Raw genomic sequence first — 57,671 nt, 5'->3', positions numbered from 1 at the left:
GGATTTGGGTCACCCAATGCAATATTGTTGGCAATTGTATCGGCGAAGAGGACAACATGTTGGCTCACATAGCTAATATGGTGGCGATAATCTCTCAAAGATAAATCAGCTAAATTATATTCATCGATTAAAATTTTACCATCTGTTGGTGAGTAGAAGCCTGCGAGTAGGTTGGCAAAAGTACTTTTCCCACTACCAGATGCACCAACTAATGCTATGGTTTCTTTGGCATTAATATTAATGGACAGTTGGTTGAAGATATTAGGTAAGTCTTCGCCATAGTTAAAACTTACTTGATCAAAGTGAATATTGCCTTGGATACTTAAAGGTAGTTTTTCAGGATTGTGATGGGTTGCTGTATCGCGTTCAATCGGCGCATCGATTAATTTAAATACGCTTTCTGCACCCGCTAAACCGCGTTGTAGTGATTCATTTAAGCGAGTTAAACGTTTAATAGGATTCAATAAGCCAACCATTGCAGCTAGTGTAGCTAAGAATGCACCAGGTGTTAATCCATCATCACTGACTTGTTGTGATGCATAGCTAATGACTCCTGCAACACAGAATACGATCAATAATTGAACCAATGGGCTAGCAACTTCAGAAGCCACCATGATTTTTACATTCACACGTTGTAGCTGATTATTGGTTTTATGGAAACGTTCTCTCACAAAATCATAAGCATTGAAGAGTTTGATCTCTTTGTTACCACGAATGGTTTCTTCTGTAATGTGATTCAAGTGGCCCATATCTTCTTGGGCTTTATGAGAAAGCTTGCGAAGGCGTTTAGATACAACTCGTAAAATAATGGCAATAAAAGGCGCAATTAAAAACATCACCAAGCTAATTTTCCAGCTGTTATAGAACATTACGAATAATAGGCCAATAACTGCGGCAGAGTCTTTAATTAAAGTCACTAATGCGAAAGAGCTAATGGTTAATAATTGGTTAACATCAAATGTGAGTTTAGATAAGAGTGAACCAGAACTATTTTTATCATATTCTGCAATGGGCAAAGTGATTAGGCGGTCAAACATTTGTTGACGCAAAGTTTGGATAACTTTTTGTGCAACAAATTGCATGCCAACATTACCCAAGAAAGCAAAGATGCTTTTGACTAAAAATACACCAATTAAGATAAATGGCATCATTTGGATAAAGCTTGGGTCTTTGTCAAAAAAGCCTTTATCTAAAATAGGCTTTAATAGTGCAAATAAACCTGCTTCAAATACACCAGACATTGCAATGGCAACCAATGCAAAAATAAGTATGCCACGTCTTTGACTTGTGTAAGAAAGGAGTCTTTTATATAGCTGTAAGCTAGTGGTTTTCATGATCTTTTCGACATAAAAAAGAAATAATTATGCCATAGATAGCAAAAGCGTACAGAAAGATTCTTTCTGTACGCTTTGAAAGGTTTGAAAGCTAATGATTAGTAGATGATTTCTACACGACGATTTTGTGCGCGAGAACCTTCATCTGAGCCACCGACAGCAGGGCGCTCTTTACCATAGCTCACAACACGGATTTGGTTAGGGCTAACACCTTCTGAAACCATTAAGCTGGAAACAGATTTAGCACGTCTTTCACCTAAACCGATATTGTATTCACGTGAACCACGATCATCAGTATGGCCTTCTAAAATGATGCCGCGTGATGGGTTGTTGCGAAGTTCTGCTGCATGTGCGCTCACAACAGCATATGATTCTTGGCGTAAGCGATCTGAGTCAAAATCGAAGTATACGATGCGATCTTGTGTGCCACGTTTGCCATACATTTCATCATGGTAAGTGCTTGCTTGAGCGCCATTGTAACCAGAACCATTGCCATAAGCATCAGTACCGCCAGCGCCTGATCCAGACGTGGAAGAACAAGCTGCAACGAGTGCAGAAAGACAAACAATGCTAAGAAGTTTGAAGCTGCGTTTTTTCATAATTTCTCCCAATTTTGAAATTAATCAGTACGTTGATATTGTTAGTTCGACCAAGCAGGCTCGCGGACATCTGAAGCATTGCTTGAGAATCGTTGTGTTACATTGCCATCGTTAGAAACAGCATTTAAACCACCATTGCCATTCGCATAAATGATCATGTGACCATTACTTGAGAAGCTTGGTGCTTCATCTTTACCACCGTTAGTTAAACGCTTCGTTGCACCTGTTTGTAAATCAATGATCGCAATCCCAAAGCCATTGCCACTACCACGATTCATAACAGCTAAGTAACGGCCATCATTAGAGATAGAAGGGCTGGCATTGTAGTTGCCAGATGTTGAAATTCTGACAGGTGTTCCGCCGTTTGCACCGATGCGGTAAACTTGAGGATTGCCAGCTCTATCTGATGTGAAGTAAATCATGTTATCTTTACCCCAAACAGGTTCTGTATCAATCCCAGGATGATTAGTGAGGCGAGTTAAGTTCTTGCCATAAACATCTGATGTGTAAATTTCAGGGTTGCCATCTTTAGATAGTGTGAATACCAAGCGCGTACCATCTGGTGACCATGAAGGTGCACCATTAATGCCTGGTAAATCTAATACAACATGACGTTTGCCTGAATAAATATCTTGTACAACAATCTTGCTCTTTTTACCTTCTAAAGAAGAATAAGCAACTTGTTGACCGTTTGGTGACCACGCAGGTGATAAAATTGGCTCAGCAGAGTTGAAAATAGTGCTTGGATATGCACCATCAGCATCAGATACAATCAACTGATATTGACGACCATTTTTAGCAACATAAGCAACTTTTGTATCAAAAGAGCCAGTTACACCTAAAATTTTCTCGTAAATTGAATCTGCGATTTGGTGTGCAGTTTTACGCCATTGGCGTTCATTGCCACCATTGACAGTATAAACACGTTGCAACATAGATGTTTTTGAGAAAGTATTCATCAAATCTACAGAGATTTGATTACCTCTGACTGTTAAAAATACTCCATATTGAACGCCACGTTGCATCCATGCATCGCTATTAATGCTAGCAGGTCCTGCTGTTGGTTCTGGAGAGCTTTTTGCAGGTAATGCAATGAAGCGACCAGAGCGAGCAAGATCAGCACCCACAACTTGTTCTACATAGTTCCCTTGTGCATCTGCTGAAAACAGTGCAATTGGAATCGCATTGTTGGCAGCTTTGGTCACTTGTATTTTTAATTGCGCATGGCTAAAAGTGATTAGAGAAACCAGCGTTATTAATATCCAATACGTCAATTTTGCAACATGTTTCTTCATTTTACACCTCTTGAGATGAATTAAGCTTCTTTGAGTGCCCAGATACTGCCAAGGTTGCGCCAATATTCGTTGCAATCCATGCCACAACCAAATACGTAGCGATCTGGAACATCTAGACCAATATAATCTACCCTAAAATCTTTAGGTTTGCGATCATGTACCTTATTAAATAAAGTTGCGGTATAAACTTTTGTTGCACCCATATCTACTAAAGCCTTGGTGATCGCTTCTAGTGTAGTACCTTCATCGAAAATATCGTCAACTAAAAGTACAGGTTGTCCTTCAACAGGAATACTAGGCTGTGCAACCCAGTGTAAATCTCCGCCAGTTGTTTCACCACGATAACGAGTTGCGTGCAAATAGCCAATTCTAAATGGGAAATTTAAACGAGAAAGTAGAAGGCCGCCTGGGATTAACGCACCATTCATAACCACTAAAACGACAGGATCTAAATCTGATAAGTCATTTTTGATGACAACAGCCATTTCATTCAATGCATTTTCAACTGCTTTGGCAGAAAGAATTTCTTCAGAATTGGCTAAGATTTGCTGAGCCTTATTGTCGGGATTTGACATGATATTACCTATTTGGATGATTAAAACTAATGAGATGTGCGTTTCTTACTTGGTGTGTATTGAGCGAGAATTCTATTAACCATGTCGGAATTACCTTCCTGTTCTAATTCTTTTAATAAAGAGATTAATGGATGTAGGATTCGATTACCCATTTGTGAAACCACTTGGTCAATCACTTCATCAAGTTCGTGTTGATCTTGATGATTGACTAATTGTCGTGCTTTACGCAGGGTTGTATTTTTTTGCTCATCAACAAAATGGAAGACAGACTGCAGATGGACAGAGAGATCAGCAAGTTGCAACCAATCTTCCCATTCTGAAACGCTTTGCTGAACATAAACTTCTGCTTCTTTGGCAGCAGCTTCTCTGGATTGATAATTCTTTTCAACGATATTGTTTAAATCATCTACGCTGTAGAGATAAATATCATCAAGTTCATTAACATTGGCATCAATATCGCGTGGAACAGCGATATCTACCATTAAAATAGGTTTGTTTCGACGAGCTTTCAACGCATTGCTCGCCATTTCTTTAGAGATTAAAGAAAAAGGTGCGCCTGTTGAAGAAATAACAATATCTGCACTTTCTAACAGTTTAGGTAATTCACTTAATTCATGCACTGAAGCAGGAATAGCTAATCTACCACTCATTTCATGAGCGCGACTTTGTGTTCTATTTGCAATGGCAATAGATTTTACATTCGCTTCAATTAAATGTTCAGCCACTAATTCTATGGTTTCACCAGCGCCAACTAATAATGCATTTTGTTCAGAAATATCAAAAATTTGCTTAGCCAATTGCACAGAAGTATAAGCAACGGAAATCGTATAAGCACCAATATTGGTTTCCGTACGAATGCGTTTAGCTGTTTGGAATGCTAATTGGAATAAACGATTAAGGGTTTTACATAATGCATTGGATTGATGTGATAAATCAAATGCAGTGCGCAATTGTCCCATAATTTGAGGCTCGCCCAAAATTAGCGAATCTAAACCAGCGCTCACACGCAATAAGTGTGAAATGGCTTCGTTATCACGATAGCAATAATGATATTCTTGAATATTATCGATGGATATTTGAGAGTGACTTGCCCAAAGTGCGAAAAATTCTTCTAAAGGCGCTATTAATCCATCTAAATAGAATTCTGTTCTGTTGCATGTTGAAAGAATGACAGCACCGTTCGACCACTCATTATCTTTGAGTGTTTGTAAGAATGCTGGGACTTTTTCTGGCAATACGGAAGCTTGGCCTCGGATTTCAACCGAAGCTGCTTTGTGATTAATGCCGATAGCTATTACTGTCATTGGTGGTTAAATCAAAGAAAGAATGAAATCATAAAAGTGGGATATATTAGCAAATTTTAAGCATTTCTACATCTAAAAGAGCAATATCATTTTAGCGATTCATAAAGTGATCTGAGTTTTGCTTGACTTTTCTCAATGGTATCGCTGATTGGCAGGATCTGTTTTTCTGCTTTTGGAACAGAGAGTTCACGTAAAACGGCATCATGTAATGCAGTTAAATCATTGGGGGGAATTTTACCTTCAGGATAAAACTGCTGTAAGTTTTCGCCAACGCCACCATAATCAAAACCGACAACAGGCGTTCCACATGCCAGTGATTCAATCACAGTTCTACCATAAGATTCTGGTTTAGATGTGATGGATAATGTTAAATCTGCTAATTGATAAATTGATCTCATATCATCACAAGTACCAAACCATAGGATTTGATGATCCAGTTGTAGTTCAATGATACGAGATTTCATGGATTGATAAAATTCTTCGTTACGCTTGTCATAACTACCTACAATGATGGCTTTAATGTTTGAATGATTTTCATCTTTGAGTTGTTGTATTAAATCAATCAATAAGGTAATTCCTTTGATGCGAGTGATCCTACCTGGCAGTAGAATTACTTTATCTTGCGAAAAATTAATGCCCAAATCAAGTATTTGTTGGCGAATCGAATCATTGATTGGATTCGTGTGATTGAATCGATTTGAATCGATGCCTTGTGAAATGACTAATACTTTATCCACAGCTTCTTGTGGATAAGCTTGTGATAGATATTTTTTCAATGAATCAGAAACAGCGATCACTTGATCAGCATGTAACATTTGCTGGCTATAGCGATTGATGGAGTTGAAGCCATGAATAGTCGTAATAACCTTTGGGCGATAAGATAGCTTTCTTAAAGCAAAAGTGACGAGCCATGCTTGCAAGCGCGAATGCACATGAATGATGTCAGGATGAATCTCTTCAATAAGCTTTCTGAGTTTTTTGACTTGTAAGAGTGATCGGAAATTTTTCTTCTCAATGGGCAATGTAAAGTGCTGCGAGCCATTTTGAATCAATTGATCAACCAGTCGACCGCCTGCTGAAATAACAAAAGACTCAGCATATTTGGCAATGTGCTGAGTATTTTCTAAAACGTAATATTCAACCCCGCCTTGATTCATGGCAGGGAGGATTTGCAGAATCTTCATTGAAATTTATTCAACCTGATATTTATAGCCGTAACGTTCTTTATTGTTAGGGTCAAACATTGGCTTAGTTGTTCTCCAAATGCGATGTTGTTGAGCTGAAATCATGATGATCTTCGTGTTGCCATAGCGAGTCATTTCAGCTAAATCTTTAATTGTGCCAATTGCAGAAATACGAACATTTTGAAGTTGCTCTGATGGAATTGTTTCAGGAATATTGATGATGGCGCGTTGGCTACTATTGCCATGAATAGATGGTGCATCTTGATCATTCAAAGGCGCATTCGCAATCTCAATTTGTGTGCCTGTTGCGGTTTGATTGTAGGAAATGATTGGTCCACCAACGATGATGGTTTTACCCAATGCATTGGATGGTGATTGAATCGCTTCTTGATAAGTAATGGCATCTTTTGCTTGATCACCGAACGTTGATGCACATGCGGTTAATAAAAGTGCTAAAGGTAAGACTTTGAATAGTTTTAACATGGTGAATGACCTGTAATAATTAGTTTTGAGCAAACAGATTGGATTCGATGATCTGGCACAGCATATGTTCAATCAATAAGTGTGATTCTTGAATTCGTGGAGTATGTGTGGATGGCATTTTTAGCATGATGTCACATAATTCATCCATTTCGCATGGTTTGGATCCTGTTAAACCAATGCAGTATAAGCCTTGTTCTTTGGCTGCTTTCACTGCATTGACAATGCTTTCTGAGTTGCCAGATGTGGAAATGGCAATCAACGTATCATTAGCATTGCCCAGAGCTTCCACTTGGCGTGCAAAAGTATAGTGATAGCCATAATCATTGCCCACAGCTGTTAAAATTGAACTATCTGTTGTTAAGGCAATTGCTGGCAATCCTTTGCGTTCCAATTCAAATCTACCTACTAACTCTGCTGCCATATGTTGAGCATCAGCGGCTGAGCCACCATTGCCTGCAATTAAAATTTTACCATTGTTGTGATAAAGCTGAATGAGTTTTTCAGCAACAGTCATGATATTGCTGAGTAAAATTTCATCTTTTAAGATCGCTTGTTTTGTTTCAATTGATGCTTGAATTTGCTGAATAATATTATCTTTCATAGCCATACTCTTTTAGAATTTTACTCATTTTATCGATAACCTCTTGATCCATTTCAATGGGAATGCCCCATTCGCGATCTGTTTCGCCAGGCCATTTATTGGTGGCATCCATACCCATTTTTGAACCTAAGCCAGAGACTGGTGATGCAAAGTCGAGATAGTCAATGGGCGTATTGTCAATCATGACGGTATCTCGTGATGGATCCATGCGTGTGGTGATTGCCCAAATTACATCATTCCAGTCTCGGCAGTTCACATCCTCATCAACAATGATCACAAATTTTGTGTACATGAATTGGCGTAAGAATGACCAAACGCCTAGCATTAAGCGTTTTGCATGCCCTGGATACTGTTTCTTCATAGAAACAACCGCCATGCGATAAGAACAACCTTCTGGTGGTAGGTAGAAATCGACGATTTCAGGGAATTGTTTTTGAATGATTGGCACAAAAACTTCATTCAACGCAACGCCTAACATTGCAGGCTCATCTGGCGGGCGGCCTGTGTAGGTTGAATGATAAATAGGATCTTTACGATGTGTAATATGTTCAACTGTCATTACAGGGAAAGTATCTACTTCATTATAGTAACCTGTGTGATCACCATAAGGGCCTTCAGGCGCCATATCATCAGGATAAATATAACCTTCTAAAACAATTTCTGCATAAGCAGGCACAGTTAATTCATTTGAAATGAGCGATTTTGCTACATGAGTTTTCTTGCCTCGCAATAAACCTGCAAAGGCGTATTCGGATAATGTATCAGGAATGGGGGTAACAGCCGCAATAATCGTGGCAGGATCCGCACCGAGCGCAACTACTACAGGAAAAGGTTTGCCCGGATTTTTTAACTGAAACTCGCGAAAGTCTAATGCGCCACCGCGATGCGCTAACCAGCGCATAATGATGCGATTCTTACCAATCACTTGTTGGCGATAAATGCCAATGTTTTGGCGTTTTTTATGCGGGCCTTTAGTGATGGTTAAGCCCCAAGTGATTAAAGGCGCAGCATCCAATGGCCAACATTTTTGAATGGGGAGTTTGCTTAAGTCTACATCATCTTTTTCAATCACAACTTCACGGCAAGCTGGTGATGTTGTTACTTTTGATTTCATGGCCAATACTTTTTTGAAGATTGGGAATTGCTTGATCATAGCGCGCAAACTTTCTGGCGGATTCGGCTCTTTTAAAAATGCTAACAGTTCACCAATTTCACGTAATTTTGCAGGATCAGTTTCCCCAATGGCCAAAGCAACACGTTCAGGTGTGCCAAAAAGATTGGTCAAAACAGGTATGGAGTGATCTTTGGGGTTTTCAAATAAAAGGGCAGGGCCTTGCTGTCTTAAAACATGATCTGAAAATTCAGTCATTTCAAGATTGGTGTCAATCTTGTGGGAAATTCTCTGTAATTTACCATTTTTTTCTAAATAATCGATGAATTCTCGTAAATCTTGAAATTGCATGGCGATCAGTCCAATTCAAAAAAAGGTGATTATAACATTAATAAAAATGCTTCTGTTATAATTCCCGACTGACACGAAGAATGATGATATTTAAAAGCAAAAGAGGATGCTATGTTGTGGGATGCGAATCAAATTGATCATGAATTAAAACAAGCAAAAGAGACATTACATGATTTAGGAACTGCTGTGACAATTTTTGGTTCAGCAAGAATTCCTGAGGATAATGATTATTATCAGGCAACAGTCGAAGTTGCTCAAAAAATTGCAGAAGCAGGTTTTGTAATCATTTCTGGGGGTGGGCCTGGCATTATGGCGGCGGCTAATCAAGGGGCAATACAAGGTAAAGCAGAATCAGTTGGGCTAAATATTGTTTTACCGCGAGAACAGCATCCCAATCCTTATCAAACAAAATCTTTAAAATTTTCGCAGTTTATTCCAAGAAAGCTCACATTTTTTAATTATTCATCCGCATTCATCTGCATGCCGGGTGGTTTTGGGACACTAGATGAATTGTTTGAAGTGTTAACATTGATTCAAACGGGTAAACTAAAACGTTCACCCGTGATTTTGTTTGACAATGATTTCTGGGCACAATTGTTTGCGTGGTTTAAAACATCATTGATGGATCAAAAGCTGATCAGTGTGGATACGTTTGATTGGGTTTATATCGTCAACTCTTCTGAAGAGGTGATGGAAATTTTAAAAAAGCATCATGTATAAATTCGTACACTGAATGATTTAATGTTACTGTAAAGAAGTTGTGCAAAATTATTTCTTAAACATCAATTATAAAAGGATGGTTAACATGAAAAAAATCGTTTTAGCATTGTCTTTATCAACCTTGTTCGCATCATACTCATGGGCTGAAACTGTGACTGTTGATATGAATATTGTGACGGCTGATGGTGTGGCTGAAAAAATTGGTACAGTTGAATTACAAGAGACAGAATATGGTGTGGTATTGACACCAAACTTGAGTGGTTTAACCGCAGGTGTGCATGGTTTTCATGTGCATGCTAATCCAAGTTGTGGTAATACAGCGGCAGATGGCACTAAAGGACCTGCATTAGCAGCGGGTGGTCATTTCGATCCTGCTGATACAAAAAAACATGGTGCACCTTGGGGAGATGGTCATTTAGGTGATTTGCCACCTTTGCATGTTGTGGCAGATGGTACAGCGACTACAGCGGTATTGGCACCACGCATTAAGTCTGTAGCCGATATTAAAGATCGTGCCATTATGGTGCATGTTCATGGTGACAATTTCTCTGATGATCCCGCGCCATTAGGCGGCGGTGGTGCAAGAATGGCTTGTGGTGTGATTCCTAAATAACAATCAAAATCAGTGAAATACAAATAGAGGGGCATCGTGATAGAATGTCCCTTTGTTTTTATAAGGTAATTTAGCATGCAAGCAAGTGATCGTTATTTGTTCTGGATCGATTTAGAAATGACAGGATTGGATGAAACGCGTGATCATATCATTGAGATTGCTTCCATCGTGACAGATAGTGATCTGAATATTGTGGCAGAAGGTCCAGTGATCGCAATTCATCAATCTCAAGCTGTGTTAGATTTAATGGATGATTGGAATCAAAATACTCATGGTCAATCTGGCTTAATCGATCGAGTGAAAGCAAGCGCAATTGATTTAGAAAAAGCAGAGCAAATGACGTTTGAGTTTTTATCACAGTGGGTCATTGAAAAGAGCTCTCCATTATGTGGCAATAGTATTGGCACAGATCGTCGTTTCTTAAAGAAATATATGCCATTGGTGGATAATTATTTACATTATCGCAATGTGGATGTGAGTTCGTTTAAAGAGATGATTAAGCGCTGGTATCCTGAAGGTGAAACATACGCAAAACAAAATACACATCAAGCTTTGGATGATATTCGTGAATCCATTGGTGAATTGAAATTTTATCGTGAGCACTATATTGAATGATGAAAGATAAACATGATCACAATGTGAAGATTACCATCAAAACGCCAATGCAATTTTTTGCATCAGGTTTTGGCTCAGGTTGTGCGCCCGTTGCACCTGGGACATTTGGCACAGTTGCATCCATTCCTGTTTGGATGCTTTTGAGCTTTTTATCGCCGATTCCCTATGCAATCGCTGTTATAGCCATTTTTCTATTGGGTTGGTATGTGAGCGAGAAAGCGAGCCAAGAATTAGGTGTGCATGATCATGGCGGGATTGTGATTGATGAGTTTGTTGGCTTTTTCATTACCATGTTCCTTGTGCCATTTTCATGGATAAATATCTTATTAGGATTTATCTTATTTAGAATCTTTGATGTGATTAAACCATGGCCGATAAAAGTCATTGATCAAAAAGTTAAAGGCGGATTTGGCATTATGATTGATGATGTGTTTGCAGGCATTATGGCGCTCATTTGTATGCACATTATTTTATGGGGATTTGGCTATCTCTTCTAAACAGAGGTTGATCAAGTATTTAGGTTGGTGGATTGGCAAATCTCGCCAATCTAACCGATGGACCAATATTTTAGTCATTGTTGGCTTATGTATTGGTTTAGTCTGGTTTGCTTCTTTAGATGAAGAGCCACAAAGTCGTTATGATCAATCCCCTTATCCTCATTATCCTATTGAATTAACTTGTGATATATCAAGGATTGTGGATGGCGATACAATTGTGGCTCGATGCCCAAAATCATTAAAAAGTTCTGAAAAGACTTTGCGTTATATTAGAGTTTGGGGAATGGATGCACCTGAAACCGGGCAGGAATATTGGGGCGATTTTGCCACTAAAACTCTCAAGACAATGATTGGTAAAAATAAAACCATTCGTATTCAAATCATGGAGCAAGATCGTTATCAGCGAATGATTGGGAAGTTATACATTGATGATGCAGATTTGGGTTTAGAAATGGTGAAACAGGGCGCTGCTGTTGTATATCGTCGGTATAATAAAGATCAAGACTATATAAATGCAGAGAAAAAAGCTAAAATATCGCGCTTAGGTATTTGGAAAGTTTCTGGCGCGCAACAAAACCCTGAACGTTGGCGACGATTTAATCCATAATAATATTGGAAAAGACATGTTATTCAGTAGAAAAGAAGAAGATTTAGCACGAAACGAAGAAATATTATTACAACAATATACCCATTGGTGGATCTTTGTCGTACCTGGATTGTTATTGCTATTTGGTTTTTATTTATGGTTGAAGGCTGTATCGAAAGGTTCATTTTCACTGTATTCATTAGTGGTATTTGATGAGCCAACAGCAGTTGTCGATTCATTGAAATATCAAATACAATTTTATTTACATCAAGGCTCAGGTTTATTACGTGAGCATTTACCTGATTCTATTTATGATTTTTTGAGCCAAACGCGTTTGCATCCTAGAAAATGGTTGAGCCAAATTGTGATTATCTATGCGTTATATCGTTTGATTCGTGCAACATTAACATTTTTATCAACACGCATTACAGTAACGAATATGCGTGTTTTAGTGGAAACAGGTTTATTGAAACCACAAGTTGTGGAGTTTCCAAGAATGCACATTGATGCATTTCACATTAAAAAAGGTTTGTTCAGTCGTTTTCTGCAAGTGGGTACTTTGATCATTCAAGCTTCTGGTGGATTAACGGCTCGTTTACCTGCGATTCGTTTTCCTCAATTACTAACAACTCAGGTTGTTGAGAATGAAAGCCTATGATGTTAACGCAAGATAAAAATCAATTAACACTGCAAGGTGATTGGACAATTGCTAATACTGCAGCGATTGAAAAATCTATTGCGAATGTTAATTTTTCTAATATAGATTTAAAACAGCCAGTTGAAATCAATGGTGATGCTTTGGTTGCTATGGATACAAGTGGCGCATATTGGATGAGTAAGTTCAAATGCCAAATCGAAGCGCAACAGGGCACAGTTCAACTCGTAAAATTTCATGATGAAATTTCAACGTTAGTTGAGTTCATTACTGAGCGTACAGATAAAATTAAGTGTGAAGATTTAGCGCCTGCACCTAAAGATTCATTTTTTACTTCAGCAGGCAAACTTGCTTATGATGTGAAAGGGCAGTTCTATAACTTCTTTGATTTTATTGGCCGTGTTTCTATTGTCATGGGCAAGAACCTAGCCAATCCAATGAAAATTCGCTGGAAAGCGCTGTGGGCAAATGTGCAAACAGGTGGCGTTCAGGCTTTATTCATCATTGGCTTATTGAATTTCTTGATTGGTATCGTCATCGCTTATCAAGGTGGTGCTTTATTAAAGCAGTATGGCGCAAATATCTTCGTTGTTGAGCTCATTTCTATCTCCATGTTACGTGAGTTAGCGCCTTTGATGACAGCCATTATTGTGGCGGGTCGAACGGGTTCAGCGATTGCGGCACAGATTGGTACGATGGTTGTGAATGAAGAAGTGGATGCGCTGAAAACCATTGGTATTAATCCATTGGATCAATTGGTCATACCAAAAGCTTTGGCATTAGTGATTGCCTTACCATTATTGACTGTATTTGCCGATATTTGCAGTATCTTTGGCGGAATGGTACTAGCGAATAATTATTTAGATGTATCATTTACTGTCTTCTTGGATCGTATTCCGGAAGTTATGACAGTGAATACGCTCATTGTGGGCTTAGCAAAAACGCCAATTTTTGCATTAATCATTGCATTGACAGGATGTTATCAGGGCTTCCGAGTAAAAGGTGGTGCAGATAGCGTTGGTAAACAAACGACAGTTTCTGTTGTGCAGGCAATCTTCTTGGTCATCATTTGTGATGCAATTTTCTCAATTATTACAAGGAACGTTCCGATCTAATGGCAGATATTATTTCAGATAAATCCAACATCGCAATTGAGATTGAGCATTTATATAATCGCTTTGGTACTCATTCTGTGCATGAAGATTTGAACATGACAGTGAAAAAAGGCGAATTGGTGGCTTTGGTGGGTGGTTCAGGTTCAGGTAAAACCACGTTGCTTCGTGCAATCATCATGCTATTAAAACCACATTCTGGGCAAATCTATATGATGGGCGAACCAGTTTGGGGAATCAATGGGCAACAACAAATGGATTTAAGAAAACGCTTTGGAATGTTGTTTCAAAGTGGCGCACTGTTCAGCTCTTTGACAGTATTGGAAAATGTAATGGTGCCGATGAAAGAGCATTTATCATTATCCAATGCAGAAATGAAAGAGTTGGCTGAACTTAAAATTATTTTGTCAGGTTTACCGCCACATGCTGCTAACTTGTTACCGAAAGAATTATCTGGCGGTATGATTAAACGCGCGGCATTGGCAAGAGCATTGGCATTAGATCCTCAGCTATTGTTTTTAGATGAGCCAACAGCAGGTTTAGATCCTGTGGGTGCTGGTGAATTTGATGATCTGATGAATCAATTAAAAGAATCTTTATCATTAACCATTATGATGGTGACACATGATCTAGATTCATTGTGGGCAATTACTGATAAAGTTGCCTTTTTGGGTGAGAAAAAAATTCTAGCTTATAAGCCAATTGGCGAGTTGGTGAAAGATCCACATCCTTTAATTCAACACTATTTTCAAGGTCCAAGAGGACGAGCGACAGAGGAGACTTATGGAAAATAAATTTAGTTTTGCTGCTGTCGGTGTTTTTGTGGTGGGATTTGCCATCGCATTATTAACACTGGTGGTTTGGCTAACTGTAGGTACAGAAAAAGTGACATATTTGCCATACAAAGTTGTCACGACAGAATCCGTTTCAGGGTTATCTGTGAATTCATCTGTGAATTATAAAGGTGTGGATGTTGGTATTGTTCGCAAAATCCAGCTGAATGAAAAAGATCCGCGCTATGTCATTATCTCTTTGGATATCATCAAGGGTACACCGATTAAAAAGGATACAGAAGCAGTCTTAACAAGTCGTGGTATTACAGGTTTAGTTGGTGTGAGTTTAACAGGTGGTACAGCATCTTCACCTGATGTTCTGCCTACTGATAAAACACCTATACCTAGCATTAAAAATGGTGCATCTTTAGCAAAACGTTTAGACACTGCATTCAATGAGGTTTCTAAGTCTGTTTCTGATTTATCAGCGAAACTAGATCTAGTTGTGACAACAGAAAATGCCGAACATATTAATAGTATTTTAAAAAATATGGATCGCTTAACAAGCAATTTGGCTGAAAGTTCAGAAGATGTTGCTGGAATGGTGGATCGTATTGAACCTAAGTTGGATAAAGCTTTACAAGCCTTTGATTCATTCAGCGTGATCACAGAGAATGTGAGAAAAACATCTGAAGACTTGCAAATCACATTACATAATGCAGATCTCACATTAGAATCATGGAATCAAACAGCAGTAGTTTTCCAAAACTTAGGCAAATCTGTTCGTACACAAATACCAAACTTGAATTCTACATTTACTGAGTTGAATACAATTTTATATCAAACTTCTCAGTTAATTAATCAATTGAATAATGAGCCTAATGTATTGATTATGGGTAAATCTAAACCTAAGCGTGGCCCAGGTGAATAAGGAGAATATGATGGGAAAATTAACAGCAGTTTTAGCTTCACTATTATTCATTGCAGGTTGTGGATCAGCGCCTTATAAAACTCAATATACTCTTAACTCGGATGTAATTTCATCTATTCAGTCAAGTGCTAAGCAGAAGTCTTATTCAATTACGGTGAGTGATGTGAAATCATTTGGCACAGGTGCCAATAAGGATATGACTTATACACGCAATGCTAATGTGATTGAAGCATACACAAAAAGTGCGTGGGTTGAACCACCAATATACTTAATGAAAGTAGCTTTAGCAGATGCCTTAATTGCATCGAATGCTTATCAAGATGTATTGATGGCACCAACATCTATTCAAAGCCCATATAAAGTTGATGCAACAATTCAAAAAATGCAACAACGCTTTGTGGATGGACAAAGTACAATTGATTTGAGCTTAATGGTTCGTTTAGTGAATTCAACAACGCATCAATTGGTGTTTTCTAAAATTTATTCCACCACTGAAACAGCGGCATCGCAAGATGCAGCAGGTGGTGTAGAAGCTTACAATCGCGCATTAGCTCGTTTGTTACCTAATATTGTTAGAGACATTACTCGCCATTAAAGTTTAGTTATGAAATATCAACATTTATTGGCTGCCTTGCCAATGCCAAACTTAGCAAATTATACACCTTTGAGTTTTCAAGGGCAGAAGATTGGCTATGTGAATAAAGCGCACATTGCTATATTTGATCAGTTTCCTAAGATTTTTCAATTCACATTTGCCAATTTAATGGGGATGTTTGCTCAAGAGTTTGTGGAAATGAGCATTGAAGATCGTTCACATGCTTTGAAAGAGCTATCTCAAAGATTACGTGATGAAGGTTTAGTGAATAATTGGCGAGATGAATTATTTTCGATTTATTTAGGTGTTGATCGCCAAACAGAACTTTTTCAACTAGAACGCGGTGTTGTTCCACTGCTTGCATTACAAGCGCATGGCGTTCATTTGAATGGTTACACAATGATTGATGATGTGCCACATATTTGGATTGCCCAACGTTCTGCTGATCGTGTGATTGCACCTTTGAAATATGATCAATTAGTAGCAGGTGGTTTGCCAGCTGAATTATCACTTAAAGATAATTTATACAAAGAAGCTGGAGAGGAAGCTGGGATTGCAAAAGATTTAGTTGAGCCAGCGCAATACAAAGGCAGTATTCAATATATGACGGAAGATGAATTTGGTATTCGTAATGATGTACTACATTGTTTCGATGTGGAGTTGCCAGAAGCATTTGAGCCTCACAATCAGGACGGTGAAGTTGAAAAGTTTATGCGTTTACCTGTTTCTGAAGTTATTTCATTGCTACAACAGCAAGATCAGTTTAAGCCTAATACAGCGTTAGTGATGATGAATTTCTTATTACGTCATGATTGGTTGGATGTCAATGCTGATGAAAAAGCCCAATTAATGAGTTATTTTAAACCTACAATTTAATGTATATTGAATCTTGATTGAAATATAGCAATGAGGATTCGATATGATGGAATGTAAAATAATTCATGGTGATACAGATCCATGTATTCAAGATGCATATTATGTGCGTGATTTAGTCTTCACGAAGGAACAAGGTTTTCCTGCTGAAATTGATATTGATGATTACGATAAGATCGCATGGCAATGTATTCTTTACAAAGATGGCGCTGCAATTGGTACAGCACGTTTAATTCCACAAGATAAGATTGGAAAAATTGGTCGAGTAGCAATTTTGAAAGAATTTCGTGGGCTTGGCTTAGGCTTCAAAATTATGGAAGCTATTCTAGATCAAGCTGAAAAATTATCTTATGAAAGCCTCAGTTTATCTGCACAAGTTTATGCTGTACCATTTTATGAAAAATTAGGTTTTGCGGTTGTGGGCGATGAATATTTAGAAGATGGTGAGCCTCATATCAATATGACTAAGGCATTGGCCGTATGATTTGATTAAATATCACGCCATATAGGCGCGATATTTATTTTAATCTTAGAATTAGAGATCGGTGATTTGCCAATCAATGGGTGTTTTACCATGTGAAATAAGATATTGATTGGTTTGAGAAAATGGCTTTGAGCCAAAAAATCCACGATAAGCAGATAACGGTGAAGGATGCACAGAAGTGATGATGTAGTGCTTTGATTGATCAATCAAAGGAATTTTTTTCTGAGCGTGACTACCCCATAAAATAAATACAACATTATTACACTGTTCACTGATTTCACGAATGGTTGCATCTGTCAAATTCTGCCAACCGATGTTTGAATGTGATCCAGCTTTAGATGCTTCAACAGATAATGAAGTATTTAACAAAAATATACCTTGTTCAGCCCATTCGATCAAAGAACCATGATTAGGAATTTTAAATCCTTCAATATCATCCGCGAGTTCTTTATACATATTGCGTAATGATGGTGGAATGGGAATGTTTTTATGGACTGAAAATGCTAATCCATTAGCTTGATTAGGACCATGATAAGGATCTTGCCCTAAAATTACGACTTTGATATTGGTAGGAGATGTGAGTTTATAGGCTGTGAAGCGCTCTTCTTCTGTAGGATAAATACTTGTGATCGTTGTATCAACCTGAGAAAGCTCGCGATAAATTTCTTTGAAATAAGGCTTTTGAGATTCTGTTTGGAGAAATTGTTTCCAAGAGTTGGTTAAAGTCATGTGATTAATATTCATTTCAGTCAAAAAGTATAATCTAGATTATAATATGCAGAACAATCTTAAGGCTAGGTATTATAGTGGGGATATTTTGGTAGAGGGACAAAGACGGCATTCTCGTTGGTATGAGCGATTAATTTTTAGTGCAGGACTCCAACTAATAATTGGTTTGGTATGTGTGGTAATTTTACCAAGTTTTATCATTTGGCCAGAAAGTATTAAAAACATATTAAATCTCCAACCTGTGCAATTACATACAATGATTGCTAATGGGCTGGCCTATTGGGTTGCATTTTTGTTGTATAAAAAATTACAAAAATTTCCAGGTGCACAAACACTGATTTACCTTTTACCTTCAGTAACGATTTGTTGGGCGATTGCTGTTGGTGTTATTTTGTTATTTCGTTTGGATTATTCTCGTCCCGCCTTATTAAGTGCTTTTGTAATCGCCAATGCATTATTAATATTGGGTAATCAGTTGAGCCGTAAATATCATCAGCTAAAATTAGCCATTGTTCCCTTTGGTGATTACCAAGAGGTTGTTGTATTGAAATCTTCAGATAATCGTATTTTACAGGATCCTACTTTTAGTGGTGTCCGTTATGATGCAGTGGTTGCTGATTTACGCAGTGATATGCCTGATGAATGGCAGGCTTTTTTAGCAAATTGTGCCTTGGCAAATATTCCTGTTTATCATAGTCGTTTAATGGTAGAGCAATTAACAGGACGAGTGAAAGTCAAACATTTGTCAGAAAATATCTTTGGTGCTCTATATACAACATCATTTTATGGCATTGTAAAGCGCTTATGTGAAATTGTTTTTGTTCTATTATTATTGCCAATTTGGTTACCAGTAATGTTAATTTTTGGCGCAATTGTAAAATTAGAAAGTAAAGGCCCCATGTTTTTTGTTCAAGAACGAGTAGGTCTTGGAGATAAAGATTTCAAAGTGTATAAACTGCGTAGTATGTGCCAAGATTCAGAAAAAAAAGGCGCGCAATTTGCAACACAGAGCGATGCACGTGTTACAAAGGTTGGTAAGTTTATTCGTAAGGTTAGAATTGATGAGATTCCTCAGTTTATCAATATATTGAAGGGTGATATGAGTTTGATTGGGCCTAGGCCTGAACAGAGGGTATTTGTGGAACAATTCAAAAAAGAGATTCCTTTTTATTCTTATCGCCACGTTGTGCGACCAGGTATTTCTGGCTGGGCTCAAGTTACACAAGGCTATGCTGCAAATGCAGCAGAAACAAGTGTAAAACTAGAGTATGACCTATATTACATTAAACATTTCTCCTTTTGGCTAGATGTTTTGATTGTACTTAAAACAATTAGAACAATGTTGACGGGTTTTGGAGCAAGGTAAAGGTATTAGCTATAAATGACACTTGTGTAACCATTGAGTGCAATAAAAAATTATGTATTATTTGTCGTATGTATCTAGGATCTCTATTGGTGGTATAAAAGCCGTTTTATTTTTAAAGAAAAAGTTAATTAATGAGTGATGTTGTTAGTGTAATACGTTGTTTTTCAATCATTATTCCTGTGTATAATGTTGAAAAATACATTGAAAAGTGTATGCAAAGCTTATTGGGTCAAACATATCATGAGTTTGAGGCTTTGATCATTGATGATGGTAGTCTTGATGACTCAATTGAAATTGCGAAACAATTAGTAAAGGATGATCCTCGCTTTCGCTTTTTAGCAAAAGAGAATGGAGGTTTGTCTAGCGCTCGTAATTTTGGATTAGATCATGCTACTGGTGATTATATTGCTTTTTTAGATTCGGATGATTATTGGGCTGATGATTGCTTAGAAAAAGTGATGACCGTTTTTCAAAATCATCCACAGACTGAAATTGTAGTTTTTGGCTTTAATATGGTGGATGAATTTGAAGCATTACTAGATGTTTCAATCTCAAATATAGATAGCTATAATAAAAAAGATGATATTTTACTGACAAAAGAGCGCACTCATTATAATGTTTCAGATAAGATTTATGTAGCCGAGATATGGGCAGAAAGACGTTTTGCTAATGGTATTATTTACGAAGATAAACAGCTGATGCCTTTTGTGTTATACCAAAGAAATATATACCTACTACATGAATATTTGTATTTTTATGTTCAGCGGTCTGGCTCTATTATGCACTCATATAAATTAGAGAAGTCTGTGCAAAGTATGTTGTATATCTATGCAGAATATAAAAAATTTTTAGTATCCAATAAATTATACGAGCAATATTTAGATTATTATCAAGAGGGTTATATAAGATTCTGTTTTTATAAACACTTTTACATGATTTTAGCTTTTTCTGACCAGTATAAAGAAGATTGTGATTATCTCATTCAAAGTACTGATAGTAATATTGTCAATCTGACTAATGTTAAACAGTATTACGGCATTTTATCTAAGCAATTTGTGATCTTAGCACTATTTAAATGTTCTCCTGTGCTAACCAAAATGGTATTACAGATAAAACAGAAAATATTTTCTTTTTTAAAGAGCTAAGAAGAGCTGTGAATATTTATATTTTAAAACAGAGTGTACTATCTCAATGATGGGTACGAAACAAAAGCTGCTACGAAGCATGTCATGGAGTTTGTTGGATAAGCTTATTAACCAAGTTGGTTTTATGTTTGTCAGCCTTTATATTGCACGTATTATTGGGCCAGCAAGTTATGGAATGATTGGTTTGTTAACAATTTTTGTAACTTTATCTGAATGTATTTTATCGGGCTTTTCTCAAGCGTTAGTACAAAAAAGTTATGAAGTCACAGAAGATGATTGTTCGACGGCATTCTATATTAATTTAATTTGGGCTTGTTTATTTTATATAATTTTGTACTGTTCCGCTCCATATATTGCGCAATTTTATAAATTACCAGAATTAACTTTTGTTGCTAGAGTTTTATTTCTAGTGGTTTTTGTCAATTCTTTAATGGTAGTTTTTCGTGCAAAATTAATTATTAATTTAGACTTTAAAGGTCAAGCATTTGCTGCAACCTTTGCATCTATCTTGAGTGCAATTTTAGCAATTTATTTAGTTAATTCAGGCTATGGATACTGGGCCATAGTGGCAATCATTTTAAGTAAACAAATCATTATCCTTATTTTTTTATTTTTTTATACCAAATGGTATCCTTCTTGGCGCTTTAGCAAACGGTCATTTATTTCATTATTTCAATTTGGTTCTTATCTTATGTTTGCAGGTATAATTGCCACTATTATGAATAATTTATCTATCATGCTCATTGGTAGATTTTTTAATGTAACTCAGGTGGGATATTTTGCTCAGGCAAATAATATGAGCAGCCAATTATCTGAATTAATTGGTTCTACTTTGCAAGGAGTGACTTACCCATTGATGGCTTCAGTAAAAAAGGAGCGTGAAAGATTAATTTTTATTTATAAAAAATTAATCTCTTTGGCTAGCTTCATTTCTTTCCCTTTATTGGTAGGATTGGCTGCAATTGCCGATGAAGTTATTTTATTGTTATTAGGAAAAGAATGGCAGTCAGTTGCACCATTATTAACAGCATTATGTTTGTCTATGGTTGCCACGCCAATTAGTGGTGTCAATATGAATATATTAAAAGCAATTGGAAGATCAGATTTATTTTTGAAGATAGATTTAATTAAAATTCCAATGATATTGATAGCAATCATAGGCTCTATCCCATTTGGTATCAATGTATTGGCTTATACAATGATATTTACCTCGATTATTGCATTTTTTATTAATACATATTATCCCAATAAATTATTTGATTTTGGTGCAGTGAAACAATTGAAAGTAGTAAAAAATTATATAATTGGCGCACTGATTATGTTTCTTGTTTTGAAGTTAATCGCGATTAGTATAAATTATTTAATATTATTAATACTATTTAAAGTCCTGATAGGCGCCATTGTTTATATGTTGTTTCTATGGGTTGTAAAGGATAAGCTTTTTATAGAATGTCTTTCTGAAGTATCACGGTTGGCTAAGAAAATGATGAATAAATAATAATGGAATATGTATATGAAAGAGCATGAAGATATAATGTTAGATTTTTCAATTATCATACCTGTTTATAAGGTTGAGAAATATATTACAAAATGCATTCAAAGCTTGCTAGATCAAACGCATCAAAATTTTGAGGTTTTATTGGTTGATGATGGCAGCCCAGACAATTCGATAGAAATTGCGAGAAAACTAGTCGGTAATGACTCACGTTTTATTTTTTTAGAAAAAGAGAATGGAGGACAAGCTTCTGCACGTAATCTTGGTTTAGATCATGCCAAAGGTGAATGTATTAGTTTTTTAGATTCTGATGATTATTTTGAAAATAGTTTTTTAGAGAAAATTTTTGCAGTTTTTAAAGCGCAGCCTAATATAGATATTGTGATTTGTGGCTATCAACAGGTAGAAGAAAATGGCGATGTCATTAAAAAGTTCATGCCTGTTTTAAATCCAGATCATGAGAGAGAAGATGTTTTATTTGCATATGAGAATATTGACTATAACGTGTGGAATAAAGTTTATCGACGTAGTGTATGGGAGAATCAACGTTTTATTGAGGGCATTATCTATGAGGATAAAGAGATATTGCCTCGTTTGTTGTATAAAAAGCAGTTGTATTTGTTAGAGGAGTATTTGTGTTGCTATGTGCGTAGAGAAGGTTCAACAATGAATTCATATGCACGAGAAAAATCAGTATCCAGTGTTTTGTTTATTTATCGAGAATATAAAAGATTTTTGGAGTCTCATTATATCTATGAACAACATTGTGATTATTATCAAAAAGCTTATATTAGGTTTTGTTTTTTCCGACAACTGTATATGATTTCTTCTTTTTCAGCTAATTATGTCGATGATTGTGCTTATTTAATGAATCGGCTAGATAATACCTTGATTACTAACTCATATGTGAAACAATATTACGGTCTGTTTTCTAAGCAGTTTATTTCTTTAATTTTGTTTAAAATATCACCACGGTTGTTTAAAGTCATCTATGAACTTCAACAGAGCATGATGAAGGTGATCAAAGGGTCAAAATGAAAAAGAAAATAGTATTTTTTACAGAGTCGATGGAATTAATGGGTGGCATGGAGCGTGTCATTGCTTTTTTAGCTAATGAGTTGGTTCCAGAGTATGATGTTAGAGTATTAACGATGTATGGGGAAGAGTGCACTTACTTTGAGCTTCATTGTCCTATTGATACCTTAAATATACAAATACCTGCACGTGGATTATTAAATAAAATTCAACGTTATGTGCAAACAATCAATCGATTGAAACAATATTTAAAATGTAATCTTGATATAGAGTATTTAGTTGCAAACTCTGCTGCTATGAGCGGCTCTGCTATGCTACTTAAAGTTTTAACAAATACTTCCGTTAAGATGATTCCTTTTGAGCATAATAAATTTATGTTTCCAGGAAAAGCATGGCGGTTTTTGCGGAAATATACCTTTACTAAAGCGCACCGAGTGATAGCCTTAACAAGAGATGCTCATGAGGACTATTTGAAAATCAATAGCCCGTCAGTGCATATTCCAAATGCTGTTGCCATGACGACTGATCATATCTCCAAAGTAGACAATAAAAAGTTGCTAGCAGTTGGAAGATTAGTTTATCAAAAAGGCTTTGATACATTATTGCCTGTTTGGAAGGAGGTCATAGCATCTTATCCTGAATGGCAGCTTGAAATTGTGGGTGATGGTGAAGATGGCCTGATGTTAAAAGCGTTAGCAGATAAATTAGAGATTACTGACAATGTTATTTTCTTTGGTCAATCTAATGATATACAAGATAGATATTTAAGCGCTTCAGGATTTATTCTCAGCTCACGCTATGAAGGCTTTTGCTTAGTTATGATTGAAGCAATGGCTCATGGTTTGCCGTGTGTCAGTTTTGATTGTGAATCTGGGCCCAATGAGGTCATTGAAAATGGTATCAATGGTTATTTGGTTGAGGATCAGAATGCTACTGAGTTGGCAGATAAAATTAAGCAATACATTGCCTTAACTCTTGAAGAAAAACAGAAAATGTCTCTGAATGCTAAAGAAACATCGTATCGATACTCACCAGAGATTATTATTGAGCGTTGGAAAAAAGAAGTCTTGAATGATTAATGCAGAGAATGACGCTATACGATGAAAATATTATATGTTGTCACAGGATTAGGATTGGGCGGTGCTGAGAAAGTTGTGGCTGATTTAGCTGATCAAATGACTGGACGAGGCCATGAAGTTAAGATTGCTTATCTGAAAGGTTCTGTATCAGTTAAGCCTCAGTCTGATGTAGAGCTGGTTTATTTAGGATTAGAGTCAGGCAAAAACTTTTTTTCTGCTTCTTGTCAATATCGGCAGCTCATCAAACAATATCAGCCTGATATTGTGCATGCCCATATGGTTCATGCAAATATCTTTGTTCGACTGAATCGCATTGGATGTCATGTGCCTAGGCTCATTTGTACCGCTCATAATTCTAATGAGGGTGGTAATATACGTATGTTGGCCTATAAATATACCAACTATTTGTCTGATTTTAATACAAATGTTAGCCAAGAGGCCATACAGGCATTTATAGAAAAAGGTGCTTTTACGAAGTCGAATGCACATTGTATTTATAATGGTATTGATTTAGATAAATTTATATATCAAGGGCAGCAAAATATAAGTTCAACTATCTCACTACTTGCAATTGGTCGACTGAATGAGCAAAAGGATTACCCCAATTTATTAAATGCATTGTCGTTGGTGATTCAACAGTATCCAAATGTTCATTTGCAAATTGTAGGTGAAGGTGAGCTGCTGACTGATATTAATGAATTGATTAAGCAATTACAATTAGCTGATTATGTGACTTTGTTGGGGCGAAGAGATGATGTGCCAATGTTGATGCAGCAGGCAGATTATTTTATTTTGCCATCTAAATATGAAGGGTTTGGTTTAGTAGTAGCTGAAGCCATGGCCAGTGGTACATTTGTTATTGCAACAGACTGTGGTGGTGTTAAAGAAGTCATGGGTGGTACAGGATTATTGATTCCACCACAAAATGCATCAATGCTTGCTAATGCTATTGTTGATGCTATACAAATTTCAGAAGATGAAAAATTAGTAAATAATCAACAAGCATTGAAGTATGTTCAGGATAACTTTGATTTAAATAAAATTATCGATCAATGGGAAAAAGTTTATGCGTCAAAATAATCGAACAATTGTTTTGATTGGGACAACTGCTGCGAGTGTTTATGGCTTTCGGTCAGATTTTATTAAGTTTTTGGTGAGTCAGGATTGGCAGGTTTATACTTTGATTTGTGAATATAGTGCTGATGAGCTTGAAAAGATTAGCGCATTGGGTGCTATTGCCATAACGTACAAAATGAGCCGTGGAGGGTTAAATCCATTGGCTGACATGCGTTCAATGTTTGAGTTAAGAAAAAAAATATCTGAAATCCAACCGGATATCGTTTTTTCATATTTTACAAAGCCTGTAATATATGGAACATTGGCAGCAAAACTGGCCAAAGTTCCTAAAATTATCGGCATGATTGAAGGGCTGGGAACACCATTTACAATACTTAAAAATGGACAAACAGCAAAGATTAAGTTGATTCAGAAGGCTCAAGTTTTCTTATATAGATTAGCTTTTCCACTACTGGATAAAATTATTTTTTTAAACCCAGATGACCCTGTTGATCTTATTCATCAGCATAGAATTCGACATAAACCTGAAGCAATCGAAGTGTTGGGTGCGATAGGATTGAATTTGCAGGAGTATTCCTATCAAGCATGGGATGAGAAAACCTCGGTTTCTTTTATTTTTATTGCTAGATTATTGGCAGAAAAAGGTATTTTTGAATATGTAGAAGCAGCCAAGATAGTCAAAGAAAAATATCCAAAAACTATTTTTACAGTGATTGGTGGCTTGGATACTGAAAACCCTAATGCACTCAAAGAATATGAATTGGCAGAATTAATCTCCATGGATATTATTGATTATCCTGGTTTTGTGAGTGATGTTGCGCAGCGAATTAAGCATAGTGCTGTTTTTGTATTGCCTTCATATTATCGTGAAGGTGTACCTCGGAGTACCCAAGAAGCTATGGCTGTTGGGCGCCCTGTAATTACAACTGATGTGACTGGTTGTAGGGAAACTGTTATTGATGGTATTAATGGTTTTTTAGTGCCCAAATGGAATCCTGAAGCTTTAGCAGATAAAATGATTTATTTTATAGAGCATCCAGAGCTAGTTAATAAAATGGGACAAGAAAGCCACAAAATTGCAGTAGAACGATTTGATTCTGATAAAGTAAACTACCGATTGGTGAAATTATTAGAATTAATATAATCATTTTTATATTAATATTTTTGCTAACACGAGATTTTGGGGTAAAGTAGCAGGCGTACGAGTTGTGAAGGATTTGGTGTTACATTTGAGCTGGAAGCAGGCCAGCACAATGGAACTTTAGAGCACATTAGAAAGAGTTTTTGCTCTTCTAATAAGGGGAGAATATATATCAGCAGTATGACTTGAATATTGTATATTCAAAAATAAATAGCGAAAAATGTGATAATTATCAAAGAATTATAGGTAATCATGAGAATATTAGTGACTGGCGGTGCAGGATTTATTGGTTCTGCTGTTATTCGCCATATTATTAACAATACACAGAATTCAGTATTGAATGTCGATAAATTAACTTATGCAGGCAATTTGGAATCTTTAGTTTCCATTGAAAATAATGGTCGTTATCAATTTGCTCAAACAGATATTTGTGATGCTTTTGGCATGGCAAAGCTTTTTGAGAAGTTCCAACCAGATTTAGTCATGCATTTAGCAGCAGAATCACATGTTGACCGTTCGATTGATGGGCCATCTGACTTTATACAAACTAATATTATTGGGACGTATAACCTTTTAGAAGTGGCGCGTGCATATTGGCAAGGCTTATCAGGTGATCAGAAATCAAGGTTTAAATTTCACCATATCTCAACAGATGAAGTTTATGGTGATTTAGATGGAACCACCAAATTATTTACTGAAATAACATCATATTCACCAAGCTCACCATATTCAGCGAGTAAAGCTAGTTCTGATCACCTTGTGAGAGCTTGGCATCGTACTTATGGCTTACCAACAATTGTGACAAATTGCTCTAATAATTATGGCCCTTATCATTTTCCAGAAAAATTGATCCCTTTGATGATTTTGAATGCCTTGGATGGCAAACCATTACCTGTGTATGGCAATGGACAACAGATTCGTGATTGGCTATATGTCGAAGATCATGCAAAGGCATTGTATAAAGTAGTGACAGAAGGTAGTGTAGGAGAAACCTATAATATCGGTGGGCATAATGAAAAAGCTAATATTGATGTTGTGAAAACAATTTGTTCTATTCTTGATGAATTACAGCCACAGAAAAATGGACAAAGATATGAGTCTTTAATTACATATGTTAAAGATAGACCAGGCCATGATTTACGTTATGCAATTGATGCAAGTAAGATCCAGAAAGAGCTTGGGTGGTCTCCAGAGGAAACATTTGAAAGTGGTATTCGTAAAACAATTGAATGGTATTTAAACAATTTAGAATGGTGTCGTCATGTTCAAGACGGTAGCTATCAAAGAGAAAGATTGGGAGACATTAAATAATGACAACAAAGGGTATGATTTTAGCAGGAGGCTCTGGTACGCGCTTGTATCCAATTACTAAAGGCGTATCTAAACAACTATTGCCTATCTATGATAAGCCAATGATCTATTATCCATTATCTGTTTTAATGCTTGCTGGTATTCGTGATATTTTGGTAATCAGTACTCCTGAAGATATTGATGGGTTTAAGCGTTTATTAGGAGATGGTTCTCAACTTGGTATTGCTATTAGCTATGCTGTTCAACCTAGCCCTGATGGGTTAGCTCAGGCTTTTGTTATTGGCGAAGATTTTATTGGTGATAGTAATGTCTGTTTGGTCTTAGGAGATAACATCTTTTATGGTCAAGGATTTACTGGGATGTTGCGTTCAGCTGTAGAACGTGAAATAGGGGCAACTGTTTTTGGATATCAAGTAAAAGATCCAGAACGTTTTGGTGTTGTAGAATTTAATGAATCTAAACAAGCTATTTCTATTGAAGAGAAACCTAAGCAGCCAAAATCAAACTTTGCTGTTACAGGTTTATATTTTTATGACAATGATGTTGTAGAATTTGCCAAACAAGTTAAGCCATCAGAACGTGGTGAACTAGAAATTACAACTATTAATCAAATGTATTTAGAGCGTGGCGATTTAAATGTTGAGCTAATGGGACGTGGTTTTGCGTGGTTAGATACTGGTACACATGAAAGTTTGCTAGAGGCGGGAATGTTTGTAGAAACTATTCAAAAACGCCAAGGCTACAAAATTGCCTGTTTAGAAGAAATTGCATATCACAATGAATGGTTAACAAAAGAACAGCTATTAACAATTGGTCGGAGTATGAGTAAAAATGCTTATGGTCAATATTTGATTTCATTGGTGAATGAAAATGTCATTAATTAATTTGGTTGAATTTCCTATATTAGGAGATGAGCGTGGCTCATTAATTGCATTAGAAGCAATGAAAAATATCCCATTTGACATTAAGCGTGTGTACTATATTTTTGGTGCTGATGAGACGATAGCAAGAGGTTTTCATGCACATAAGGCACTACAGCAAGTTGCTGTTTGTGTTGCAGGTAAGTGCCGAATGGTTTTAGATGATGGCTATTTAAAGGAAGATGTTTGGTTAGATTCACCAAATAAAGGGCTGTTGATTGGTAATAATATTTGGCGAGAAATGCATGATTTTTCTTCAAATTGTGTTTTGTTGGTTTTTGCGAGTGAATATTATGATGAATCTGATTATATACGTAATTATGATGAGTTTTTAAAAGAGGCTCATAAACCATTTATCCATTCATTATCTGACGTTAAAAGTGAAAATATTGGTAGTGATACAAAAATCTGGCAATACAGTGTCATTTTAAAAGATGCAGTTATAGGTGAAAATTGTAATATTTGCGCACATACTCTCATCGAAAATGATGTCAGAATTGGTAATAATGTGACTGTAAAGTCAGGTGTGTATATTTGGGATGGAGTTACAATAGAGGATAATGTATTTATTGGTCCATCTGTGACATTTACTAATGATAAAAATCCACGATCTAAACAATATCCAGATGAATTTAGTAAAACAATCATTAAATTCGGGGCAAGTATTGGAGCTAATGCTACAATTTTGCCAGGTATCACAATAGGCCAAAACGCTATGATTGGCGCTGGTGCTGTTGTGACTAAAAGTGTCCCTGATCATGCAATTATGATTGGTAACCCAGCTATTATAAAAGGCTATGTAAATAAATGATTCCATTTTTAGATTTAAAAAATATAAATGCACAATACAGAGATGAATTAATTGCTGCATGTACACGAGTCATTGATTCAGGTTGGTATATTGGTGGCTCTGAGTTGGAGAGTTTTGAGAAGAACTTTGCTGAATATTGTGGTGCGAAGTTTGCGATCGGTGTTGCTAATGGTTTAGATGCTCTAATTTTAACACTGAGAGCTTGGAAAGAGTTAGGAAAATTAAAAGATGGTGATGAGGTGATAGTACCATCAAATACTTATATTGCGAGTATTTTAGCCATTACAGCAAATAATTTGACACCTGTATTGGTTGAACCTGATATTAATAGTTTTAATATTGATCCTCAGGCGATAGAAAGAGCAGTTACAGATAAGACAAAAGTAATTTTACCTGTGTATCTGTATGGGCAATTGGCAGACATGCCAAGAATTATGGCAATAGCAAAAGCTAATGATCTGTTGGTGTTAGAAGATTCCGCACAATCTCATGGAGCTTCAATCAATGGGATAAAAGCAGGGAATTGGGGTGATGCTTCAGGTTTTAGCTTCTATCCAGGTAAGAACTTAGGTGCATTGGGTGATGCCGGTGCAGTGACAACCAGTGATCCTGAACTTGCAATGATGATAAAAGCACTGCGCAATTATGGTTCTCATGAGAAATATAAAAATCTTGTACCTGGTGTGAATAGTCGTTTAGATGAAATTCAAGCTGCGATGTTAAATGTTAAGTTACCTTATATGGATAAGGAAGTTGAACATCGTCGTCAAATTGCTCAATTGTATTTGACTGGAATTAAAAATCCTTTGATTCATTTGCCTTTACAAAATATTGATGCTGAAAAATATGATCAACACGTGTGGCATTTGTTTGTTGTACGTTCAGAAAAACGGGATGAGTTGCAAAAATACTTATCGAATCATGGTATTCAAACATTGATTCATTATCCAATACCACCACATCAGCAACAGGCATATAAAGAGTGGAATCATTTAAGTTATCCTATTTCTGAACAATTACATACTGAGGTTTTGAGTTTACCAATAAGTCCGATCTTATCCCTAGAGGATGCCCAGAAGATTGTTAGTATTTGTAATAATTTTAATGTGTAAATTCGGTATGAGCTGTAAAGATAGCAATTTACCTTTAGTTTCGGTGATTATTCCATCTTATAACCATGCTGAATATGTGCAAGATTGTATCCAAAGTGTGATTGATCAAGATTATTCGAATATTGAGCTAATCATTATTGATGACGGGTCAAAAGATAATTCTGTGCTGAAAATAGAGGAAATGCGTACTGTATGTAATGCTAGGTTTGTTCGCTTTGAGTTTAGGCATCGTTCAAACTTAGGATTATGTGCAACACTCAACGAAGCTTTAGAGTGGTGTAATGGGGTATATACAGCCTCTGTTGCATCAGATGATATTTGGATGAAGCATAAAACTAGTGCACAAGTTGAATATTTGAATCATAATCCAAATAGTATTGGTGCATTTGGTGGAATTATATTAATTGACCAACATGGTCAAAAAACTATGGATATCGCCCGTGATAGTCAAAAATATAAATTTAATGACATTTTTTTGCATAAACATTTTTTACCTGCGCCAACAAATCTCTGTCGCACAGAGAAATTAAAACAAAATGCATATAATCCCAATTTAAAAATTGAAGATTGGGATATGTGGCTTCAATTAACGAAAGAAAATGGCAGCTTAGATTATATAGACGATAACTATGCTTTTTACCGTAGGCATGATAACAATTTATCAGGAAATCTAGATATTATGCATAATGGCCGGTTAGAAATTATAGAACAATATCCATCACATATAAAATATAAGGAGGCTATTGCTGCTGCACATTTAGCATCTTTTTTTGAAAGTGATGACAAAAAGCTTTGTTTTTTACGAAAATCAGTGATGTATTACCCACTAATTGTTTTTACAAGCAAGTTTTTAAGAGCATTGAAAGCTTATGTGCTTAGCTTTTTATGGAAAATTACATCGTATTATAAATGATGATATAGAGTTTTAAGAACGTAAAAATTCAAATACCCAATGGGTATATTTAATAGTTTGGTGCGAGGAATAGTGGAATTTAGTTATGGCGAGAATATTTGTTTCTTTTTTTAATGCAGTAAAAGATGGTGAATCTGCAATGCCTGCATTTTATGAGAGCTTTTTAGAAGGGCTGAGAACGCATGGTAATGAGCTATTGGTTTATCATCATATGTATTTCAATGGGGAAGAGTTTAAAAAAAGTATTCCCGATGTACATAAAAAAGAACTGGTAACATTTGACCCAGATCTAGTAATTTTATTTAATAATAATTATTACGATGTTTCTAAAGTTATAGATTGTCCTATTGTTATATATGAAGTTGATTCACCTTTATATTATGCAAATAAAGAAAAACTTCGTCAGAATTCGGAAAGGTATTTATTTTTTGTTCCACAAGTTGAGTCAGTGGAATGTCTAAATTTAGATTTTGGAGTGAGTAAAAGCAGGATTCATTTGTTACCTTTTTTTACTGAGATTCAAGCAGAAAAGAAAGATCAAGAGATGAATATTTCCTTTATAGGTTCTAAGTTCCTAGGTATGACTAATGCGGCACCATGGAATGTCATGCATGATTTGCAACCAAGCTTAAATGATATTCAAACTTTTGGGAATTTGTTAAAGTTTATAGAAAGTAATCCCTTTTATCATGATGAAGATNGTTATATATGAAGTTGATTCACCTTTATATTATGCAAATAAAGAAAAACTTCGTCAGAATTCGGAAAGGTATTTATTTTTTGTTCCACAAGTTGAGTCAGTGGAATGTCTAAATTTAGATTTTGGAGTGAGTAAAAGCAGGATTCATTTGTTACCTTTTTTTACTGAGATTCAAGCAGAAAAGAAAGATCAAGAGATGAATATTTCCTTTATAGGTTCTAAGTTCCTAGGTATGACTAATGCGGCACCATGGAATGTCATGCATGATTTGCAACCAAGCTTAAATGATATTCAAACTTTTGGGAATTTGTTAAAGTTTATAGAAAGTAATCCCTTTTATCATGATGAAGATTTAAGTAAGAGTTTTGCTTTTGAAAACGAAAGAGTTTTGAAAAATTTCTCAACTAAAGATGCCATTGCTTTTTTATCTGAACAGAAAAGAGTTCAAACTTTGTCAGAAGTTGCCGACCTTGGTTTGAGAATATATGGTAATAATGCGTGGGGAACTAGCACACCTTTAAATTCTGAGTTAGCACTATGCTATTCTGCTCGACAGGTTTATTCTTTAAAACATAATCAAGATATTTATAATAGTTCAAAATTATGCATTAATATTAATCACTTACAGGCTGTGTCAGGGTTTTCATGGCGAGTATGTGATGTAATGGCTAGTAATGGGTGTTTAGTTTCAGATTATAAAGAGAATTTTAAGAAACTATTTCCAAATGTGCCTATCTATAGTTTTACTAATCGATTTGAAGCAAGAAAAGTTTGCCTAGAATTACTGAATGATGAATCAAAAAGGCTTGATTCAGTTGCAGCATGTCAGGAAGTGATCAATGAGAGATATCGATTTATTCACTGTTTAACTGCTATGTCAGAAATTTTAGGAATAACTTTGTCACAAGAACAGTTAGTAACAAATATCAAGTTTATGAATGTTGCTAAACAAGAGAGTCTGGAGAAACCAGGGAAATTAGAGAAATCAGAGAATAATAGTTTATTGATTAGGTTTAAACTTGTGGTTTTAGCGTTAATGTATCAGATAACAGTCATCCCTGGATTATCGTCAGTTTTTACGAAGAAATATGATCGAGATAGTTTATATAACAGAATTACGTACAATAATTATCTTCTTTCCAATATTCAAAAAAAATCTATTAAATCTAGCATTTTAAAATACTCACCTGCGTGGCTAATACCTATATTAGTTGCTGGTAAGAAGAAATACAAAAAAATAATCTTATATACAACAGATCTTGTTTGTAAGTATGAAGATAAGATTGAAAAGTATAAAGAAAAATCTAGGATTCAATTAAGTAAAAGAGAATTAGCTAAAAAAATGGCAGATAAGCATATTCAACTTGTACAAGAATTAAAGAATAAAACAAAGATTAAGGTGGTTTTTTTAGTTATTGACTCGAGTACGTGGAAATTAGATGCTGTTTTTAGGAAAATGTTGGAAGACCCATGTTTTGATCCAATAATTTTAGTGTGTCCACATGTTCTATACGGTGATGAAAGAATGCATGAAGGTATAGATGAGACCTATCATTATTTTTCCCAGAAAGGATATCCCGTTTTATCATCATATGATAGGGATCATAAGTCTTGGGTAAAATTAAAGGAAATTTCTCCAGACATTATTTTTTTTATAAATCCGCACAATTTAACTTATCAAGAATATTATGAGGAGGCATACCTAAATTATTTAAGTTGCTTTTGTGGATATGGATATATTGTTAGTGAATACGAGGATGCTATTCCTAATTTTAATCAGTATTTTCATGCCGCATTGTGGAAAAACTTTGCAATGGATGAATATTCTAAAAAGGGATTCAAAAAGTTCTCAGCGAATAGANGAATATTATGAGGAGGCATACCTAAATTATTTAAGTTGCTTTTGTGGATATGGATATATTGTTAGTGAATACGAGGATGCTATTCCTAATTTTAATCAGTATTTTCATGCCGCATTGTGGAAAAACTTTGCAATGGATGAATATTCTAAAAAGGGATTCAAAAAGTTCTCAGCGAATAGAGGAGCAAATGTTAGTTTAACTGGCTTTCCTGCTATTGAAAGATTGTTAGCAAAAAAAAGTGAGAAGCAGGTATGGAAGAATAAGGATGATAGATTGAAAATTATTTTTGCTCCTCATCATACAATCGATGCGAATTATGAATTCCAATTGTCTAATTTTCTGAGGTACTATAAATTTTTTCAAGAGATGGCTTTAAAATATCAAGATTCTTTGGTCTGGTGCTTTAAGCCTCATCCGTTATTGAAGTCAAAATTATATAATCATGATCAATGGGGCAAAGAAAAAACAGATGAGTATTATCAATGGTGGATAAAACAAGAAAATACTCAGTTTAATGATGATGAATACGATGACTTGTTTATTGGGTCTGATGCTATGATTCATGATTCAGGTTCTTTTTTAATTGAATATTTAACACAGCAAAAACCTGTTTTATATTTGGTATCTGAAAATACACAAACTTCTCTAAATACATTTGCATTAAGAGCTTTGAATGCTACTCAGAATGCTAGTAATGAAGAAAAAATTGAAGAATTTATTGTAAATCTTATTCAGGGTAAAACAACAATTAAAGAAGAACATGCTTTGTTTTATCGTGAAGAATTTGTTGATTTGTATCAAAATCAAACACCGTCTAGTCGTNAAGATTGTTAGCAAAAAAAAGTGAGAAGCAGGTATGGAAGAATAAGGATGATAGATTGAAAATTATTTTTGCTCCTCATCATACAATCGATGCGAATTATGAATTCCAATTGTCTAATTTTCTGAGGTACTATAAATTTTTTCAAGAGATGGCTTTAAAATATCAAGATTCTTTGGTCTGGTGCTTTAAGCCTCATCCGTTATTGAAGTCAAAATTATATAATCATGATCAATGGGGCAAAGAAAAAACAGATGAGTATTATCAATGGTGGATAAAACAAGAAAATACTCAGTTTAATGATGATGAATACGATGACTTGTTTATTGGGTCTGATGCTATGATTCATGATTCAGGTTCTTTTTTAATTGAATATTTAACACAGCAAAAACCTGTTTTATATTTGGTATCTGAAAATACACAAACTTCTCTAAATACATTTGCATTAAGAGCTTTGAATGCTACTCAGAATGCTAGTAATGAAGAAAAAATTGAAGAATTTATTGTAAATCTTATTCAGGGTAAAACAACAATTAAAGAAGAACATGCTTTGTTTTATCGTGAAGAATTTGTTGATTTGTATCAAAATCAAACACCGTCTAGTCGTATAATCGAAAATATTAAGCAAGAAATTTTAAGTTAAGGATAAGTAATGAGAGCAATTTTTTTGGGTAAGTTTCAACCCCCTCATTTAGGTCATATCCGGACTATTTTAAAAGTAGCTCAGGAATATACAGAAGTGATAGTCGGGATTACTAAAGGAGAGCCTAAAGTTGTAGATTACAATGAAGTGGCAAATNAAGCAAGAAATTTTAAGTTAAGGATAAGTAATGAGAGCAATTTTTTTGGGTAAGTTTCAACCCCCTCATTTAGGTCATATCCGGACTATTTTAAAAGTAGCTCAGGAATATACAGAAGTGATAGTCGGGATTACTAAAGGAGAGCCTAAAGTTGTAGATTACAATGAAGTGGCAAATATCTTGATGGAAGTATTCGCTGGGTATAGTAATATTAGTGTTGTACTAATTGATGGAATGATTGAAGATGGTAGTGCCTCTATCAAAGACTATACTTTTGATGTTGTAGTCTCTGGGAACAATAAAGTTTTAGAAATTTTAAATAAACAGGGATATAAAACTGTTTTTCAAAATAGAACTGATGGTGTTGGGTATAGTGGAAGTGAAATTAGAGGATTAACCCAACAAAGCCAGCATATAGTATCACTTGAAGAAAAAAAGCAGAATTATCTGTTTAAAATAGTTAAAGTGAGTGATCTTAAGCCTCTTGAAAAAGTATTGCCATCACATTTAGATAATATAGAAAAGATGTTATTTAAAGACGGTGAGATGCGAAGACCTTTGATTATAGATGAAAAATATAATGTTGTTCTTGACGGTTCACATCGCTATGCTTTTTTGGTGAAATATGGTTTCAAATACGCACCTGTAATAAGCGTTCAGTACGATGATGAATCTATTTTTGNTCACTTGAAGAAAAAAAGCAGAATTATCTGTTTAAAATAGTTAAAGTGAGTGATCTTAAGCCTCTTGAAAAAGTATTGCCATCACATTTAGATAATATAGAAAAGATGTTATTTAAAGACGGTGAGATGCGAAGACCTTTGATTATAGATGAAAAATATAATGTTGTTCTTGACGGTTCACATCGCTATGCTTTTTTGGTGAAATATGGTTTCAAATACGCACCTGTAATAAGCGTTCAGTACGATGATGAATCTATTTTTGTTGGTAATCATTTAAAGCACAGGTTTCTTAAAGATGAGAATTTTGTTATTTCTAAGTCAGAGGTAATTTATAGAGGCTTGAATGAGAAACTTTTTGATGCAAGAACAACTAGGCATTTTTTTCCATTTAGGAAAATAGATCACAGTGTGTTGCTTAGAGATTTAGTACAAGGGAGTGAAAAAGATATTTCTTATTTATTACAAAATATTTCTATAGAGGAAGAAATATTAAAGGATATGAATTATATTTCTGAAATTGATGATGAATTGGCCGTGCTATCTTCGTATATACAAGAGCAAGAAGATGTAAAAAAATATTTATCATATCAAATTGAAGAAATGAAAAATTCATGTAATTAGGAGTTTAATATGTACATAGTTTCAGGCAAAGGAAGCGTTGCAGGAGCTGATTTGAGTAAATATATTATTTCTAAGTGCCAGTCGACAGGTATTTTGTGGGATGATGATCTACCTGAATATACGTTAGACTTTTTAAGTCAATTGCCATCTGTTTCCATGAGTATTCGTAATAAAGATGTAAATTTCTTGACGAGTTTGATTCAACAAAAAGTAAATGAATCTAATTATTCATCATATATGCTTTTATGCTATACCGCGCATAAATTAATACCCAATATTAAAACAAATTCAAATTGCGTTAACTTGGTACAAATATCGAATGAGCATCTAGACCAAATGGGTGGGCCAATAGCTTTTCTAGGAACGGCAGAGAGTTTGTCGGAAGGTCGATCAGATCTAATATTGCTTGATGATCACGTGGAATTGTTAGGTGATCTAATAACTTCTGTCAAAAGAGGTTATGCCAACTTAGGTATAGATTATGTGGCACATCCTAAAAAAATTCTAGAAAAAATTGTTACGCTTTATCAGAAAAAAAATATTAATAAATTTTTTTTGGCTTGTACAGATTTACATGAATGTAAAAAATATTTGATTGATTTAGGTATTACGGAAAAAAATATCGTAGATATTATTGAAATCGCTGGTGATGAGGTTATTAAAAGGTGCAAAAAACAGCATGATATTGTTTTTTATGATCAAGTTTCAGATGCAAAAACATATTTTCGGTATAAATATTTGGCAGCTTCAGATTCTCCTATGGTAGATAAGAAAAATGCTAGCTTAGAAGTAATCTTAGATCAATTGCCCGTTATTTCATCAAATTCTATAAATCTTCTTGATATTGGTGGAAGCTCCTCTGGTCATGCGTTAAATGTAACAAAGCGTTTCTTGTCAAAAAATTTTCACATAACAGTACAAGATATTTCACAGGCAAGTTTAGATGAAGCAAAGAAATTTTATAAAAATCATTTGATTAATGACATAGATTTTATTTGTGGAAATATTAGTGAGTTTGAAAGCAATAAAACATTTGATGTGATTTTGTGCTTGGGCGTTTTGATTTATATATCTTCAGATAAATTATTTGAACAAGTTGTCAAAAAAATCGCGGAATTACTTAATCATGGAGGATGCTTAATTACCCGAGATGGTCTTCATCAACGGGAAGATAAAAGTTATATGAGTTTTGGAGGCGTTATTCGTAATAGTTCATATTACCAACATATTTTTGAAAAACATGGCTTAAGCCTTTATAAGGAAGATAACTTTATTATTGACAAACCAATATATAGAGATGTTAAAACTATTATTTGGACAAAAAGATAAAATGAGAACATGAAACCGAGAGATATTAGAGCTATTTTGAGATTTTCTGAATAGCTTTGTTCTAAAACCAAGTTCACTGCATCTGGTTTAAAACTGAATCATATTGATGGTATGTATGTTTTGTTTTGTTTTTTTGACTTATTTTTATTTACTTAGTTTTGATTGAAAACCTAATACCTATATATCTTTCACTACAATTAGATCAGAATAGTTTCTATGTAACATTAGGGAATTTTTTATAGTATTGTATACATGGAGAAAATTGCCTATATCTGTTATATTTGGAACCATTTATTTTGAAAAGGGTATAAGCCAGAGTGAAAACAGAGATCATTACCTCACAATCACGTTCAACATTTGCTGATATAATGCGGGCTCGTTATCTTACGTTTCAATTTGCTAAGCGTGATTTTACGGTAAGATATAAAAACTCATATTTAGGTTATATTTGGGCAGTTGCTAATCCTTTAAGCCAATCATTACTTTATATAGTTGTTTTTGGTATGTTAGCAAGAGTACAAGCACCAGATTACCCAACGTCTTATTCAGTCGTCTTATTATTGGGTTTTTTAGTATGGACACTATTCAACCAGGCTACAGAACAGTGTTCTAATGTGCTAACAGGTAATATGCATTTGCTCAAAAAAGTTTATTTTCCAAGAATAAACCTATGTATTGCCTCTATTGCAACTTCTTTGGTAGATTTCTGTATAGCTTTGGTGGTAACACTTATCTTGATGTTAATTATAGGCTTTGAGAATGTGGGTATTAGCTTTAAGCTTTTGTTACTTCCAATCGTAGTAGTAGGAGTATTACTGATTGCATTATCCATTGGTTCTATTACTGCTATTTTGAAGGTAAAATATCAGGACTTTAAACATGTTATGCCTATTGTTTTTCAAGCTTTATTTTTTATGTCACCAGTGGTATATACTCAAGCGTTAATTCCCGAACGCTTCTTGATGTATTACAAGTTGAATCCTATGTATGGCTTTATTTCTACATTTCGTTGGATATTTATAGATGGCGCACCTATTGAACTTGTCTATTTAGTTTATTCTCTGATATTTTCCATTATCTTATTTATAATAACGATGCGTTACTTTTCAGGGCAAGAAAGAAAAATTGTGGATTCAGAATGATAACTTTTAAAAATGTAACAAAGAAGTATTACCTCTCCAAGCACGTTGACAGCCTTAGAAATATTTTTTCATTTAAGAAATATGATCATTTACAGCGTGATAATGAGTTCTATGCGCTCAAAGATGTATCATTTGAGATTAAGTTGGGAGATTGCGTTGGAATTTTAGGGCGAAATGGAGCGGGGAAATCAACAATTTTGAAGTTAATTAGCCGTATTACTTTGCCAACAGAGGGAGAAATTAGTATTTCTGGGCGTGTTGCAAGTTTATTAGAAGTAGGCTCTGGTTTTCATCATGAGTTGTCAGGGTATGATAATGTTTTTCTCTTAGGGGCAATTCTTGGAATGTCCTCTCAAGAAGTATCAACAAAAATACAGGAAATTATAGATTTTGCAGAAATTGGAGAGTTTATTTATGAGCCTGTGAAGTTTTATTCAAGTGGTATGTCTTTACGTTTAGCATTCGCTGTTGGTGTTTCTTTAGATTCAGAAATATTTATTATTGATGAGGCTTTATCTGTCGGTGATGCCAACTTCCAAAAAAAATGCTTAGATAAATTAAATACTATTATTAATAGCGGCAAAACGATTGTTTTTGTAAGTCATGATATTAAGCAGGTTGAAAAGATTTGTAATAAAACATTAGTAATGAAGCATGGTCAAGTTGAATATTACGGTGACACAACTGAAGGTATAAAGCGTTATGAAGCATTACTAACTTATCAGAATTAGAGAGAATATCATGATTAAAAAAGCCGTCCTCCCTGTTGCCGGATTAGGTACTCGTTTTTTACCTGCAAGTAAGGCTATTCCTAAAGAAATGGTTACAGTCGTAGATCGTCCTGCGATTGAATATGTGGTAAAAGAAGCTGTTCAGGCCGGTATTACTGAAATCATTTTAGTGACTCACTCTTCAAAAGGTGCTGTTGAAAATCATTTTGATCGTAATTTTGAGTTAGAAACAACTTTAGAAAATAAGAAAAAATACGATCTATTGGCAGAAATTACCAATATTCTGCCAGATAATGTGAGTATTATCGCGGTACGTCAACCAGCACCTTTAGGGCTTGGGCATGCTGTGTTGTGTGCAAAAAGCGTTGTAGGTGATGATGACTTTGTCGTGTTACTACCAGATGTGCTCATTAAAAATAACGATGTTGATCATGATCTAACAAGGATGATCGAACGTTTTAATGAATCAGAAACTGCACAAATTATGGTTGAGGCTGTGCCTGATCATTTGGTAGATCAATACGGAATTGTAGATGTAGAATTAGTACCTGAAGAAGGTCAAAGCATCATGATGCAAGGTATTGTGGAAAAACCTGCAGTGCATGATGCACCGTCTAATTTATCTGTGGTTGGGCGTTATGTCCTACCTGCAAAGATTATGAAATTATTAGAAAAAACACCAAAAGGTGCCGGTAGTGAGATTCAACTGACGGATGCGATTGCAATGTTGCAAGAAACAGATGCTATTGAAGCCTATCGTATGCAAGGACAAACTTTTGATTGCGGAAGCAAATTAGGTTATCTCAAGGCCGTATTACATTATGGTATTGAACATCCCACTTTGGGAGATGATTTTAAATCAATGATTAAGGATCTAGATTTGTCATGAGAATAACGATTTGTGGTGCAACTCTGCAAGCTGTGACGATGGTTGCTATATTTGCAAGATATGGTCACAAAATTGTTTGGCATCATGATAGTAAGGTAGCCAATCCTTTACTCGAAATTACCGATTCGACTTTACAAGCACATTTATCTGACCTAAATGATAAAGGTGTTATTCGGTTATCTGACAGTTTGCATGATTTATCTGAAAGCATAGAATGTTATATATTTTGCTATGGCCCAATAGCAATTGAACAAGCTATGCTATGCGCGGAACAGGCTGCAAAGTTTTCCTCAAAAGATCGATTAATGCTTAATGGGTCTACATTTGGATTGCACGGTACAGAGAAATTGAAAGCAATTTTACCTCATGATCATTGGGCTTATTTACCAGATACGATTCAAGAAGGTAATGCAATCGGTAGTTTTGTGAGCGTGAAGCAAGCCATTGTTGGCTGTGAATCTGAACAAGCCAAAAGATTAATGAAAGAGCTCCTTAGACCAATGTTTCCATTGGATCATCAAATTCTATTCATGCCAATTTTGGATGCAGAATTTGCTAAACTCAGTATTTCTGGCATGCTCGCAACGCGTATTAGTTATATGAATGATTTGGCAAATGTTGCTGAGAAATTGGGTGTGGATATTTTGAATGTTAAGCAGGGAATGGCAGCAGATTCTCGGATTGGCTCAACATATTTATCACCTGGCGTTGGCTTTGGTGGTGAAAATTTTTCGCAAGATATTTTAATGCTTTCCAACGAAGTTTCTAAAGTAGGTAAAAGCCGTTTGTTAGAGCAAGTTTGGGAAATTAATGATGACCAAAAAGAAGTTCTATTTAGAAAGCTATGGGATTACTATCAATCAAATTTGAGAGGTAAAATTATTGCCATTTGGGGCGCTTCCTTTAAAGAAAATACGACAAGTGTTCATAATTCTCCTGTTCATAAAATGATTGAAGCACTTTTGGCACAAAATGTTCATATTCAGCTATATGATCCGCAAGCCAATGATGAAATTGCTGAAATTTATAGTGATAGAGTTGAAATTTGCCAAGATGAATATCAAGCATTAAAAGATGCCAATGCATTGTGTGTTTTAACAGCATGGCAGCAGTTTTATAATCCTGATTATGCATTAATGTTGTCATTGATGAATCATCCATTGATTTTGGATGGTCGCAATATTTATGATCCTAATTTTATGCGCCTTCAAGGATTCATCTATGAGGGAATTGGTCGCCTATGAAATTACAACAATTAGCTGATCAATTAAAAAAAACAGACTTAACTGAACTATTTTCTGATACGAGTCGATTTGAACGATTTTCAAGAAATTTTAATGGATTAACATTCGATTTCAGTAAGCAACGATTGGATCAAGCTGCTTTTGATTCATTGATAACATTGGCCGATGAAAAGCAACTTCAATCTTGGATTCAGCGTTTGTTTTCTCAAGAATGTATCAATGATACAGAAAATCGTGCAGCAATGCATTGGGCACTTCGTTTGCCTGAAAACAGCGAAAAACATACAGACTTATCACATGAGGTTCACTGTCAATTACAACGAATGTATCGTTTAGTGGAACAAATTCACTCAGGGCAATATCGCGGTGCAACAGGTGAAGTTGTCACGGACGTAGTAAATATCGGTGTTGGTGGCTCGGATTTAGGGCCATTGATGGTAACGCACGCTTTGTCTGATTTTAAAGTGCAAACAGCTAAACCCTTGGCAATGCATTTTGTTTCCACAATGGATGGTAGCCAATTATCAGATTTATTGCATCAATTGCGTCCAGAAACTACACTGTTCATCATTTCATCCAAATCTTTTGGTACGATTGATACATTGTCCAATGCAGAAACAGTACGATCATGGTTAGTGAAAGCATTAGGTAAAAATGAGATCGTTTTAAAAAATCATTTTGTGGCAGTTTCTACCAATGTTGAAAAAATGTCAGCTTGGGGTATTCATCCTGATCGACAATTTTTAATGTGGGATTGGGTTGGTGGTCGTTACTCATTATGGTCATGTATTGGTTTGCCTATAGCTTTAACAATTGGTGTGGAAGGCTTTAAAGAATTTTTGGCAGGTGCACATAAAATGGACCTGCATTTTCAAACAGCACCTTTTCAAGATAACTTCCCTGTATTATTGGGGATGATTGGCGTTTGGAATACCAATTATTTGCATATACAAACTCATGCTGTATTACCATATGATGGCAGAATGAAATATTTTGCAGCTTATTTACAGCAATTAGAAATGGAATCTAACGGTAAATCCATTCAACGTAATCACGAAAATGTAGAATGGACAACATGCCCGATTGTTTGGGGTGAAGTTGGCCCGAATGCTCAGCATGCATTTTATCAGTTATTGCATCAAGGTACACAAGCAGTGAGTTCTGATTTTATTGCTCCTATTCAGCGTTATACTGCAAAGCAATTTACTTATGCGGATAATGAAGATGAATTAATCGAACAACATCATTTGGCCTTAGCAAATTGCTTGGCACAATCGCGTCTATTGGCATTTGGCAGCCAATCTTTATCTCAAGAAGAATTGGATAATTTACCTAAATATCAGCTATATACAGGTAATCAACCAAGCTCAACATTGTTGATGGATGAGTTGAATCCTCATACTTTGGGTATGTTAATTGCTTTATATGAACATAAAGTATTCGTGCAATCTGTTATTTGGAATATTAATCCATTTGATCAATGGGGTGTGGAAAAAGGTAAAGCCATTGCCAATCAAATATTACCGATTTTAAATGGTGAATCATCTCAAATAGATGAGTTGGATGGATCAACACAAGGCTTAATACGATTATTAGTGGGGAAATCACATGGCTAATATTTTAATAACAGGTGGTGCAGGCTATATTGGTTCGCACACATGCATTGAATTATTGGAAGCAAATCATAAAGTTATAGTGCTGGATAATTTATCTAATAGTTCCGAAGAATCATTACGTCGTGTGCAGCAATTAACAAGGAAGACATTAACTTTTATTGAAGGTGATATTCGTAATTCTGATGATTTAAATGCAATCTTTACCAATCATGCCATTGATGCTGTGATTCATTTTGCAGGTTTAAAAGCTGTGGGTGAAAGCCAAAAAATTCCATTGGCATATTTTGATAATAATATTTCAGGCTCTATTACTTTAGTGAAAGCGATGGAAAAGGCTGAAGTATTCACTTTGGTTTTCAGTTCATCAGCTACAGTTTATGATGAAGCGAATATTTCTCCACTTAATGAGGATATGCCAATAGGCATACCAAGCAATAATTATGGTTATACAAAGCTTATTGTAGAACAAATGCTAGAGAAAGTAGCGCTGGCGGACGATCGTTGGTCAATAGCTTTATTGCGTTATTTTAATCCTGTAGGTGCACATAAAAGTGGTTTAATCGGTGAAGACCCACAAGGCATTCCAAATAATTTAATGCCATACATAACGCAAGTTGCTGTGGGAATGCGAGAAAAATTATCTATTTTTGGTAATGATTATGAAACTGTTGATGGTACGGGCGTTCGTGACTATATTCATGTAGTGGACTTAGCATCAGCGCATTTATGTGCATTAAATAATCGTTTAACTTATAAAGGTTGTAGAGCTTGGAACGTCGGCACAGGAAATGGTCACTCTGTCTTGCAGGTAAAAAATACTTTTGAAGAAGTTAATGGTATTCCTGTACCGTTTGAATTTGCGCCTAGAAGGTCTGGTGATGTTGCAATTTCTTACTCGGATAATTCTCGAGCTAGAGAAGAGCTAGGTTGGGAGGCCAAATATGGTCTAAATGACATGTTGGCTGATAGCTGGAATTGGCAGAAGAAGAATCCGAAAGGATACAGAGATTAGTTTTAAATTATGATAAAATTCTTTTCCTATAATTATCTGATAAATANNATCACTACAGTATTTATCTGAAACAGAACTAGATTTTATTAAACGTGAAATCAGTGAATTTGCCTTTATCAAAACAGGTAACCCTGCCAATATTCAAGAATTGGAGTATGACCCTGATCGCAATTTAGTGATGGCTCGCTGCAATGGACGTTCTTTGCAGATAGAGCTGGACAAAGAAGGTTTTGAAAAACCTATAGAAGTTCGTGAAAAATTAAGCGAATTGCAAACTTTAGAACAAGCGCATCAACAACTGGAAAAGAATGTTGGCCATTTAGAGGATATGGTTCGCATTGCCATTGACCAGCACAATAAAGATGCCTTAATGCAAGAGATCAAAATAGAACAAGCAAGTCAAGGATTAATGGGTGTATGGAATAAATTGACAGGGCAAATTCCTGAGCCGTATCCATCTTTGTATGAAAAGCCTTTAACTCATGATAACTTAACACGTAGTTTATTAATTGCTGATGTGAGGACAGATCATTTTCAGGAATTATTACATGATCAGTTACCTGAAATGCAACGTTATCCTCAGCAAATTAATGAGCAGTTGGACAGAGTGGTTGAACAAAGTAGAGATCATCTAGAATCAGTAAAACTTGAAACTGTAGCAATGATTGCGGGACATGAATTAGAACGCAACACAAAACAGCCTGAGANATCAGTTACCTGAAATGCAACGTTATCCTCAGCAAATTAATGAGCAGTTGGACAGAGTGGTTGAACAAAGTAGAGATCATCTAGAATCAGTAAAACTTGAAACTGTAGCAATGATTGCGGGACATGAATTAGAACGCAACACAAAACAGCCTGAGATTGAGCCTCAACTCGAAAGACCGATAGAAGAACGTCCAATCGTTGATGAAAGGCAGCAGGATGCTAGACAAGAAGATTTAAATCCAACGCTTAATCACGATGGTCGTGAATTAACTCGCCAAGAAAAATTAGAACTCAGCCAAGAGAAGATTGATGATATCAGAGAGATTTATGTCAATCGTATCCATGAAGTTAATCAAGAATTATCTGATATTAATGCAGCACGACAAGTGGAAGGTTATTGGGAACAATCTCAAGAGATCATTAATATTGATATGGAGCGAGCTGAACAATTGCTTTCACAAAGACAAAACCTTTATGAAATATTAGATCGCACACCTGATGAACAACAAGCCTATTTAGATAATCATCCTGAATTTGATTTAGTGTTGAACGAAAGAGATTACGATAAGGTTCAAACTACATTGGATGATCTGTCTGAAACGATGCCAAAGGCAATTAAGCTTGAAGATAATCCAGATGATTATAAGGTTGGCGTTTGGGATAGTGTGACGGAATCTGTTAGTGATACAGCTAGAACCGTTGATGCTTTTGTAGAAGTTGCTGTAGCTGATGGTTTAAATACGGGTACAAAAATTGGAATGAATATTGGCGCAGCTACTTTAGGTGCTTATCATGGCATTAAAGAAGGAAGCCTTGATGAAGGTATCACTGCGATGCGAGAAATTCGTGATGGTTCTGTAGATGATTATAAAATTGAAGCAAGCCAATCTTCTCAGGAAATATTATCTAACAGTGAAAACTTACAAGCAGTTGGCAGAACTATTAATGAAGGTATGGAATGGGGTTATAGCAAAGTTGGAGAACATTTAGGTGATGAAGCCCAATTTATTGCTCGTGGTGCCATGGAAGCAGTAGGAGATACTCTGGCGGCTGTAACAGGTGCAGGATTAGGTGCAAGATCTATAGCTAAAAATCTTGATTATACGGTTGTTAATTTTAAATATGCACAACTAGAAACGAGCCCTAATATTGCTCATCATATAAGAAATTTCGATGGTTATGACCCTAAAAATGGGATGAAAGGCGCCCATAATAGAGAGAATTTTACCCAAGCACTGAACGATAATAATTTGCAAATCACAAAAGAAGTTCAAGGTTCAAAAGGAATCTCTGAAGTTTATTATGGCAGAGAAAAAGTAAACGGCCGTGGCGAACCCGATGGTTTAAAAAATTTTAGAGAGCCAAAAACAATTTATGATCCTAAAATTTACTCAGATGAACAGATATTACAAATGGGTAAGAAAGCTGTTGTGATGGGGTATGATGATGCCATTAAAAATGGGAAAAGAATGTTTAAACAAGAAGTAGACGGGGTTAACTTTACAATTTATATGGATCAAGAAGCCAAACAAATTATAAATTTCCACCCTTCTTTAAAAGGAAAATAGATATGAATAAAAAAATAACATATGCGGATGATTTTGACTCATTATCAAAGAATGCCATGTTGACTATACATGTTTGTTTGGAAGTTTTAAGAGACTATCATAATGATGAACATAGTTTGCTTGATACAATAAAATACTTGATTGTATATGAAGGGTCTAGTTATGAAATGTTTGGCATATTGTTGGGTAGAGAAAATGAAAGTGACTATGATGAATTTTTTGAAAAAAACTACATAAGAAAAATGAACACAAATGAAATTATTATTTTCTATTATGCTGACAGCTATGTCGTAATTCCTGAAAAACTGGGTGTGAAGATAATCACAGATTGGTGTGCTAAAAATACAACGAATCCTGAAATTCCTACTTTATGTAAACAATTAAAACAAAAATATGAAGTGGAATGATTTGAAAATCTCTCAAAAATAATTCTTATCACTATAGTAATCTGAGATATTAATATTGGTGTTGTAGAAGATTACAAAATTGAAGCAAGCCAAGCTTCTCAGGAAATATGATCTAAATGACATGTTGGCTGATAGCTGGAATTGGCAAAAAAAGAACCCTAAGGGATATAGAAATTAGTTTTAATAAAGAAAGCCACATCTATGATGTGGCTTTCTTTTACAATAGTTTTTTTCTGAATAAATGGTTGATATTTGTTTCGATTAATCGATAAAAAATGTAGCCAACGATAATTGAAAAGATAGAAATGATTGCAAATACATATATGCCTGACATATTCGGTGTTAGCTTTATTAGTATTTTTGTCATCATTGGCAATCCAAACACTTGTATAAGATAAATTGAATAAGAGGCATTACCTAATTCTATTAATAGTTTATTGTTAATACTATGAACTAGCATTGCAGAACAAACAATAATTGCGGAGGGAATGCCCCAATAAATATAGCGTTCTGATTGGTTGATATTGGCATGGTATATTACAAAACCAATAGCAAGGATAAGAGGAAGCCAGAATAAATTACTTTTATAATTTTTTAAGTCTTGAAAGTGATTAAAAAATATAAAAATAGCCCCGCCATATAGAAACTCTATAGCTATAGGGCTGTACCAATTCGCATAGATAGCACTAATGAACACAATTGTAAGCAATGAGAGTCGATAAATATCTTTTGTTTTGATGAATAGCGTGAGTGCAAAAATAAGGTAAAAGAATAATTCATATTCTAATGTCCAGCCCACATATACAGCGGGCACTTCATACCCAAAAAAGTGACTAACAAAAAATAAAGAGGTCACAACATGTTCTAGGTTATAACCACTGACCCTAAAGAGAGATGGCAGTGCTAGATAGAGTACAAACAGCACGAATGTAAGCAACCAATATATAGGAACTATGCGTTGTATTCTATTGATTAAAAATTCTACTGGGGATCGATGTTTTTTGCTATTAATCATAAACATGATATAGCCAGAGATAACAAAGAATAGATCAACACCAAAATTTCCCCAATAGCGGACATTGAATGTCAAATATTCATAAGCTCCATAAGAGAAGTTATTTTTTACTACCCAATCTTGCGCATGTACTAGTACAACAATAATAGCAGCAAAGGCGCGAAGTACTTGAATATTAACAATCATTATTGTTCCTTTGATTCAATTTTTTTAATTTCATTAAAAATATATGAGCCAATGATATCTGCACCATAAGTTGTTAAATGGATAAGATCTGTAAACATGGGTTCATTGTTAGTGATCATTCGACATTGTTTTTCGTTACAATAGCCATTACTTGGGTCTATAAAATAGACATTTGGGTATTGGTTAGAAATTGTTTTTAGTATTTCATTGATTTCTATGTTTGTTCTAGGGATAAACTCTGGGCACACTTCAGCAAATTTCGATAGCTCTTGTGCTGATAAGCACTCATAGATGTTATAAGTAGGTACAACATAAGCACCGATTAAGTAAATATTCCTATCACTTGATTGGGTTATCATATTTTTAATTTCATTATAAATAACTTGAGAGTATTCTCTTGGATCAATACTAGTGCTATAAGGTTTATATTTTGCCTCTTTCGGGGATAATGTATAACCATTCCAATTTTGAGCCCAAATAATTGGCATTTTGGGGTTTTCTTTGATAAATCTATCGTAAAATTCATCGACGAAATTACTGCATGTCTCCGATATTTGCGTCTTAATATAAACTGAATAGTTGGGTGTGAACATACAAGCATCAGCATATAATGTCCGGATATTATATGGTTGATTCATTAAAAAGCTGGCATATTGACGTGAGACACTATCACCAATCATTAGATATTTTGCTGGGTACTCAGAGTTTATTAGAGTATAAGCTTCTTGATATTGTGGGAAGAGTCCTCCACCATACATTTGTGCAGCGGTTAATCCATGTTTTCCTGATACTCTAAATTCTGCGCCTTTCGTTTTATAAATACCATAAATAGGTATTAATGTAATGATAACGGCAATTAAAATAAATTTAGCTTGCCATTTACGAAGTTCAATTAAGTAATAAGATGCGGTGGCCAGCAAAAATGAGAGGGTTAAAAATGTCCAAACATTCATATGTAAATTGTAACGATGGTTGATGAAAATCAGTGGCCAGTGATACAAATATAGTGAGTAGGACCATAAGCCAATTTTTTGGAAAGCAATATTGGTGGTTAAAAGAGATTGACCATTGGCTTGAATGATAATGAAAGCACCGATTGTTGGTAAAAGTGCCATATAACCAGGCCATGGCATGCGTTCGGAAATAATGAAAGCGGATAAAACGATGAGCGCAATACCAAGTATTTCTAATATATATCTTGGTTTATTTTTTGACAGATTGAAGGGGTATAAGAATGCTAATCCACCTAACAACATTTCCCAAATTCGAGTTGGTAATAGAAAATATGCAGCAGTGGGAGATTGGTAGCTAAAATATATTGTCAATCCAAGAGATATCAAAGTGATGACAATGAGTATTCTTTTCAGTGTCATAATGGAAAGAAATTTAGCTAATATAGCCAATATAATTGGGTAGATGATATAAAATTGCCATTCAACGGATAGAGACCATGTGTGTAAGAGTGGTTTACTCATTGCACCAAGATCAAAGTATCCAGTATCCCGCCAATATAAAAAATTTGAAATAAAAAGCAGGCTTCTAATGGACTCTTTAGATAAATTACGATAAGAAGCGGGGCCTAAAAAGAGATAGCCCAATATTATTAGAATGATGACTAAAACTAATAGCGCAGGGATGATTCTGCGGATTCTTGCGGCATAAAATTTAAGCAAAGAGAATGATTGACTGGTTAATCCTCGGAAAATAACCCCCGTCATTAAATAGCCAGAAATAACAAAGAAAACATCTACGCCAATAAAGCCACCTGGTAACCACTCTTTGTTAAAATGAAAGAGCATAACAGCAAGAACGGCATAGGCACGAAGTCCATTAATATCTTTACGAAAATTCATTAGGTTTGGTCCTCGAGATGCTTTTGCATCTTAAGTATTTTTTGTTGTGCTTCGTATTTGTTAATTTCATCAAAAATATATGTTCCAATGATATCAGCACCATAGGTAGATAAATGCCCCATATCACTGAATATAGGCTCATTGTTGATTAGCATACGACACCCACGATCATCGCAGAGACCTTCATTGGGGTCGATAAAAATAACATTTTTATGAGTATTAGCAACATTTAGTAAATAGTCATTGATGGGATTATGTTGGCGAGGAATGAATTCATCACAAGATTCCGTAATAAAATTGGATAGTTGGCTTGTGGATAGACATTCGTATATATCATAGGTTGGACGAGTATAAACGCCAATTAAATAAATGGTTCTATTTTTATTATAAGCAATCGTATTTTCTATACTCGCAACGATAGCAGCATAGTATTTTGTATCTTGGATCTCTTGTGATAGAAGTTCTTCTTCATTATCTTCAGATACTAATGTATAAAAGTCCCAACTTTGTATCCAAATAATGGGTTTTGTATGCTTGTTCACGAGCATTTCTTGATGGAAATTTTCAACGAAACTAGTGCATTGGCTGAGCTCTTTCTTATTCACAAAGACCGTGTAATTAGTTGTGAAGAGGCATGCATCAGCGTACCATGTTTGAGTGCTAACATGATTCTTTATAAGGAATTGCACATACTGTCTCGAATAACTATCTCCAATTGTAATATAGTCAAAATCATTATTAGGTTGCGGATGAGTATATGCAACTTGATAGGCGGGAAAATACCCACCACCGTAGTATAACTTCTGGAATTCTTCAGAAGTCAGTGCATATTGGCCGAGCACTCTAAAAGAAGCACCTTTAGTTTTGTACACGCCATAAATAGGGATTAAAGCAACAAAAATGGTGATTAAAATATATTTAACTTTCCATTTTCTAATCTCAATGGCGTAATAAGATAGCAAGGATAATGTAAAAGTCAGGGCTAAAAATGTTACAAAATGCATCTGTAAATTGTAACGATGATTAATATAAATTAAAGGCCAATGATATAGATAAAGAGAATATGACCATAAGCCAATTTTTTGAAAAATGACATTGTTGGTTAGGAAGGATTGACCATTGGCTTGGATCAATAAAAACGCACCAATTGTTGGAATTAATGCCATGTAGCCTGGCCATGGAATATTTTCGTTAATAATAAAGAAAGAGAAAATGATTAATGCAATACCAATAATTTCTAATGAGTATTGGTGCCATGATTTTGTTAATTTGAGTGGGTATAGAAATATAATGCCACCTAACAGCATTTCCCAAATTCTTGTGGGTAATAGAAAATAAGCAGCAATAGGGGATTGATAGCTAAAATAAATAGTGAATGCTAAAGATATGGTGGCAATGACTAGCACTAATTTCTTGAGTATCGATTGAGAGAAGATTTTGGCACATAGCATTAAAATGGCAGGGTAGATGATGTAAAACTGCCACTCAACAGATAAAGACCAAGTATGCAGTAATGGTTTGCTGATTGCACTAGTATCAAAATATCCTGATTCCCGCCAGAATAAAAAGTTAGAGATAAAGAGCAAGCTACGTATGGATTCTTTAGAAAGGCTCCGATAGGAAATAGGGCCCAAGAAGAAATACCCTAAAACCATCAAGATGATTACTAAGGCTAATAATGCGGGGATGATGCGTTTAATCCTTGAGGTGTAGAACTTTAATAAAGATAAAGTTTGGGTATCTAAACCTCGAAAGATAATACTTGTCATCAAATAGCCTGAGATGACAAAAAACACGTCAACACCAACAAATCCACCTGGTAGCCATTGTTTGTTAAAGTGAAAAATAATAACGGCTAAGACAGCGTAAGCGCGGAGCCCATTAATATCTGTACGAAACTGCATTGAAGTTACCCTACGTCATTTTATGGATGAATTGTTTCATAATCATGGATTTTATCAAATATGTATTTACCAACAATATCGGCGCCATATATGGATAAATGCCCCATATCACTGAATATAGGTTCATTGTTGATTAACATTCGACAGCCTTGTTCATTGCATAATCCATCATTGGGATTAATAAAATATACATTAGGATATTGCTTGGCTAATTTTTCTAGTTCTGCATTGATAGGATTCTCTTCGCGAGGTGCAAATTCATTACATGTTTCTGTGAATCTAGATAAACGATTAGATGATAAGCATTCATAGATATTGTAATTAGGTCTGGTATAGACACCAATTAAGTAGATGTTTCTAGATTTATTTTTTTCAATCATATTTTTAATGCCAAGGGTAATGGCTTCATAATATTTTTTTGCATCTTTGACTGTTAATAGCTTAAAGCTGCCATCTCTTGCAACTAAAGAGTTATAGTCCCAACTTTGAGCCCAAATGATAGGTTTATCACTATATTCTGTAGAAATAGTTTGATCAAATTGGTCAACAAATTCAGTACATTTTGTCAACTCTTGGTTTTGTAGCGATATTTTATACTCAGGCATGAATAGGCAAGCATCCGCAAACCATGTGCGAGTGCTGATCTTATTCTCTAGAATGTATTTGACATATTGTCTTGAGTAGCTATCACCAACGATGACGTAATCTATGTCATTATTTTCTTTAGGATGTGTATAAGAGGGGGCATAACCAGGGAACGATCCACCACCATAGTATTGCTCATTGAATTCTTCAGCCGTGAGGTTATATTTATCAACAACTCGGAATGCAGCACCTTTTGTTTTATATATGCCATAGATGGGAATCAAAGCTATGAGGACAATTATAATAATATATTTGGTGTTCCATTTACGGGTTTCAATCAAATAATAAGATAGAGTAGAAAAAATGAATGTGATGAGTAGGAACACTCCTATGCTCATGTCTAAGTTATAGCGATGATTGATATATAGAAGAGGCCAGTGGTATAAGTAGAGAGAATAAGACCATAAACCTACTTTTTGGAAGACAATATTTTTAGTTAAGATTGATTGGCCATTGGCTTGAATTAAGAGAAATGCACCTAGTGTAGGAATAATGGCCATATATCCAGGCCATAACATGGCTTCATTGATGATGAAGAACGATGCAATAATGATTAATAAGCCAGTGATTTCAAACGCTTTAATTTGCCAATTATGTGTTGTTTTTAATGGGTATAAAAACACTATACCGCCTAGAATCATTTCCCAAATTCTAGTTGGTAATAAAAAATAGGCATCCATTGGTGATTGCTTACTGAAATATAATGTAAAAGCTAAAGACAATATACCTATCGTTAACACTAGTTTTTTGAGGGCAGCCATTGATAGAAATTTAGCGCATACAGCAAGAATAATTGGGTAAATAATATAAAATTGCCATTCAACAGAAAGTGACCACGTGTGTAATAACGGCTTACTTAATGCGCCAGCATCAAAATACCCAGTATCTCGAGCATAAAGAAAATTTGAAATAAACAATAAACTGCGAATCGATTCTTTAGTTAAGTTTCTATATGAAATGGGACCAAAAGTTAGATATCCGATAGTGACCAGTAATATGATGAGAATCAGCAAAGCAGGTATGATTCTGCGAATACGGGCACTGTAGAATTTACGTAATGAGAAAGACTGGTTAGTTAAACCTCTAAATATAATCGAAGTCATGAGGTAGCCAGAAATAACAAAGAAAATATCTACACCAACAAACCCACCAGGAAGCCATTGTTTATTAAAGTGAAAAATGATAACTGCCAGAACTGCATAAGCACGGAGTCCATTAATGTCTGTACGAAACTGCATGAAAATTATCCTTATATTAAATCTTTTTTAATCCTTGGGTATATAGCTGGGACTCAAAGTTTTTTATCTTCAAGCTCTATTTTTTGAATTTCTTGGAAANAATATAAAATTGCCATTCAACAGAAAGTGACCACGTGTGTAATAACGGCTTACTTAATGCGCCAGCATCAAAATACCCAGTATCTCGAGCATAAAGAAAATTTGAAATAAACAATAAACTGCGAATCGATTCTTTAGTTAAGTTTCTATATGAAATGGGACCAAAAGTTAGATATCCGATAGTGACCAGTAATATGATGAGAATCAGCAAAGCAGGTATGATTCTGCGAATACGGGCACTGTAGAATTTACGTAATGAGAAAGACTGGTTAGTTAAACCTCTAAATATAATCGAAGTCATGAGGTAGCCAGAAATAACAAAGAAAATATCTACACCAACAAACCCACCAGGAAGCCATTGTTTATTAAAGTGAAAAATGATAACTGCCAGAACTGCATAAGCACGGAGTCCATTAATGTCTGTACGAAACTGCATGAAAATTATCCTTATATTAAATCTTTTTTAATCCTTGGGTATATAGCTGGGACTCAAAGTTTTTTATCTTCAAGCTCTATTTTTTGAATTTCTTGGAAAATATATGGGCCAATAATATTTGCACCATATGTAGATAAATGCCCATCATCACTGAATATAGGCTCATTGTTGATTAGCATGCGACAACCGCGGTCATCACATAAACCGCCATCAGGGTCTATATAATAGATATTAGGTGTTTGATCGGCAATTTCTTTCAGATATTGATTAATCTCATGTTGTTCTTTAGGTATGAATTCATCACATATTTCAGAAAACTTAGACAGTCCTTTTTCCGACAAACATTCATAAATATTATAATTGGGTCGAGTGTATACACCAACTAAATAGATATTTCTTTGGGTATTATGTTGGGTTAAAGTTTGTACTGTTTTTGTAATAAACTCAAAATAAGATTGATGATCTTTTGGGTTTTTTAGGGTTACTTGAGATGTGAAATTAGTGGAGCCTTTTGGCATGAGTGTGTATCCATCCCAACTTTGAATCCAGATAATGGGTTTTGTTTGAGTTTCTTTTGTGGTTATTTTAAAGAAATGATCAACAAAATTAGTACATTTAGAGAATTCTGTATTTTGAAAAATGACTGTGTAATCAATGGTGAATAAGCAAGCATCTGCAAACCAAGCACGCATACTTTTATTGCTATCGATTAAAAATTTGGCATATTGTCTAGAATAGCTATCACCAATGATGGTGTAATCATAATCATGTGTGCTTTTTGGGTTGATGTATTCTTCTTGATATGAAGGGAAAGTACCGCCACCTGCATAATTATTAGCAAACTCTTCTGCTGTAATGTTATATCGATCTGCCACTCTAAAAGAAGCACCTTTAGTTTTGTATACACCATAAGTAGGGATTAAAACAACGAAAATGGCGATCAGAATATATTTAACTTTCCATTTTCTAATCTCAATGGCGTAATAAGATAGCAATGATAGGGTAAAAGTCAGAACCAAAAATGTTACAACATGCATCTGCAAGTTATAGCGATGATTAATATAGACTAAAGGCCAGTGATACAGATACAGTGAGTAAGACCATAGTCCAATTTTTTGAAAAGCAATATTATTGGTGATAATTGAATTGCTGTTTGCTTGAATTAGGAAAAATGCACCGATTGTTGGCATTAATGCCATGTATCCAGGCCAAGGAATGTTTGCATTAATGATGAAAAATGACAATATGATAAGTAAGATGCCACCAATTTCTAAAGAATATTTTTGCCAGTTTTTTGTAATATTCCAAGGGTATATAAATATGATACCACCTAACAACATTTCCCAAATTCTTGTGGGTAATAGAAAATAAGCAGCAATGGGTGCTTGATAGCTAAAATATATTGTGAATATGAGTGATATTGCAGCAATAGCCACTACAATTTTTTTTAGAGTGCTTATCGAACAAATTTTAGCAAGGATGGCAAGAACAAAGGGGTAGATGATATAAAATTGCCATTCTACAGAAAGAGACCATGTATGCAGCAATGGTTTACTGATTGCACTAGTATCAAAATATCCGGACTCACGCCAAAATAAAAAGTTGGAAATAAATAGTAAGCTTCGTATAGATTCCTTAGACAAATTTCTGTAAGAAATAGGGCCTAAAAAGAAATAGCCAAGAACAATAAGTATAAGCGTTAGTACTAATAGTGCAGGAATGATCCGTTTAATTCTTGAAGCATAAAACTTAAGTAAAGATAAAGTTTTGTTATCCAATCCACGAAAAATAATGCTTGTCATTAAGTAGCCAGAAATGACAAAGAATATATCGACACCAACGAATCCACCGGGTAACCATTGTTGATTAAAGTGAAAAATGATGACTGCCAGAACTGCATAAGCACGGAGCCCATTAATATCTGTACGAAATTGCATAAAATTTAATCCTGTTTCTGTAGAGACTGCTGACTATTCTCAATTCTTTGAATTTCATCAAAGATATATTTGCCAACAATATCTGCACCATATATCGATAAGTGACTCACATCGCTGAACATAGGTTCATTATCAATTAGCATTCGACATCCTCTGGTATCACACAGCCCATCGTCAGGGTTAATAAAATAGACATGAGGATATTGATCAGCTATTTTCTTGATATGTACGTTGATAGGTGTAGGGTTTTCAGGGATGAACTCTGCGCATGATTCGGTGATGAATCTAGATAAGTTTTGGGTGGATAAACATTCATAAATGTCATAATTGGGTCGAGTGTAAGAACCAATTAAGTATATATTTCGATTAGGGTTTTTTTGAATCATATCATTAATGCTATCAACAATTTTTGTGTTGAATTGATCTGTATGATGGTAATTATCAACCAATGTATTATCGCCATGGCGAGATTTGAGCGTATAGTAATCCCAGCTTTGTGCCCATATCAATGGGAGCGTATTGCTGATATTTTGATTTGCTAGACTTTTATAAAAGTTATGAACAAATTCAGTGCATTCTTTTTTTTCTTTTTTATTATCATAGACATAATCGTTGTTAGTGAATAAACAGGCATCCGCAAACAATGTTTGTGCACTGATATTGTTATGAATCATATATTGAGAGTATTGTCTTGAATAGCTGTCGCCTATCATGAGATAGTCAACTTCATTGTTTGGCTTGGGGTTTATATAGGAAGTTTCATAATAAGGAAAGTCTTTGCCACCATAATATTTTTGATGA

Annotated in this window: 55 protein-coding genes and 1 pseudogene (1 of these 56 running past the window's edge); 39 read left to right on the top strand and 17 right to left on the bottom strand. The window is 35.1% G+C overall.

What is annotated here, in order from left to right; genetic code table 11:
• The 9 genes from msbA to ubiD all read right to left on the bottom strand — a co-directional run.
• On the bottom strand, positions 1-1,334 hold the 5' portion of the coding sequence (gene msbA, locus BZK16_RS08180; RefSeq protein ID WP_077928410.1) for a lipid A export permease/ATP-binding protein MsbA. 415 nt of this gene lie to the left of the window's left edge; 1,334 of the gene's 1,749 nt are visible here — the first part of the coding sequence; its start codon is at positions 1,332-1,334; the stop codon falls past the left edge of the window.
• A gap of 98 nt (positions 1,335-1,432) precedes the next feature.
• Positions 1,433-1,933: a peptidoglycan-associated lipoprotein Pal gene (gene pal, locus BZK16_RS08175; protein WP_077928409.1), complete on the bottom strand. Its 501-nt coding sequence runs from the start codon at positions 1,931-1,933 to the stop codon at positions 1,433-1,435.
• Positions 1,934-1,974: 41 nt separating this feature from the next.
• Entirely contained in the window at positions 1,975-3,228 is a 1,254-nt protein-coding gene (gene tolB / locus BZK16_RS08170) for a Tol-Pal system beta propeller repeat protein TolB (protein WP_077928408.1), read from the bottom strand.
• A 20-nt stretch (positions 3,229-3,248) separates the two neighbouring features.
• Complete coding sequence (locus BZK16_RS08165) at positions 3,249-3,803, bottom strand: hypoxanthine-guanine phosphoribosyltransferase (protein ID WP_077928407.1); 555 nt, start codon at positions 3,801-3,803, stop codon at positions 3,249-3,251.
• 26 nt (positions 3,804-3,829) lie between these two features.
• On the bottom strand, positions 3,830-5,107 hold the full coding sequence (hemA, locus tag BZK16_RS08160) for a glutamyl-tRNA reductase (RefSeq protein ID WP_077928406.1): 1,278 nt from the start codon (positions 5,105-5,107) through the stop codon (positions 3,830-3,832).
• Between the two features lie 86 nt (positions 5,108-5,193).
• Positions 5,194-6,291 carry a glycosyltransferase gene (locus tag BZK16_RS08155; protein ID WP_077928405.1) on the bottom strand — a complete coding sequence of 366 codons (1,098 nt, stop codon included), beginning with the start codon at positions 6,289-6,291 and terminating at the stop codon, positions 5,194-5,196.
• Between the two features lie 6 nt (positions 6,292-6,297).
• Positions 6,298-6,774, bottom strand: a complete 477-nt coding sequence (locus tag BZK16_RS08150) for a Slp family lipoprotein (protein WP_077928404.1) — start codon at positions 6,772-6,774, stop codon at positions 6,298-6,300.
• A 19-nt stretch (positions 6,775-6,793) separates the two neighbouring features.
• The gene (locus tag BZK16_RS08145) at positions 6,794-7,375 is read right to left on the bottom strand and encodes a D-sedoheptulose-7-phosphate isomerase (RefSeq protein ID WP_077928403.1); all 582 of its coding nucleotides are present in this window, start codon (positions 7,373-7,375) and stop codon (positions 6,794-6,796) included.
• Positions 7,365-8,837 carry a 4-hydroxy-3-polyprenylbenzoate decarboxylase gene (ubiD, locus tag BZK16_RS08140; RefSeq protein WP_077928402.1) on the bottom strand — a complete coding sequence of 491 codons (1,473 nt, stop codon included), beginning with the start codon at positions 8,835-8,837 and terminating at the stop codon, positions 7,365-7,367. Before ubiD ends, BZK16_RS08145 begins: the two co-directional genes overlap by 11 nt.
• 111 nt (positions 8,838-8,948) lie before the next feature.
• Here ubiD and BZK16_RS08135 point away from each other — a divergent pair, with 111 nt between their 5' ends.
• The 12 genes from BZK16_RS08135 to BZK16_RS08080 all read left to right on the top strand — a co-directional run bounded on the left by BZK16_RS08135 (position 8,949) and on the right by BZK16_RS08080 (position 17,291).
• Positions 8,949-9,557 (top strand): LOG family protein, encoded by a 609-nt coding sequence (locus tag BZK16_RS08135; protein ID WP_077928401.1) that lies wholly within the window; start codon positions 8,949-8,951, stop codon positions 9,555-9,557.
• 85 nt (positions 9,558-9,642) lie between these two features.
• Positions 9,643-10,170 carry a superoxide dismutase family protein gene (gene sodC, locus BZK16_RS08130; RefSeq protein WP_077928400.1) on the top strand — a complete coding sequence of 176 codons (528 nt, stop codon included), beginning with the start codon at positions 9,643-9,645 and terminating at the stop codon, positions 10,168-10,170.
• Positions 10,171-10,245: 75 nt separating this feature from the next.
• A complete protein-coding gene (gene orn, locus BZK16_RS08125; RefSeq protein WP_077928399.1) occupies positions 10,246-10,785 on the top strand; it encodes an oligoribonuclease in 540 nt (179 codons plus the stop codon).
• Entirely contained in the window at positions 10,782-11,282 is a 501-nt protein-coding gene (locus BZK16_RS08120) for a phosphatidylglycerophosphatase A family protein (RefSeq protein ID WP_332881389.1), read from the top strand. The genes orn and BZK16_RS08120 overlap by 4 nt, the downstream gene beginning before the upstream one ends.
• The gene (locus BZK16_RS08115; protein ID WP_158076835.1) at positions 11,266-11,889 is read left to right on the top strand and encodes a thermonuclease family protein; all 624 of its coding nucleotides are present in this window, start codon (positions 11,266-11,268) and stop codon (positions 11,887-11,889) included. The genes BZK16_RS08120 and BZK16_RS08115 overlap by 17 nt, the downstream gene beginning before the upstream one ends.
• A 16-nt stretch (positions 11,890-11,905) precedes the next feature.
• The gene (locus BZK16_RS08110; RefSeq protein WP_077928397.1) at positions 11,906-12,526 is read left to right on the top strand and encodes a PH domain-containing protein; all 621 of its coding nucleotides are present in this window, start codon (positions 11,906-11,908) and stop codon (positions 12,524-12,526) included.
• Positions 12,523-13,638, top strand: coding sequence for an MlaE family ABC transporter permease (locus BZK16_RS08105; protein WP_077928396.1), 1,116 nt, complete (start codon positions 12,523-12,525; stop codon positions 13,636-13,638). The genes BZK16_RS08110 and BZK16_RS08105 overlap by 4 nt, the downstream gene beginning before the upstream one ends.
• Positions 13,638-14,429: an ABC transporter ATP-binding protein gene (locus BZK16_RS08100; RefSeq protein ID WP_077928395.1), complete on the top strand. Its 792-nt coding sequence runs from the start codon at positions 13,638-13,640 to the stop codon at positions 14,427-14,429. Before BZK16_RS08105 ends, BZK16_RS08100 begins: the two co-directional genes overlap by 1 nt.
• Positions 14,419-15,339 (top strand): MlaD family protein, encoded by a 921-nt coding sequence (locus BZK16_RS08095; RefSeq protein WP_077928394.1) that lies wholly within the window; start codon positions 14,419-14,421, stop codon positions 15,337-15,339. Before BZK16_RS08100 ends, BZK16_RS08095 begins: the two co-directional genes overlap by 11 nt.
• Positions 15,340-15,349: 10 nt before the next feature.
• Positions 15,350-15,934: an ABC-type transport auxiliary lipoprotein family protein gene (locus BZK16_RS08090; protein WP_233145238.1), complete on the top strand. Its 585-nt coding sequence runs from the start codon at positions 15,350-15,352 to the stop codon at positions 15,932-15,934.
• Positions 15,935-15,943: 9 nt separating this feature from the next.
• On the top strand, positions 15,944-16,810 hold the full coding sequence (locus BZK16_RS08085) for an NUDIX hydrolase (RefSeq protein ID WP_077928392.1): 867 nt from the start codon (positions 15,944-15,946) through the stop codon (positions 16,808-16,810).
• 43 nt (positions 16,811-16,853) lie between these two features.
• A complete protein-coding gene (locus BZK16_RS08080) occupies positions 16,854-17,291 on the top strand; it encodes a GNAT family N-acetyltransferase (RefSeq protein WP_233145237.1) in 438 nt (145 codons plus the stop codon).
• A gap of 51 nt (positions 17,292-17,342) precedes the next feature.
• On the opposite strand, the gene ung is transcribed toward BZK16_RS08080, so the two are convergent.
• On the bottom strand, positions 17,343-18,020 hold the full coding sequence (gene ung, locus BZK16_RS08075) for a uracil-DNA glycosylase (protein ID WP_077928391.1): 678 nt from the start codon (positions 18,018-18,020) through the stop codon (positions 17,343-17,345).
• 46 nt (positions 18,021-18,066) lie between these two features.
• On the opposite strand from ung, the gene BZK16_RS08070 reads away from it, so the two are divergent.
• The 27 genes from BZK16_RS08070 to BZK16_RS07930 all read left to right on the top strand — a co-directional run bounded on the left by BZK16_RS08070 (position 18,067) and on the right by BZK16_RS07930 (position 47,557).
• Complete coding sequence (locus tag BZK16_RS08070) at positions 18,067-19,386, top strand: sugar transferase (RefSeq protein ID WP_077928390.1); 1,320 nt, start codon at positions 18,067-18,069, stop codon at positions 19,384-19,386.
• Positions 19,387-19,517: 131 nt separating this feature from the next.
• A complete protein-coding gene (locus BZK16_RS08065) occupies positions 19,518-20,531 on the top strand; it encodes a glycosyltransferase family 2 protein (RefSeq protein ID WP_077928389.1) in 1,014 nt (337 codons plus the stop codon).
• Between the two features lie 46 nt (positions 20,532-20,577).
• The gene (locus BZK16_RS08060) at positions 20,578-22,029 is read left to right on the top strand and encodes a lipopolysaccharide biosynthesis protein (protein WP_077928388.1); all 1,452 of its coding nucleotides are present in this window, start codon (positions 20,578-20,580) and stop codon (positions 22,027-22,029) included.
• A 15-nt stretch (positions 22,030-22,044) separates the two neighbouring features.
• Complete coding sequence (locus BZK16_RS08055) at positions 22,045-23,064, top strand: glycosyltransferase family 2 protein (protein WP_158076834.1); 1,020 nt, start codon at positions 22,045-22,047, stop codon at positions 23,062-23,064.
• Entirely contained in the window at positions 23,061-24,140 is a 1,080-nt protein-coding gene (locus tag BZK16_RS08050; RefSeq protein WP_077928386.1) for a glycosyltransferase family 4 protein, read from the top strand. The genes BZK16_RS08055 and BZK16_RS08050 overlap by 4 nt, the downstream gene beginning before the upstream one ends.
• 21 nt (positions 24,141-24,161) lie before the next feature.
• The gene (locus BZK16_RS08045; RefSeq protein ID WP_077928385.1) at positions 24,162-25,220 is read left to right on the top strand and encodes a glycosyltransferase; all 1,059 of its coding nucleotides are present in this window, start codon (positions 24,162-24,164) and stop codon (positions 25,218-25,220) included.
• Positions 25,207-26,361: a glycosyltransferase family 4 protein gene (locus tag BZK16_RS08040; RefSeq protein ID WP_077928384.1), complete on the top strand. Its 1,155-nt coding sequence runs from the start codon at positions 25,207-25,209 to the stop codon at positions 26,359-26,361. Before BZK16_RS08045 ends, BZK16_RS08040 begins: the two co-directional genes overlap by 14 nt.
• 249 nt (positions 26,362-26,610) lie before the next feature.
• Entirely contained in the window at positions 26,611-27,669 is a 1,059-nt protein-coding gene (rfbB, locus tag BZK16_RS08035; protein ID WP_077928383.1) for a dTDP-glucose 4,6-dehydratase, read from the top strand.
• Entirely contained in the window at positions 27,669-28,553 is an 885-nt protein-coding gene (gene rfbA / locus BZK16_RS08030; RefSeq protein ID WP_077928382.1) for a glucose-1-phosphate thymidylyltransferase RfbA, read from the top strand. Before rfbB ends, rfbA begins: the two co-directional genes overlap by 1 nt.
• A complete protein-coding gene (locus BZK16_RS08025; protein WP_077928381.1) occupies positions 28,540-29,400 on the top strand; it encodes a WxcM-like domain-containing protein in 861 nt (286 codons plus the stop codon). Before rfbA ends, BZK16_RS08025 begins: the two co-directional genes overlap by 14 nt.
• A complete protein-coding gene (locus tag BZK16_RS08020) occupies positions 29,397-30,512 on the top strand; it encodes a DegT/DnrJ/EryC1/StrS family aminotransferase (protein ID WP_077928380.1) in 1,116 nt (371 codons plus the stop codon). The genes BZK16_RS08025 and BZK16_RS08020 overlap by 4 nt, the downstream gene beginning before the upstream one ends.
• A gap of 7 nt (positions 30,513-30,519) precedes the next feature.
• Positions 30,520-31,425, top strand: a complete 906-nt coding sequence (locus tag BZK16_RS08015) for a glycosyltransferase family 2 protein (RefSeq protein WP_158076833.1) — start codon at positions 30,520-30,522, stop codon at positions 31,423-31,425.
• Between the two features lie 689 nt (positions 31,426-32,114).
• Complete coding sequence (locus tag BZK16_RS15000; RefSeq protein ID WP_077928377.1) at positions 32,115-33,998, top strand: glycosyltransferase family protein; 1,884 nt, start codon at positions 32,115-32,117, stop codon at positions 33,996-33,998.
• Positions 33,883-34,821, top strand: a complete 939-nt coding sequence (locus BZK16_RS08000) for a CDP-glycerol glycerophosphotransferase family protein (protein ID WP_456300693.1) — start codon at positions 33,883-33,885, stop codon at positions 34,819-34,821. The genes BZK16_RS15000 and BZK16_RS08000 overlap by 116 nt, the downstream gene beginning before the upstream one ends.
• A gap of 44 nt (positions 34,822-34,865) precedes the next feature.
• A complete protein-coding gene (locus tag BZK16_RS07995) occupies positions 34,866-35,450 on the top strand; it encodes a CDP-glycerol glycerophosphotransferase family protein (RefSeq protein ID WP_077928375.1) in 585 nt (194 codons plus the stop codon).
• 9 nt (positions 35,451-35,459) lie between these two features.
• Positions 35,460-35,660, top strand: coding sequence for an adenylyltransferase/cytidyltransferase family protein (locus tag BZK16_RS14880; RefSeq protein ID WP_077928374.1), 201 nt, complete (start codon positions 35,460-35,462; stop codon positions 35,658-35,660).
• Positions 35,638-36,330, top strand: a complete 693-nt coding sequence (locus tag BZK16_RS07985) for an adenylyltransferase/cytidyltransferase family protein (protein ID WP_077928373.1) — start codon at positions 35,638-35,640, stop codon at positions 36,328-36,330. The genes BZK16_RS14880 and BZK16_RS07985 overlap by 23 nt, the downstream gene beginning before the upstream one ends.
• A 5-nt stretch (positions 36,331-36,335) precedes the next feature.
• Complete coding sequence (locus BZK16_RS07980; protein ID WP_077928372.1) at positions 36,336-36,911, top strand: ParB N-terminal domain-containing protein; 576 nt, start codon at positions 36,336-36,338, stop codon at positions 36,909-36,911.
• A gap of 9 nt (positions 36,912-36,920) precedes the next feature.
• Positions 36,921-38,240, top strand: a complete 1,320-nt coding sequence (locus tag BZK16_RS07975) for a class I SAM-dependent methyltransferase (protein ID WP_077928371.1) — start codon at positions 36,921-36,923, stop codon at positions 38,238-38,240.
• Between the two features lie 317 nt (positions 38,241-38,557).
• A complete protein-coding gene (locus BZK16_RS07970) occupies positions 38,558-39,382 on the top strand; it encodes an ABC transporter permease (protein WP_077928370.1) in 825 nt (274 codons plus the stop codon).
• Complete coding sequence (locus tag BZK16_RS07965) at positions 39,379-40,113, top strand: ABC transporter ATP-binding protein (protein ID WP_077928369.1); 735 nt, start codon at positions 39,379-39,381, stop codon at positions 40,111-40,113. Before BZK16_RS07970 ends, BZK16_RS07965 begins: the two co-directional genes overlap by 4 nt.
• 10 nt (positions 40,114-40,123) lie before the next feature.
• Positions 40,124-41,002 (top strand): UTP--glucose-1-phosphate uridylyltransferase GalU, encoded by an 879-nt coding sequence (gene galU / locus BZK16_RS07960; protein ID WP_077928368.1) that lies wholly within the window; start codon positions 40,124-40,126, stop codon positions 41,000-41,002.
• Positions 40,999-42,246, top strand: a complete 1,248-nt coding sequence (locus BZK16_RS07955; RefSeq protein ID WP_077928367.1) for a nucleotide sugar dehydrogenase — start codon at positions 40,999-41,001, stop codon at positions 42,244-42,246. The genes galU and BZK16_RS07955 overlap by 4 nt, the downstream gene beginning before the upstream one ends.
• Positions 42,243-43,862 (top strand): glucose-6-phosphate isomerase, encoded by a 1,620-nt coding sequence (gene pgi / locus BZK16_RS07950; RefSeq protein ID WP_077928366.1) that lies wholly within the window; start codon positions 42,243-42,245, stop codon positions 43,860-43,862. Before BZK16_RS07955 ends, pgi begins: the two co-directional genes overlap by 4 nt.
• A complete protein-coding gene (gene galE / locus BZK16_RS07945) occupies positions 43,855-44,874 on the top strand; it encodes a UDP-glucose 4-epimerase GalE (RefSeq protein ID WP_077928365.1) in 1,020 nt (339 codons plus the stop codon). Before pgi ends, galE begins: the two co-directional genes overlap by 8 nt.
• Before the next feature lie 722 nt (positions 44,875-45,596).
• Positions 45,597-47,150 (top strand): CdiA family toxin C-terminal domain-containing protein, encoded by a 1,554-nt coding sequence (locus BZK16_RS07935; RefSeq protein ID WP_077928363.1) that lies wholly within the window; start codon positions 45,597-45,599, stop codon positions 47,148-47,150.
• Between the two features lie 2 nt (positions 47,151-47,152).
• The gene (locus tag BZK16_RS07930) at positions 47,153-47,557 is read left to right on the top strand and encodes a hypothetical protein (protein ID WP_077928362.1); all 405 of its coding nucleotides are present in this window, start codon (positions 47,153-47,155) and stop codon (positions 47,555-47,557) included.
• A gap of 217 nt (positions 47,558-47,774) precedes the next feature.
• Here the strand turns inward: BZK16_RS07930 and BZK16_RS07925 are convergent, their stop codons facing one another.
• From BZK16_RS07925 to BZK16_RS14275, 7 genes and pseudogenes are all read right to left on the bottom strand, one after another.
• A complete protein-coding gene (locus tag BZK16_RS07925; RefSeq protein WP_077928361.1) occupies positions 47,775-48,758 on the bottom strand; it encodes an acyltransferase family protein in 984 nt (327 codons plus the stop codon).
• On the bottom strand, positions 48,758-50,611 hold the full coding sequence (locus BZK16_RS07920; RefSeq protein ID WP_077928360.1) for an acyltransferase family protein: 1,854 nt from the start codon (positions 50,609-50,611) through the stop codon (positions 48,758-48,760). Before BZK16_RS07920 ends, BZK16_RS07925 begins: the two co-directional genes overlap by 1 nt.
• The gene (locus BZK16_RS07915) at positions 50,611-52,515 is read right to left on the bottom strand and encodes an acyltransferase family protein (RefSeq protein ID WP_077928359.1); all 1,905 of its coding nucleotides are present in this window, start codon (positions 52,513-52,515) and stop codon (positions 50,611-50,613) included. Before BZK16_RS07915 ends, BZK16_RS07920 begins: the two co-directional genes overlap by 1 nt.
• 20 nt (positions 52,516-52,535) lie before the next feature.
• Positions 52,536-54,398 (bottom strand): acyltransferase family protein, encoded by a 1,863-nt coding sequence (locus BZK16_RS07910; RefSeq protein WP_077928358.1) that lies wholly within the window; start codon positions 54,396-54,398, stop codon positions 52,536-52,538.
• Between the two features lie 100 nt (positions 54,399-54,498).
• A pseudogene (locus BZK16_RS07905) lies at positions 54,499-54,933 on the bottom strand (acyltransferase family protein); the annotation flags it as partial.
• Positions 54,934-54,986: 53 nt separating this feature from the next.
• Positions 54,987-56,870 (bottom strand): acyltransferase family protein, encoded by a 1,884-nt coding sequence (locus BZK16_RS07900; protein ID WP_077928356.1) that lies wholly within the window; start codon positions 56,868-56,870, stop codon positions 54,987-54,989.
• A 5-nt stretch (positions 56,871-56,875) separates the two neighbouring features.
• A partial coding sequence (locus tag BZK16_RS14275) for an SGNH hydrolase domain-containing protein (RefSeq protein WP_158076832.1) occupies positions 56,876-57,671 on the bottom strand: 796 nt, incomplete at its 5' end.

The sequence above is a fragment of the Wohlfahrtiimonas populi genome (genome assembly GCF_002006795.1).
Taxonomy (GTDB): Bacteria; Pseudomonadota; Gammaproteobacteria; order Cardiobacteriales; family Wohlfahrtiimonadaceae; genus Wohlfahrtiimonas; species Wohlfahrtiimonas populi.
This window is presented reverse-complemented; position numbering and strand designations above follow the sequence as displayed.

Excerpts from the sequence above, each read along its gene's own strand:
- pal (WP_077928409.1), bottom strand. The coding sequence starts at position 1,933 with ATGAAAAAACGCAGCTTCAAACTTCTTAGCATTGTTTGTCTTTCTGCA.
- tolB (WP_077928408.1), bottom strand. The coding sequence starts at position 3,228 with ATGAAGAAACATGTTGCAAAATTGACGTATTGGATATTAATAACGCTG.
- BZK16_RS08165 (WP_077928407.1), bottom strand. The coding sequence starts at position 3,803 with ATGTCAAATCCCGACAATAAGGCTCAGCAAATCTTAGCCAATTCTGAA.
- hemA (WP_077928406.1), bottom strand. The coding sequence starts at position 5,107 with ATGACAGTAATAGCTATCGGCATTAATCACAAAGCAGCTTCGGTTGAA.
- BZK16_RS08155 (WP_077928405.1), bottom strand. The coding sequence starts at position 6,291 with ATGAAGATTCTGCAAATCCTCCCTGCCATGAATCAAGGCGGGGTTGAA.
- BZK16_RS08150 (WP_077928404.1), bottom strand. The coding sequence starts at position 6,774 with ATGTTAAAACTATTCAAAGTCTTACCTTTAGCACTTTTATTAACCGCA.
- BZK16_RS08145 (WP_077928403.1), bottom strand. The coding sequence starts at position 7,375 with ATGAAAGATAATATTATTCAGCAAATTCAAGCATCAATTGAAACAAAA.
- ubiD (WP_077928402.1), bottom strand. The coding sequence starts at position 8,837 with ATGCAATTTCAAGATTTACGAGAATTCATCGATTATTTAGAAAAAAAT.
- BZK16_RS08135 (WP_077928401.1), top strand. The coding sequence starts at position 8,949 with ATGTTGTGGGATGCGAATCAAATTGATCATGAATTAAAACAAGCAAAA.
- sodC (WP_077928400.1), top strand. The coding sequence starts at position 9,643 with ATGAAAAAAATCGTTTTAGCATTGTCTTTATCAACCTTGTTCGCATCA.
- orn (WP_077928399.1), top strand. The coding sequence starts at position 10,246 with ATGCAAGCAAGTGATCGTTATTTGTTCTGGATCGATTTAGAAATGACA.
- BZK16_RS08120 (WP_332881389.1), top strand. The coding sequence starts at position 10,782 with ATGATGAAAGATAAACATGATCACAATGTGAAGATTACCATCAAAACG.
- BZK16_RS08110 (WP_077928397.1), top strand. The coding sequence starts at position 11,906 with ATGTTATTCAGTAGAAAAGAAGAAGATTTAGCACGAAACGAAGAAATA.
- BZK16_RS08105 (WP_077928396.1), top strand. The coding sequence starts at position 12,523 with ATGATGTTAACGCAAGATAAAAATCAATTAACACTGCAAGGTGATTGG.
- BZK16_RS08100 (WP_077928395.1), top strand. The coding sequence starts at position 13,638 with ATGGCAGATATTATTTCAGATAAATCCAACATCGCAATTGAGATTGAG.
- BZK16_RS08095 (WP_077928394.1), top strand. The coding sequence starts at position 14,419 with ATGGAAAATAAATTTAGTTTTGCTGCTGTCGGTGTTTTTGTGGTGGGA.
- BZK16_RS08090 (WP_233145238.1), top strand. The coding sequence starts at position 15,350 with ATGGGAAAATTAACAGCAGTTTTAGCTTCACTATTATTCATTGCAGGT.
- BZK16_RS08085 (WP_077928392.1), top strand. The coding sequence starts at position 15,944 with ATGAAATATCAACATTTATTGGCTGCCTTGCCAATGCCAAACTTAGCA.
- BZK16_RS08080 (WP_233145237.1), top strand. The coding sequence starts at position 16,854 with ATGATGGAATGTAAAATAATTCATGGTGATACAGATCCATGTATTCAA.
- ung (WP_077928391.1), bottom strand. The coding sequence starts at position 18,020 with ATGACTTTAACCAACTCTTGGAAACAATTTCTCCAAACAGAATCTCAA.
- BZK16_RS08070 (WP_077928390.1), top strand. The coding sequence starts at position 18,067 with ATGCAGAACAATCTTAAGGCTAGGTATTATAGTGGGGATATTTTGGTA.
- BZK16_RS08065 (WP_077928389.1), top strand. The coding sequence starts at position 19,518 with ATGAGTGATGTTGTTAGTGTAATACGTTGTTTTTCAATCATTATTCCT.
- BZK16_RS08060 (WP_077928388.1), top strand. The coding sequence starts at position 20,578 with ATGATGGGTACGAAACAAAAGCTGCTACGAAGCATGTCATGGAGTTTG.
- BZK16_RS08055 (WP_158076834.1), top strand. The coding sequence starts at position 22,045 with ATGAAAGAGCATGAAGATATAATGTTAGATTTTTCAATTATCATACCT.
- BZK16_RS08050 (WP_077928386.1), top strand. The coding sequence starts at position 23,061 with ATGAAAAAGAAAATAGTATTTTTTACAGAGTCGATGGAATTAATGGGT.
- BZK16_RS08045 (WP_077928385.1), top strand. The coding sequence starts at position 24,162 with ATGAAAATATTATATGTTGTCACAGGATTAGGATTGGGCGGTGCTGAG.
- BZK16_RS08040 (WP_077928384.1), top strand. The coding sequence starts at position 25,207 with ATGCGTCAAAATAATCGAACAATTGTTTTGATTGGGACAACTGCTGCG.
- rfbB (WP_077928383.1), top strand. The coding sequence starts at position 26,611 with ATGAGAATATTAGTGACTGGCGGTGCAGGATTTATTGGTTCTGCTGTT.
- rfbA (WP_077928382.1), top strand. The coding sequence starts at position 27,669 with ATGACAACAAAGGGTATGATTTTAGCAGGAGGCTCTGGTACGCGCTTG.
- BZK16_RS08025 (WP_077928381.1), top strand. The coding sequence starts at position 28,540 with ATGTCATTAATTAATTTGGTTGAATTTCCTATATTAGGAGATGAGCGT.
- BZK16_RS08020 (WP_077928380.1), top strand. The coding sequence starts at position 29,397 with ATGATTCCATTTTTAGATTTAAAAAATATAAATGCACAATACAGAGAT.
- BZK16_RS08015 (WP_158076833.1), top strand. The coding sequence starts at position 30,520 with ATGAGCTGTAAAGATAGCAATTTACCTTTAGTTTCGGTGATTATTCCA.
- BZK16_RS07975 (WP_077928371.1), top strand. The coding sequence starts at position 36,921 with ATGTACATAGTTTCAGGCAAAGGAAGCGTTGCAGGAGCTGATTTGAGT.
- BZK16_RS07965 (WP_077928369.1), top strand. The coding sequence starts at position 39,379 with ATGATAACTTTTAAAAATGTAACAAAGAAGTATTACCTCTCCAAGCAC.
- galU (WP_077928368.1), top strand. The coding sequence starts at position 40,124 with ATGATTAAAAAAGCCGTCCTCCCTGTTGCCGGATTAGGTACTCGTTTT.
- BZK16_RS07955 (WP_077928367.1), top strand. The coding sequence starts at position 40,999 with ATGAGAATAACGATTTGTGGTGCAACTCTGCAAGCTGTGACGATGGTT.
- pgi (WP_077928366.1), top strand. The coding sequence starts at position 42,243 with ATGAAATTACAACAATTAGCTGATCAATTAAAAAAAACAGACTTAACT.
- galE (WP_077928365.1), top strand. The coding sequence starts at position 43,855 with ATGGCTAATATTTTAATAACAGGTGGTGCAGGCTATATTGGTTCGCAC.
- BZK16_RS07935 (WP_077928363.1), top strand. The coding sequence starts at position 45,597 with ATGCAACGTTATCCTCAGCAAATTAATGAGCAGTTGGACAGAGTGGTT.
- BZK16_RS07930 (WP_077928362.1), top strand. The coding sequence starts at position 47,153 with ATGAATAAAAAAATAACATATGCGGATGATTTTGACTCATTATCAAAG.
- BZK16_RS07925 (WP_077928361.1), bottom strand. The coding sequence starts at position 48,758 with ATGATTGTTAATATTCAAGTACTTCGCGCCTTTGCTGCTATTATTGTT.
- BZK16_RS07920 (WP_077928360.1), bottom strand. The coding sequence starts at position 50,611 with ATGAATTTTCGTAAAGATATTAATGGACTTCGTGCCTATGCCGTTCTT.
- BZK16_RS07915 (WP_077928359.1), bottom strand. The coding sequence starts at position 52,515 with ATGCAGTTTCGTACAGATATTAATGGGCTCCGCGCTTACGCTGTCTTA.
- BZK16_RS07910 (WP_077928358.1), bottom strand. The coding sequence starts at position 54,398 with ATGCAGTTTCGTACAGACATTAATGGACTCCGTGCTTATGCAGTTCTG.
- BZK16_RS07900 (WP_077928356.1), bottom strand. The coding sequence starts at position 56,870 with ATGCAATTTCGTACAGATATTAATGGGCTCCGTGCTTATGCAGTTCTG.